Origin of the sequence: Enterobacter asburiae (genome assembly GCF_024599655.1) — a bacterium.
GTDB lineage: Bacteria > Pseudomonadota > Gammaproteobacteria > Enterobacterales > Enterobacteriaceae > Enterobacter > Enterobacter asburiae_D.
The window spans coordinates 2120756-2177805 of sequence record NZ_CP102247.1; the positions used below are offsets into that span (position 1 = coordinate 2120756).

53 protein-coding genes, 2 tRNA genes, 1 other RNA gene and 1 other annotated feature (2 of these 57 running past the window's edge) are annotated in these 57050 nt (G+C 54.7%); of the genes, 27 read left to right on the top strand and 29 right to left on the bottom strand.

The annotated features are described in order from the left end of the window. The 3 genes in view from nirB to NQ230_RS09990 are tightly spaced (at most 47 nt apart) and all read left to right on the top strand, a layout consistent with a single transcriptional unit that may run on beyond the window. On the top strand, positions 1-504 hold the end of the coding sequence (gene nirB, locus NQ230_RS09980) for a nitrite reductase large subunit NirB (protein ID WP_257260990.1). The gene continues 3483 nt to the left of window position 1, outside the view; only the last 504 of its 3987 coding nucleotides appear in the window; its start codon lies off the left edge, out of view; the stop codon is at positions 502-504. Then, positions 501-3026, top strand: a complete 2526-nt coding sequence (locus NQ230_RS09985) for a nitrate reductase (protein ID WP_257260991.1) — start codon at positions 501-503, stop codon at positions 3024-3026. The genes nirB and NQ230_RS09985 overlap by 4 nt, the downstream gene beginning before the upstream one ends. 47 nt (positions 3027-3073) lie before the next feature. Beyond that, the gene (locus tag NQ230_RS09990; protein ID WP_257260992.1) at positions 3074-4480 is read left to right on the top strand and encodes a YchO/YchP family invasin; all 1407 of its coding nucleotides are present in this window, start codon (positions 3074-3076) and stop codon (positions 4478-4480) included. Positions 4481-4483: 3 nt separating this feature from the next. On the opposite strand, the gene narL is transcribed toward NQ230_RS09990, so the two are convergent. Then, positions 4484-5134: a two-component system response regulator NarL gene (gene narL, locus NQ230_RS09995; protein ID WP_008499531.1), complete on the bottom strand. Its 651-nt coding sequence runs from the start codon at positions 5132-5134 to the stop codon at positions 4484-4486. Continuing rightward, a complete protein-coding gene (narX, locus tag NQ230_RS10000) occupies positions 5127-6923 on the bottom strand; it encodes a nitrate/nitrite two-component system sensor histidine kinase NarX (RefSeq protein ID WP_121424042.1) in 1797 nt (598 codons plus the stop codon). Before narX ends, narL begins: the two co-directional genes overlap by 8 nt. A 309-nt stretch (positions 6924-7232) precedes the next feature. On the opposite strand from narX, the gene NQ230_RS10005 reads away from it, so the two are divergent. From NQ230_RS10005 to narI, 5 genes are all read left to right on the top strand, one after another. Further along, complete coding sequence (locus NQ230_RS10005) at positions 7233-8630, top strand: NarK family nitrate/nitrite MFS transporter (protein ID WP_257260995.1); 1398 nt, start codon at positions 7233-7235, stop codon at positions 8628-8630. A gap of 381 nt (positions 8631-9011) precedes the next feature. Further along, entirely contained in the window at positions 9012-12755 is a 3744-nt protein-coding gene (locus NQ230_RS10010; RefSeq protein ID WP_257260996.1) for a nitrate reductase subunit alpha, read from the top strand. Next, a complete protein-coding gene (gene narH / locus NQ230_RS10015) occupies positions 12752-14287 on the top strand; it encodes a nitrate reductase subunit beta (protein ID WP_219322969.1) in 1536 nt (511 codons plus the stop codon). Before NQ230_RS10010 ends, narH begins: the two co-directional genes overlap by 4 nt. Continuing rightward, on the top strand, positions 14284-14994 hold the full coding sequence (gene narJ / locus NQ230_RS10020; protein WP_257260998.1) for a nitrate reductase molybdenum cofactor assembly chaperone: 711 nt from the start codon (positions 14284-14286) through the stop codon (positions 14992-14994). Before narH ends, narJ begins: the two co-directional genes overlap by 4 nt. After that, the gene (gene narI, locus NQ230_RS10025; RefSeq protein ID WP_023312107.1) at positions 14994-15671 is read left to right on the top strand and encodes a respiratory nitrate reductase subunit gamma; all 678 of its coding nucleotides are present in this window, start codon (positions 14994-14996) and stop codon (positions 15669-15671) included. Before narJ ends, narI begins: the two co-directional genes overlap by 1 nt. On the opposite strand, the gene NQ230_RS10030 is transcribed toward narI, so the two are convergent. Further along, positions 15668-16564, bottom strand: coding sequence for a DMT family transporter (locus tag NQ230_RS10030; RefSeq protein ID WP_257261333.1), 897 nt, complete (start codon positions 16562-16564; stop codon positions 15668-15670). The two genes, narI and NQ230_RS10030, sit on opposite strands and share 4 nt — an antisense overlap. A 107-nt stretch (positions 16565-16671) precedes the next feature. Between NQ230_RS10030 and NQ230_RS10035 the strand changes: the two genes are divergently transcribed. Beyond that, positions 16672-17115, top strand: coding sequence for an Lrp/AsnC family transcriptional regulator (locus NQ230_RS10035; protein WP_063439151.1), 444 nt, complete (start codon positions 16672-16674; stop codon positions 17113-17115). Positions 17116-17172: 57 nt separating this feature from the next. Here the strand turns inward: NQ230_RS10035 and NQ230_RS10040 are convergent. The 5 genes from NQ230_RS10040 to NQ230_RS10060 all read right to left on the bottom strand — a co-directional run bounded on the left by NQ230_RS10040 (position 17173) and on the right by NQ230_RS10060 (position 19058). Continuing rightward, positions 17173-17303: non-coding RNA, RtT sRNA (locus NQ230_RS10040), on the bottom strand. Between the two features lie 45 nt (positions 17304-17348). Next, a tRNA-Tyr gene (locus NQ230_RS10045) sits at positions 17349-17433 on the bottom strand. A gap of 35 nt (positions 17434-17468) precedes the next feature. Further along, positions 17469-17553: transfer RNA gene (locus NQ230_RS10050), tRNA-Tyr, on the bottom strand. Positions 17554-17710: 157 nt separating this feature from the next. After that, positions 17711-18553, bottom strand: coding sequence for a formyltetrahydrofolate deformylase (gene purU, locus NQ230_RS10055; RefSeq protein WP_010432980.1), 843 nt, complete (start codon positions 18551-18553; stop codon positions 17711-17713). 46 nt (positions 18554-18599) lie between these two features. Further along, on the bottom strand, positions 18600-19058 hold the full coding sequence (locus NQ230_RS10060; RefSeq protein ID WP_121424031.1) for a YchJ family protein: 459 nt from the start codon (positions 19056-19058) through the stop codon (positions 18600-18602). Positions 19059-19172: 114 nt separating this feature from the next. Here NQ230_RS10060 and rssA point away from each other — a divergent pair, with 114 nt between their 5' ends. From rssA to galU, 3 genes are all read left to right on the top strand, one after another. Beyond that, positions 19173-20075 carry a patatin-like phospholipase RssA gene (gene rssA, locus NQ230_RS10065; RefSeq protein WP_121424029.1) on the top strand — a complete coding sequence of 301 codons (903 nt, stop codon included), beginning with the start codon at positions 19173-19175 and terminating at the stop codon, positions 20073-20075. 91 nt (positions 20076-20166) lie between these two features. Further along, positions 20167-21180, top strand: coding sequence for a two-component system response regulator RssB (gene rssB / locus NQ230_RS10070; RefSeq protein ID WP_121424027.1), 1014 nt, complete (start codon positions 20167-20169; stop codon positions 21178-21180). A 200-nt stretch (positions 21181-21380) separates the two neighbouring features. Further along, the gene (gene galU, locus NQ230_RS10075) at positions 21381-22289 is read left to right on the top strand and encodes a UTP--glucose-1-phosphate uridylyltransferase GalU (protein WP_121424025.1); all 909 of its coding nucleotides are present in this window, start codon (positions 21381-21383) and stop codon (positions 22287-22289) included. A 200-nt stretch (positions 22290-22489) separates the two neighbouring features. Here the strand turns inward: galU and hns are convergent, their stop codons facing one another. Continuing rightward, the gene (gene hns / locus NQ230_RS10080) at positions 22490-22903 is read right to left on the bottom strand and encodes a histone-like nucleoid-structuring protein H-NS (RefSeq protein WP_008502781.1); all 414 of its coding nucleotides are present in this window, start codon (positions 22901-22903) and stop codon (positions 22490-22492) included. A 550-nt stretch (positions 22904-23453) separates the two neighbouring features. On the opposite strand from hns, the gene tdk reads away from it, so the two are divergent. Continuing rightward, positions 23454-24068 (top strand): thymidine kinase, encoded by a 615-nt coding sequence (gene tdk, locus NQ230_RS10085; RefSeq protein ID WP_121424023.1) that lies wholly within the window; start codon positions 23454-23456, stop codon positions 24066-24068. 65 nt (positions 24069-24133) lie between these two features. Here the strand turns inward: tdk and adhE are convergent, their stop codons facing one another. Next, positions 24134-26812, bottom strand: a complete 2679-nt coding sequence (gene adhE / locus NQ230_RS10090; protein ID WP_121424021.1) for a bifunctional acetaldehyde-CoA/alcohol dehydrogenase — start codon at positions 26810-26812, stop codon at positions 24134-24136. Between the two features lie 478 nt (positions 26813-27290). Between adhE and NQ230_RS10095 the strand changes: the two genes are divergently transcribed. The 7 genes from NQ230_RS10095 (at position 27291) to NQ230_RS10125 (ending at position 35178) form a co-directional block, all read left to right on the top strand. After that, complete coding sequence (locus NQ230_RS10095; RefSeq protein ID WP_023312098.1) at positions 27291-27938, top strand: YchE family NAAT transporter; 648 nt, start codon at positions 27291-27293, stop codon at positions 27936-27938. A gap of 770 nt (positions 27939-28708) precedes the next feature. Further along, the gene (gene oppA, locus NQ230_RS10100; RefSeq protein WP_121424019.1) at positions 28709-30340 is read left to right on the top strand and encodes an oligopeptide ABC transporter substrate-binding protein OppA; all 1632 of its coding nucleotides are present in this window, start codon (positions 28709-28711) and stop codon (positions 30338-30340) included. 84 nt (positions 30341-30424) lie between these two features. Then, positions 30425-31345 (top strand): oligopeptide ABC transporter permease OppB, encoded by a 921-nt coding sequence (gene oppB / locus NQ230_RS10105; RefSeq protein WP_008502786.1) that lies wholly within the window; start codon positions 30425-30427, stop codon positions 31343-31345. A gap of 14 nt (positions 31346-31359) precedes the next feature. Next, positions 31360-32268, top strand: coding sequence for an oligopeptide ABC transporter permease OppC (gene oppC / locus NQ230_RS10110; RefSeq protein ID WP_023312096.1), 909 nt, complete (start codon positions 31360-31362; stop codon positions 32266-32268). Positions 32269-32279: 11 nt separating this feature from the next. Further along, on the top strand, positions 32280-33293 hold the full coding sequence (locus tag NQ230_RS10115; protein WP_029741727.1) for an ABC transporter ATP-binding protein: 1014 nt from the start codon (positions 32280-32282) through the stop codon (positions 33291-33293). Then, positions 33290-34294, top strand: coding sequence for a murein tripeptide/oligopeptide ABC transporter ATP-binding protein OppF (gene oppF, locus NQ230_RS10120; protein WP_023312094.1), 1005 nt, complete (start codon positions 33290-33292; stop codon positions 34292-34294). The genes NQ230_RS10115 and oppF overlap by 4 nt, the downstream gene beginning before the upstream one ends. A gap of 14 nt (positions 34295-34308) precedes the next feature. Then, the gene (locus NQ230_RS10125) at positions 34309-35178 is read left to right on the top strand and encodes an ion transporter (RefSeq protein WP_257261007.1); all 870 of its coding nucleotides are present in this window, start codon (positions 34309-34311) and stop codon (positions 35176-35178) included. A 31-nt stretch (positions 35179-35209) separates the two neighbouring features. Here NQ230_RS10125 and NQ230_RS10130 read toward each other — a convergent pair whose 3' ends face one another. After that, positions 35210-35539: an HI1450 family dsDNA-mimic protein gene (locus NQ230_RS10130; protein ID WP_006810881.1), complete on the bottom strand. Its 330-nt coding sequence runs from the start codon at positions 35537-35539 to the stop codon at positions 35210-35212. Positions 35540-35572: 33 nt separating this feature from the next. After that, positions 35573-37033, bottom strand: a complete 1461-nt coding sequence (cls, locus tag NQ230_RS10135) for a cardiolipin synthase (protein WP_046889821.1) — start codon at positions 37031-37033, stop codon at positions 35573-35575. Positions 37034-37190: 157 nt separating this feature from the next. Here cls and NQ230_RS10140 point away from each other — a divergent pair, with 157 nt between their 5' ends. The 3 genes from NQ230_RS10140 to NQ230_RS10150 all read left to right on the top strand — a co-directional run bounded on the left by NQ230_RS10140 (position 37191) and on the right by NQ230_RS10150 (position 39156). Continuing rightward, on the top strand, positions 37191-37364 hold the full coding sequence (locus NQ230_RS10140) for a YciY family protein (protein ID WP_021240326.1): 174 nt from the start codon (positions 37191-37193) through the stop codon (positions 37362-37364). A 109-nt stretch (positions 37365-37473) separates the two neighbouring features. Further along, entirely contained in the window at positions 37474-38109 is a 636-nt protein-coding gene (leuE, locus tag NQ230_RS10145; protein WP_257261008.1) for a leucine efflux protein LeuE, read from the top strand. Between the two features lie 93 nt (positions 38110-38202). Next, positions 38203-39156, top strand: coding sequence for a helix-turn-helix domain-containing GNAT family N-acetyltransferase (locus NQ230_RS10150; protein ID WP_257261010.1), 954 nt, complete (start codon positions 38203-38205; stop codon positions 39154-39156). A 41-nt stretch (positions 39157-39197) separates the two neighbouring features. Here NQ230_RS10150 and NQ230_RS10155 read toward each other — a convergent pair whose 3' ends face one another. Then, positions 39198-39494 carry a YciI family protein gene (locus tag NQ230_RS10155; protein WP_032656697.1) on the bottom strand — a complete coding sequence of 99 codons (297 nt, stop codon included), beginning with the start codon at positions 39492-39494 and terminating at the stop codon, positions 39198-39200. A 220-nt stretch (positions 39495-39714) separates the two neighbouring features. Here NQ230_RS10155 and tonB point away from each other — a divergent pair, with 220 nt between their 5' ends. Beyond that, positions 39715-40437 carry a TonB system transport protein TonB gene (gene tonB / locus NQ230_RS10160; RefSeq protein WP_257261334.1) on the top strand — a complete coding sequence of 241 codons (723 nt, stop codon included), beginning with the start codon at positions 39715-39717 and terminating at the stop codon, positions 40435-40437. Positions 40438-40475: 38 nt separating this feature from the next. Here tonB and yciA read toward each other — a convergent pair whose 3' ends face one another. The 4 genes from yciA to NQ230_RS10180 form a co-directional block, all read right to left on the bottom strand. After that, a complete protein-coding gene (gene yciA, locus NQ230_RS10165; RefSeq protein WP_023335966.1) occupies positions 40476-40871 on the bottom strand; it encodes an acyl-CoA thioester hydrolase YciA in 396 nt (131 codons plus the stop codon). A gap of 104 nt (positions 40872-40975) precedes the next feature. Further along, the gene (locus tag NQ230_RS10170) at positions 40976-41515 is read right to left on the bottom strand and encodes a septation protein A (RefSeq protein ID WP_023312088.1); all 540 of its coding nucleotides are present in this window, start codon (positions 41513-41515) and stop codon (positions 40976-40978) included. 56 nt (positions 41516-41571) lie between these two features. Then, positions 41572-42315, bottom strand: coding sequence for a YciC family protein (locus tag NQ230_RS10175; protein WP_047647551.1), 744 nt, complete (start codon positions 42313-42315; stop codon positions 41572-41574). Positions 42316-42340: 25 nt separating this feature from the next. Next, positions 42341-42745: a YkgJ family cysteine cluster protein gene (locus tag NQ230_RS10180; RefSeq protein ID WP_121424010.1), complete on the bottom strand. Its 405-nt coding sequence runs from the start codon at positions 42743-42745 to the stop codon at positions 42341-42343. A 282-nt stretch (positions 42746-43027) separates the two neighbouring features. Here NQ230_RS10180 and ompW point away from each other — a divergent pair, with 282 nt between their 5' ends. Continuing rightward, a complete protein-coding gene (gene ompW, locus NQ230_RS10185) occupies positions 43028-43660 on the top strand; it encodes an outer membrane protein OmpW (protein ID WP_023312086.1) in 633 nt (210 codons plus the stop codon). Positions 43661-43706: 46 nt separating this feature from the next. Here the strand turns inward: ompW and NQ230_RS10190 are convergent, their stop codons facing one another. The 8 genes from NQ230_RS10190 to NQ230_RS10225 form a co-directional block, all read right to left on the bottom strand. Next, positions 43707-44045, bottom strand: a complete 339-nt coding sequence (locus NQ230_RS10190) for a hypothetical protein (protein ID WP_257261015.1) — start codon at positions 44043-44045, stop codon at positions 43707-43709. A 126-nt stretch (positions 44046-44171) separates the two neighbouring features. Further along, on the bottom strand, positions 44172-44405 hold the full coding sequence (yedF, locus tag NQ230_RS10195) for a sulfurtransferase-like selenium metabolism protein YedF (protein ID WP_257261017.1): 234 nt from the start codon (positions 44403-44405) through the stop codon (positions 44172-44174). Beyond that, positions 44402-45613 carry a selenium metabolism membrane protein YedE/FdhT gene (yedE, locus tag NQ230_RS10200; RefSeq protein WP_213820826.1) on the bottom strand — a complete coding sequence of 404 codons (1212 nt, stop codon included), beginning with the start codon at positions 45611-45613 and terminating at the stop codon, positions 44402-44404. Before yedE ends, yedF begins: the two co-directional genes overlap by 4 nt. A gap of 181 nt (positions 45614-45794) precedes the next feature. Further along, complete coding sequence (gene trpA / locus NQ230_RS10205) at positions 45795-46604, bottom strand: tryptophan synthase subunit alpha (protein WP_023312082.1); 810 nt, start codon at positions 46602-46604, stop codon at positions 45795-45797. Beyond that, positions 46604-47797, bottom strand: a complete 1194-nt coding sequence (gene trpB / locus NQ230_RS10210) for a tryptophan synthase subunit beta (RefSeq protein ID WP_257261023.1) — start codon at positions 47795-47797, stop codon at positions 46604-46606. Before trpB ends, trpA begins: the two co-directional genes overlap by 1 nt. Positions 47798-47807: 10 nt before the next feature. Beyond that, positions 47808-49166 (bottom strand): bifunctional indole-3-glycerol-phosphate synthase TrpC/phosphoribosylanthranilate isomerase TrpF, encoded by a 1359-nt coding sequence (trpCF, locus tag NQ230_RS10215; RefSeq protein ID WP_257261024.1) that lies wholly within the window; start codon positions 49164-49166, stop codon positions 47808-47810. A 3-nt stretch (positions 49167-49169) separates the two neighbouring features. Next, a complete protein-coding gene (trpD, locus tag NQ230_RS10220) occupies positions 49170-50765 on the bottom strand; it encodes a bifunctional anthranilate synthase glutamate amidotransferase component TrpG/anthranilate phosphoribosyltransferase TrpD (protein ID WP_159514355.1) in 1596 nt (531 codons plus the stop codon). Continuing rightward, on the bottom strand, positions 50765-52327 hold the full coding sequence (locus NQ230_RS10225; RefSeq protein WP_121423999.1) for an anthranilate synthase component 1: 1563 nt from the start codon (positions 52325-52327) through the stop codon (positions 50765-50767). The genes trpD and NQ230_RS10225 overlap by 1 nt, the downstream gene beginning before the upstream one ends. 23 nt (positions 52328-52350) lie before the next feature. Further along, positions 52351-52445: a sequence feature (Trp leader region), on the bottom strand. Between the two features lie 160 nt (positions 52446-52605). Here NQ230_RS10225 and rnm point away from each other — a divergent pair. Next, entirely contained in the window at positions 52606-53487 is an 882-nt protein-coding gene (rnm, locus tag NQ230_RS10230; protein WP_032640987.1) for an RNase RNM, read from the top strand. Continuing rightward, positions 53484-54104, top strand: coding sequence for an L-threonylcarbamoyladenylate synthase (locus tag NQ230_RS10235; protein WP_003856793.1), 621 nt, complete (start codon positions 53484-53486; stop codon positions 54102-54104). Before rnm ends, NQ230_RS10235 begins: the two co-directional genes overlap by 4 nt. Positions 54105-54739: 635 nt before the next feature. On the opposite strand, the gene NQ230_RS10240 is transcribed toward NQ230_RS10235, so the two are convergent. The 4 genes from NQ230_RS10240 to NQ230_RS10255 form a co-directional block, all read right to left on the bottom strand. Beyond that, positions 54740-55138 (bottom strand): hypothetical protein, encoded by a 399-nt coding sequence (locus tag NQ230_RS10240; protein WP_257261025.1) that lies wholly within the window; start codon positions 55136-55138, stop codon positions 54740-54742. Next, positions 55135-56526, bottom strand: coding sequence for a PAAR domain-containing protein (locus tag NQ230_RS10245; RefSeq protein WP_257261026.1), 1392 nt, complete (start codon positions 56524-56526; stop codon positions 55135-55137). The genes NQ230_RS10240 and NQ230_RS10245 overlap by 4 nt, the downstream gene beginning before the upstream one ends. Before the next feature lie 36 nt (positions 56527-56562). Beyond that, the gene (locus NQ230_RS10250; protein ID WP_257261028.1) at positions 56563-56826 is read right to left on the bottom strand and encodes a hypothetical protein; all 264 of its coding nucleotides are present in this window, start codon (positions 56824-56826) and stop codon (positions 56563-56565) included. Positions 56827-56937: 111 nt separating this feature from the next. After that, positions 56938-57050, bottom strand: partial view of a hypothetical protein gene (locus tag NQ230_RS10255; RefSeq protein WP_257261030.1) — the 3' portion only. It continues 10 nt past the right edge of the window; the window shows 113 of its 123 coding nt (coding positions 11-123); its start codon lies beyond the right edge, outside the window; the stop codon is at positions 56938-56940.

A 57050-nucleotide genomic window follows, 5' to 3' on the forward strand; every position in this document is an offset into this window, starting at 1 on the left:
ATCCTCAACGACAGCCTGGGCATCGCCCACGAGCTGGAGCAGGAGATGATCCGTGTGGTAGAGACGTATCAGTGCGAATGGCAAACCACGCTTAACGATCCCAACCGTCTGGCGCTGTTCCGCACCGCGGTGAACGTCGCGCCGTCGGATGAAAGCAATCGCTGGCAGGAAATCTGCGGCATCGACGATATCCCGGAGCAGGCGGGAATCGCCGCGCGGCTTGGGCGTAAGCCGATCGCGCTGTTCCGCTTTGGCAAAACCGTCTATGCACTTGACGATCGGGAGCCGGGCAGCAGCGCGAACGTGCTTTCACGCGGCATTCTTGGCGATGCGGCGGGGGAGCCGATGGTGATCTCTCCGCTCTACAAGCAGCGTATTCGCCTGCGCGACGGCTGTCAGGTGGAAAACGGCGAACCCGCGGTACACGCCTGGCCAGTCAAAATTGAGAACGGCAAAGTGTGGGTTGGAAATGATGCCCTGGTGATACGTGCGGAGGCCTCATGACGGAAACCCGGACAACGTGCCCCTATTGCGGGGTCGGTTGCGGCGTGGTCGCCCGCGTGGAAGATGAAGCGGTCAGCGTTCGGGGAGATGAAACCCATCCTGCGAACCTGGGTCGCCTGTGCGTGAAAGGATCGGCCCTGGGGGAGACGACGGGATTACAGGGGCGGCTTTTGCGCCCGGTCGTTGACGGCCTTGAAGTGGACTGGGCGCAGGCGCTGAACGCGGCAGGCGAGCGCCTCAAGGATATTATCGACAAATGGGGGCCGCAGGCGGTAGCGTTTTACGCGTCCGGGCAATTGCTTACCGAGGACTATTACGTCGCCAATAAGCTGATGAAAGGGTTTATCGGCGCGGCGAACATTGATACCAACTCCCGGCTCTGCATGTCATCGGCGGTCGTTGGCTATAAACGCGCCTTCGGTGAAGACGTCGTGCCTTGCAGCTACGAGGATGTGGAAAACAGCGATCTGGTGGTGCTGGTGGGATCAAACGCGGCCTGGACGCATCCGGTGCTGTATCAGCGGCTGGTGCAGGCAAAGCACAACAATCCGCAGATGAAAGTAGTAGTAATCGATCCGCGCAGAACCGCCACCTGTGATATTGCTGACCTGCATCTGGCGCTTGCGCCGGGGAGCGATGCCGGATTATTTGTCGGCCTGCTGAACCTGATTCAGGGAACGGATGAGTGGCCCGTTGAGCGCGTGGCGGCGTTTTGCGGCCTCTCGCCTCAGGATGTTGGCACGTTTTACGACTGGTTTATGACGGCACCCCGGGCCATCACGCTCTACACCATGGGAATCAACCAGTCCTCCAGCGGCAGCGACAAGTGCAGCGCCATCATTAACGTTCACCTTGCTAGCGGGAAATTTAACCGTTCGGGCTGCGGCCCGTTTTCGCTGACCGGACAGCCTAACGCGATGGGCGGAAGGGAAGTGGGCGGGCTGGCAAATCAGCTGGCGGCGCACATGAACTTTGAGCCGGACGATCTTTCGCGGGTGGCGCGTTTCTGGGGAACGGAACGGCTGGCGCAAACCCCGGGACTGATGGCGGTGGAGCTGTTTGACGCCATTGCTCGCGGCGAGGTGAAGGTGGTGTGGATCATGGGCACCAATCCTGCCGTCTCGCTGCCGGACAGCCACGCGGTGTGTCAGGCGCTGGCGAGCTGCCCGCTGGTCATTGTCTCTGAGGTGATGAACGATACCGACACCAGCCGGTTCGCCCATATCCGTTTTCCGGCACTGGGCTGGGGAGAAAAAGACGGCACGGTGACCAATTCTGAGCGGCGCATTTCGCGCCAGCGCGCGTTTCTGCCCGCGCCGGGTGAGGCAAAGCCAGACTGGTGGATCGTCGCGCAGGTTGCAAAACGGCTGGGCTACGACGAGGCCTTTGCCTGGCAACATCCGCACGAGATTTTTTGCGAGCATGCGGCGCTGACGGCCTTCGAAAATGACGGCGCGCGGGCGTTAAACCTTCATGACCTGGCTGCGCTAACCCGTGAGGAGTGGGAGCGGCTTGAGCCCTGGCAGTGGCCGACGGGGGATTTTCCGCGCCGAAACATTGTTCCCGTTAACCCTCTACCGCACGGTGCGACGGTCAGCGCGTTATACCCGCTGATTCTCAACTCGGGGCGCATCCGCGATCAGTGGCATACCATGACGCGAACAGGGTATGTGGCCAGGCTGATGCAGCATATCGCCGAACCGTTTGTTGAGGTTTGCCCCGCGGACGCCGTTCGGTTTTCCCTGTGCGACGGCCAGCTGGCGCGCATCAGCTCGCCGCGAGGCGTCATGGTGGCAAGAGTGCGCATCAGCGACGGCCAGCGTGAAGGGAACGCTTTTGTCCCGATGCACTGGAACACTGAGTTTGCCCGCCAGGGAAAGGTGAATGCGCTGGTGGAAGGGCGCTGCGATCCGGTTTCGGGCCAGCCGGAGAGTAAACAAACCGCCGTCAGAATCATGCCCTGGCAGCCCGCCTGGCAGGGGGAACTCTATGCTCGTGAATGGCCAGAAATGCCCTCTTCGGTTAACTGGTGGCGTAAAGCTTCACGCCTGACGGTGGCGTGCGATAAACCGCTGCTGCCGTGGCTAATGGATTACGCCAGCGGCCGGGGCTGGCAGCTGCAGGTTGCTCAAGCCGGTGAACGCAGCAGCGTGCTGGCCTGGCATGAAGGCCAGTTGATGCTGGGTTTCTGGGAAGGTACCGCGTTACCGGCGCTGGCGCATGCGGTGATTGAAGCCGCTTTTCATTCACCACCCGTGCTGCCCACAGAACGCCACGCCTTGTTGAACGGGCAGAGCGTCGGGAAGGTGGCGGATCCGGGACGCATTATCTGCAGCTGTTTCAGCGTCGGGGAAAAGGCGATACGGGAGGCTATTGCCGGAGGGTGTGACTCCGTCAGCGCGCTGGGGGTGAAGCTGCGCTGTGGTACGAACTGCGGCTCCTGCGTGCCGGAGCTGAAAGGGCTGTTTCAGGATAATCCTGAAATGTCCGCCAGGACTGTATTTCAAGGCTTATCGCGTTAACATAATAAGAGTTTATTCATAAACACAGGTTCTTATTTACGACGTTGATGGCTGTATCGTCCCGCATTCGTTTGCTGTTATTACTCCCCCTTCTTACGGCAGGAGCCGTTCACGGTGCGCCGAATTCCTTTATCCAGCAGGCACAACATCCCTTCGATAACAATGGGGATAGTTTGCCTGACCTCGGCATGGCGGTACCAACGGGCGAGGGGGAGAAGCATCTGGCCGAAATGGCGAAAGCCTTCGGTGAAGCCAGCATGACCGATAACGGCCTTACAACGGGCGAGCAGGCGCGTCAGTTTGCGTTTGGTCAGGTGCGCGACGCGGTGAGCGGCGAAGTGAACCAGCAGATTGAATCCTGGCTTTCGCCCTGGGGGAACGCCAGCGTGAACTTGCTGGTAGATAACGATGGCAAATTTAACGGCAGCAGCGGGAGCTGGTTTATTCCCTGGAACGATAACAACCGTTATCTGAGCTGGAGCCAGCTTGGCCTGACCCAGCAGACGGATGGGCTGGTGAGTAACGCTGGAATCGGTCAGCGCTGGGTCGCCGGAAAATGGCTGCTGGGTTACAACACCTTTTACGATAACCTCCTGGATGAAAACCTGCAGCGTGCCGGACTGGGTGCGGAAGCGTGGGGGGAAAATCTGCGCCTGTCAGCTAACTATTATCAGCCCTTTGCCGGCTGGCGCGATCGCTCCGACGTCCAGGAGCAGCGCATGGCGCGCGGATATGACGTCACCGCTAAAGCCTGGCTGCCGTGGTTCCATCATCTCAATACCAGCGTCAGCTTCGAGCAATACTTTGGCGATAACGTCGACCTCTTCAAGAGCGGAACCGGCTATCACAACCCGGTAGCGGTGAATCTGGGGCTTAACTATACCCCCGTTCCGCTGGTCACCTTGACCGCCGCGCATAAGCAGGGCGAAAGTGGCGCGAGCCAGAATAACCTCGGACTGAAGCTCAACTATCGCTTTGGCGTGCCGCTGGTTAAGCAGCTTTCCGCCAGTGAAGTCGCCGCCACGCGCTCCCTGCGCGGAAGCCGCTATGACTCGCCGGAGCGCAATAGCCTGCCGGTGATGGAGTTCCGCCAGCGTAAAACGCTGTCCGTGTGGCTGGCAACGCCGCCGTGGGATTTGAAAGGGGGCGAGACCGTTATGCTGAAGCTGCAGGTTCGCAGCACGAACGGTATTCGTCAGATCCACTGGCAGGGGGATACGCAGGCGCTGAGCCTGACGTCGCCGACTAAAAGCAACAGCAGCGACGGCTGGAGCGTGATTATGCCTGCCTGGGATGACCGCGAAGGGGCGACAAACCGCTGGCACCTGTCGGCGGTGGTGGAAGATGAGAAAGGCCAGCGCGTCTCGTCCAATGAGATCGCGCTGACCGTCGTGCAGCCGCTGGTCGCATTGCCGGATAACGATCCGCGCTGGAAGCTTCTGCCGGAGGAGTAATCCTTAAAAAATGCGTTCCTGGTGCACCCACACCGCGGCTTCAACGCGGGATTTGAGCTTCATTTTCTTCAGCATATGCTTCACGTGCACTTTGACCGTGCTTTCGGTGATGTCCAGGCGGCGGGCAATCATTTTGTTCGGCAGCCCCTGAGCAATGAGTTTGAGAATATCGCGCTCGCGCGGGGTTAACTGACTCACGTCACGGTCAGAGGTGGCGCGATTGGCGCGCAGGCTGGCGGCCAGCACCGGCGTTAAGGCTTCGCTGAGCACCATCTCGCCCGCCGCTGCCTGCTGCAGCGCCTTAAGCAAGTCTTCCGGCTCCATATCTTTTAGCAGATAACCATCCGCCCCGCGCTTCAGCGCCGTGACCACATCCTCTTCATGGTTTGATACGCTAAAGACGACGATGCGCCCGGAAAGCGATTTTTCCCGCAGCTTGTCGAGGGTTTCCAGCCCGTTCATGCCGGGCATATTCAGATCGAGCAGGATCAGATCGGGATCGAGAGATTCGGCAAGCTCAATGCCCTGTTCACCGTTGCTGGCTTCGCCAACCACGGTGATATCGGGTGCCATGCTGACCAGCTGTTTTACGCCAGTACGCAGCATCGGATGGTCGTCGATCAACAGGATGGATGCCGGTTCCTGATTAGTCATGGGTTTCTCCTTGAGCAGTTGTAAGCGGTTTCTCGGGAATAAAGGTGACGACAACTTCCGTGCCGCCCGTCTCTCTCCGGCGAACCTGGCAATCACCGCGCAGGCTTTGGGCGCGGTCTCGCATAATAATTAAACCATAGTGGTTAGTGCGTTCGGCATTTTCCGGCACGCCGCGGCCGTTGTCGTGAACCGTGAGCTTCACCTGATTGCCGTGCTGGCTAACGGTGACCGTTACCGCCGTCGCGCCGGAATGCTTGAGCACGTTGCTCAGCGCTTCACGGGCAATCTGCAGTAAATGTATGGCCTGGTGGGAGGGGACAAACCGCGGCGGCAGCTGGTAGTCCAGCTTCACCGGGAACCCCAGCCGGGCGCTAAATTCGTGACAGCTGGCCTCCAGCGCCGGGCGCAGGCCCGGCTCGGTCAGCTGCAGGCGGAAGGTGGTCAGCAGCTCGCGAAGCTGTATCCAGGAGGTGTTCAGCTCGTTGCGGATCTGGCTGAGCAGCTGCTTATTGCTTTCCGGCATCTCCGCATCCTGCATCTGCAGGCAGCTCACCTGCATTTTCATACAGGAGAGCGACTGGGCGATAGAGTCGTGAAGCTCGCGGGCAATAGTCGCGCGCTCTTCCATGACGATCAGCTGCTGCTGCTTTTCCTGATGCCTGTCGAGCGCCAGCGTGGCCGTTAGCTGTTCGACCAGCGTATCAACCAGCTGCTGCTGGTCGTGGCTCAGGTGACGCCCGGCTGGCAGCGTTGCCAGCAGAATACCGTACTGGGTGTGGCTGTCGGTCAGGCGCCACTTCAGGGTGGTGCCGCCGGACGTCAGAGGCGGCAGGCCGCGAGGGCAAAGATGGCAGCCTTTGTCATCGCAGGACATATCTGACTGACAGGTAAATTCCTGATGGTTATCTTCGTCTTCCACATCGTAGACCCGCAGCTCAAGGTCGTGCAGCAGGGTCAGATTTTGCAGGCCGTTCAGCACCGGCGAGAGGCGTTCGCATAGCGGCACCTGCATGTGCAGACGACGGTTAGCCTGCCACAGGAAGGAGAGGATCTCGTTTTTCTGCTCCAGTCCGGCCGTTTTTTCCTGAACGCGCTGCTCCAGCACCGCGTAGCTCTCGGAGAGCTCTGCCGACATGGTGTTGAGCGCCTGGCCGAGCATGGCCATCTCGTTGCGCCCGCTGATGTGCGTGCGCTGGGTAAAATCGCGTGCGGTGACCGCGCGGGCCATTGCCAGCAGCTGTTTCCACGGGTTCAGCAGCCGCGCGCGGAGCCAGACGATGGTGAAAATCAGCAGCAGACCCATAAACAGCGCCATCGCGCGGTGCACCATCACCACTCGGTCAATGCGGAGTTCGGTGGTTTGGTCAAAAGAGGAGACCAGCGCATCAATACGTGAGACGAACCCCGCCACGTCCTGCGCAACGGTTTCTGTGCTGCGCGCCTGTTTCAGCCCGGGCTCAAGCTGGCTGTGCCAGTAGCCCTGAAGGGCGTTAAGCTGGGACTGCTGACCGGCGCGGATGGCCGCGTTTTCCAGTTCGGGGCTGAAGACCGTGCGCTCCATTTCATCAATCAGGGGCCGATCGTCCTGCGTCAGGGGAACCGATGCCAGCAGGCGATAACTCTGCATGCGTAGCGAGCCTGCCTCGTTGATGGCATGCGCATTACCCTGTACGCCCTGTACCAGCCAGCCGGAGATCGCCATGCCGGTCACGCCGATAGCGGTGGACAGCAAAACGATAAGGGCTAGCTGATTCACGAGCGTCAGCGGAGATAAACATCTTTTTAACATAGAGGTGGCGTGCTCCTGACGTGGCCTGCTTGCAGGAATGGCGCTATTCTGGTGCATACCCTGGAGTATACCCATACCAATAAAGGATTACCCCTAAATTGCCAACGGAGTAGAGGGAAGGAGGTGGGGGTAGCCAGGAACCGTCAGTGCCGTGAAAAACCACGTCTTTTTTACCGAATTAGCCTACTCACTAAGGGTGAGGCCTTATTTTGCGCCGCAAATCCTCCCACTTTTCCTTTGATTTATATCAACTTACCGCCGCCCTAAAACCCTAATGTTTGCAGCATCATTCGAGAATCAGAGGTGTCTATGAGTCACTCATCCGCTCCCGAAAGGGAAAATGGTGCCGTTATTACAGACTGGCGTCCAGAGGATCCGGCGTTCTGGCAACAGCGCGGCCATCGTGTAGCAAGCCGGAATCTATGGATTTCCGTGCCGTGTTTGTTATTAGCATTTTGCGTATGGATGTTGTTTAGCGCGGTGGCGGTCAATCTGCCAAAAGTTGGGTTTACGTTTACGACCGATCAGCTGTTCATGCTGACCGCGCTGCCGTCGCTGTCAGGCGCGCTACTGCGTGTGCCTTACGCGTTTATGGTGCCGGTGTTTGGCGGTCGTCGCTGGACGGCGTTCAGCACGGGCATCATGATCGTCCCTTGCGTGTGGCTCGGCTTCGCGGTGCAGGATACCTCTACGCCGTTCAGCGTGTTCGTGATTATCTCCCTGCTGTGCGGTTTTGCGGGCGCGAACTTCGCCTCCAGCATGGCGAACATCAGCTTCTTCTTCCCGAAAGCGAAGCAGGGCGGCGCGCTGGGCATTAACGGCGGTCTGGGTAACATGGGCGTGAGCGTGATGCAGCTGATTGCCCCGCTGGCGATCTCGGTCTCCATTTTTGCAGCCTTTGGCGGCGGTGGCGTTGAGCAGGCGGATGGTTCTTCCCTCTATCTGCAAAACGCAGCCTGGATCTGGGTACCTTTCCTGGTGGTCTTCACCCTCGCAGCCTGGTTCTTTATGAATGACCTGTCCGCGTCGAAGGCGTCGCTGAGCGAACAGCTGCCGGTGCTGAAGCGTGGACACCTCTGGGTGATGGCGCTGCTGTATCTGGCCACTTTCGGCTCGTTTATCGGCTTCTCTGCGGGCTTCGCAATGCTGTCGAAAACGCAGTTCCCGGAGATTCAGATCCTGCATTTTGCCTTCTTCGGGCCGTTTATTGGCGCCCTGGCGCGTTCGCTGGGCGGCATGGTGTCTGACCGTCTCGGCGGCACCCGCGTGACGCTGGTTAACTTCGTCGTGATGGCAATCTTCTGCGCGCTGCTGTTCCTCACGCTGCCCGTCGACGGACAGGGCGGTAACTTCATCGCCTTCTTCGGCGTGTTTATGGTGCTGTTCCTGACGGCCGGGCTGGGGAGTGCGTCTACCTTCCAGATGATCTCCGTGATCTTCCGTAAGCTGACCATGGATCGCGTGAAGGCGCAGGGCGGGAGCGAAGAGCAGGCGATGCGCGAAGCGGCGACGGATACGGCCGCTGCGCTGGGCTTTATCTCTGCCATCGGGGCGATTGGCGGCTTCTTTATCCCGAAAGCGTTCGGTATCTCTCTGGACCTGACCGGCTCACCGGCCGGTGCCATGAAAGTCTTCCTCGTCTTCTATATCGCCTGCGTAGTGATTACGTGGCTGGTATATGGCCGAAATACTATGAAAAATAAGTAAGTGTGATTATCCGTTTACGCGGCCTTCGGGCCGCGTTTTTTTTAGCCTGAATAATAGTTACAACATACTTACGGCTTTTACGGCAGACGCCTGCGGTGACACTGTGAATGCCATCGCTTTGCAGGTGGGTCTACCCCTTAATACCTGAGATGTTAAATTTTGACCTGCTTTTTGTACGATAAAATAAAAATACCCATATATTTCATATACATATGGATTTTTATAAGATACCGCTTTGGTGGTATTCGGTATAACCCCTCGCCTGAAAGTCCCTCCTCGTCTTGATCGTTATCAATTCTCCCCCTCTTTCAGGGCGTTACCTTCGCTGCAAATCAGCAATGTCGATTTAGAGAGCCACAGGCTCCACACAGGAGATACCCGATGAGCAAATTTTTGGACCGGTTTCGCTACTTCAAACAGAAGGGTGAAACTTTTGCCGATGGGCACGGCCAGGTTCTGGATACCAACCGGGACTGGGAAGACGGTTACCGTCAGCGCTGGCAACATGACAAAGTCGTCCGTTCGACCCACGGCGTGAACTGTACTGGCTCATGCAGCTGGAAGATATTCGTAAAAAACGGTCTGGTGACCTGGGAAATGCAGCAGACCGACTATCCGCGCACCCGCCCGGATATGCCAAACCACGAACCGCGCGGCTGCCCGCGTGGCGCCAGCTACTCCTGGTATCTCTACAGCGCTAACCGTCTGAAATACCCGCTGATGCGCAAGCGCCTGATGAAGATGTGGCGTGAAGCGAAAGTGCAGCACAGCGATCCGGTGGATGCCTGGGCATCCATCATCGAAGACGCGGACAAAGCAAAAAGCTTCAAGCAGGCTCGCGGTCGCGGTGGTTTCGTTCGCTCTTCATGGAAAGAAGTGAACGAGCTGATTGCCGCCTCCAACGTCTACACCGTCAAAACCTACGGTCCTGACCGCGTGGCGGGCTTCTCGCCAATCCCGGCGATGTCGATGGTCTCTTACGCCTCCGGGGCACGCTATCTGTCGCTGATCGGCGGTACCTGCCTGAGCTTCTACGACTGGTACTGCGACCTGCCGCCTGCATCTCCGCAGACCTGGGGCGAGCAGACCGACGTGCCGGAATCCGCGGACTGGTATAACTCCAGCTACATCATCGCCTGGGGCTCTAACGTTCCTCAGACGCGTACGCCGGACGCGCACTTCTTTACCGAAGTCCGTTACAAAGGCACCAAAACCGTGGCGGTGACCCCCGACTACGCGGAAATCGCCAAGCTTTGCGATCTGTGGCTGGCACCGAAACAGGGTACCGATGCCGCGATGGCGATGGCGATGGGCCACGTCATGCTGCGTGAATTCCATCTTGATAAGCCAAGCCAGTACTTCACCGACTACGTTCGTCGCTACACCGACATGCCGATGCTGGTCATGCTGGAAGAGCGTGAGGGCTACTATGCCGCTGGCCGCACGCTGCGCGCCGCCGATCTGGTGGATTCACTGGGTCAGGAAAACAACCCTGAGTGGAAAACCGTTGCGTATAACAGCAACGGCGAGCTGGTGGCGCCAAACGGCTCTATCGGCTTCCGCTGGGGCGAGAAGGGCAAGTGGAACCTTGAGCAACGCAACGGCACCACCGGCGAAGAGACGGAGCTGCGCCTGAGCATGCTGGGCAGCCAGGACGAGATCGCTGAAGTCGGGTTCCCGTACTTCGGCGGCGAAGGTTCAGAGCATTTCAACAAGGTTGAACTGAAAAACGTTCTGATGCACAAACTGCCGGTTAAACGCCTGCAGCTGGCCGACGGCTCTACCGCACTGGTCACCACCGTTTATGACCTGACCATGGCGAACTATGGTCTGGAGCGCGGTCTGGGCGATGAAAACTGCGCAACCGGCTATGACGACGTGAAAGCCTACACCCCGGCCTGGGCGGAGCAGATCACCGGCGTTCCTCGCGCGCACATTACCCGTATCGCACGTGAGTTCGCAGAAAACGCGGACAAAACGCACGGCCGTTCGATGATCATCGTCGGTGCGGGTCTGAACCACTGGTATCACCTCGATATGAACTATCGCGGACTGATCAACATGCTGATCTTCTGCGGCTGTGTCGGTCAGAGCGGCGGCGGCTGGGCGCACTACGTGGGCCAGGAAAAACTGCGTCCGCAGACCGGCTGGCAGCCGCTGGCGTTTGCCCTCGACTGGCAGCGTCCGGCACGCCACATGAACAGCACCTCCTACTTCTATAACCACTCCAGCCAGTGGCGCTACGAAACGGTCACCGCGCAGGAGCTGCTGTCGCCGATGGCGGATAAATCCCGCTACAGCGGCCACCTGATTGACTTCAACGTGCGTGCTGAACGCATGGGCTGGCTACCGTCTGCGCCTCAGCTGGGTACTAACCCGCTGCGCATCGCGGAAGAGGCGAAGAAGGCTGGGATGTCCCCTGTGGATTACACCGTGAAATCCCTCAAGGACGGCTCAATCCGTTTCGCGGCAGAACAGCCGGAAAACGGTAAAAACCACCCGCGTAACCTGTTCATCTGGCGCTCCAACCTGCTGGGCTCGTCCGGTAAAGGCCACGAGTACATGCTGAAATACCTGCTCGGTACCGAAAACGGTATCCAGGGGAAAGATCTCGGCAAGCAGGGCGGCGTTAAGCCAGAAGAGGTGGAGTGGAAAGACAACGGTCTCGACGGCAAGCTGGATCTGGTGGTGACGCTCGACTTCCGTCTGTCCAGCACCTGCCTGTATTCCGACATCGTGCTGCCAACCGCGACCTGGTACGAAAAAGACGACATGAATACCTCGGATATGCATCCGTTTATTCATCCGCTGTCAGCGGCCGTTGACCCGGCGTGGGAATCGAAAAGCGACTGGGATATCTACAAAGACATCGCGAAGAAATTCTCCGAAGTCTGCGTAGGTCACCTGGGTAAAGAGACCGACGTGGTGACGCTGCCAATCCAGCACGACTCTGCCGCCGAACTGGCGCAGCCGCTGGACGTGAAGGACTGGAAAAAAGGCGAATGCGACCTGATCCCGGGCGTGACCGCACCGCACATTATTCCGGTTGAACGCGACTACCCGGCAACCTACGAGCGCTTTACCTCTATCGGCCCGCTGATGGAGAAAATCGGTAACGGCGGGAAGGGGATCGCCTGGAATACCCAGAGCGAAATGGATCTGCTGCGCAAGCTCAACTACACCAAAGCGGACGGTCCGGCGAAAGGACAGCCAATGCTGAACACGGCGATTGATGCGGCAGAGATGATCCTGACCCTGGCCCCGGAAACCAACGGCCACGTTGCCGTGAAAGCCTGGGCGGCACTGAGCGAGTTTACCGGCCGTGACCACACGCACCTGGCGACGAATAAAGAGGAAGAGAAAATCCGCTTCCGCGATATTCAGGCGCAGCCGCGCAAGATTATCTCCAGCCCGACCTGGTCAGGCCTGGAAGATGAGCACGTGTCTTATAACGCGGGCTACACCAACGTTCACGAGCTGATCCCATGGCGTACCCTGTCCGGTCGTCAGTCGCTGTATCAGGATCACCAGTGGATGCGCGACTTCGGTGAAAGCCTGCTGGTCTACCGTCCGCCAATCGACACCCGCTCCGTGAAGTCCGTGATGGGGGCGAAATCGAACGGTAACCCTGAGAAGGCGCTGAACTTCCTGACGCCGCACCAGAAGTGGGGTATTCACTCCACCTACAGCGACAACCTGCTGATGCTGACCCTGTCGCGCGGCGGTCCGATTGTCTGGATGAGCGAAGCGGACGCCAAAGATCTGGGTATTGAAGATAACGACTGGATCGAAGTGTTCAACAGCAACGGTGCCCTGACGGCGCGTGCGGTGGTGAGCCAGCGCGTACCGGCCGGGATGACCATGATGTATCACGCGCAGGAACGTATCGTTAACCTGCCGGGGTCAGAAATTACCGAACAGCGCGGCGGGATCCATAACTCCGTGACCCGCATTACGCCGAAGCCGACCCACATGATCGGTGGCTATGCGCAGCTGGCCTACGGCTTTAACTACTACGGCACCGTAGGATCGAACCGCGATGAGTTCGTGGTGGTACGTAAGATGAAGAACATTAACTGGTTAGACGGCGAAGGTAATGACCAGGTACAGGAGAGCGTAAAATGAAAATTCGTTCACAAGTCGGCATGGTGCTGAATCTGGATAAATGCATCGGCTGTCATACCTGCTCGGTCACCTGTAAAAACGTCTGGACCAGCCGCGAAGGTATGGAGTACGCCTGGTTCAACAACGTGGAAAGCAAGCCGGGCACCGGCTTCCCGACCGACTGGGAAAACCAGGAGAAGTGGAAGGGCGGCTGGATCCGTAAAATCAACGGCAAGCTGCAGCCGCGCATGGGTAACCGCGCGATGCTGCTGGGTAAAATCTTCGCTAACCCGCACCTGCCGGGCATCGACGATTACTACGAGCCGTTTGACTACGACTACCAGAACCTGCACAACGCGCCGGAAAGCAAGCACCAGCCAATCGCCCGTCCGCGCTCGCTGATCACCGGGAAGCGGTTGGACAAGATTACCAGCGGTCCAAACTGGGAAGAGATTCTGGGCGGCGAGTTTGAGAAACGCGCCAAAGACCAGAACTTCGAGAACATGCAGAAGGCGATGTATGGCCAGTTCGAAAATACCTTCATGATGTACCTGCCGCGGCTGTGCGAGCACTGCCTCAACCCGGCGTGCGTGGCGACCTGCCCAAGCGGCGCCATCTACAAGCGTGAAGAAGACGGTATCGTGCTGATCGACCAGGACAAGTGCCGCGGCTGGCGTATGTGTATCACCGGCTGCCCGTACAAAAAAATCTACTTCAACTGGAAGAGCGGCAAGTCTGAGAAGTGCATCTTCTGCTACCCGCGTATCGAAGCCGGGATGCCAACCGTCTGCTCCGAAAGCTGCGTAGGCCGTATTCGCTACCTCGGCGTGCTGCTGTACGACGCGGACGCGATTGAAAATGCCGCGAGCACCGAGCACGAGAAAGATCTGTATCAGCGTCAGTTGGACGTCTTCCTCGATCCGAACGATCCGAAGGTGATTGAGCAGGCGCTGAAAGACGGCGTGCCGCAGAGCGTCATCGACGCGGCGCAGCAGTCTCCGGTGTACAAAATGGCGATGGACTGGAAGCTGGCTCTGCCGCTGCATCCGGAATACCGCACCCTGCCGATGGTCTGGTACGTGCCGCCGCTGTCGCCGATTCAGTCTGCCGCTGACGCGGGCGAACTGGGCAGCAATGGCATCCTGCCGGACGTGGAAAGCCTGCGTATCCCGGTTCAGTATCTGGCTAACCTGCTGACCGCAGGGGACACCCAGCCGGTCCTGCTCGCGCTGAAACGTATGCTGGCGATGCGTCACTTCAAACGTGCGGAAACCGTAGACGGTGTTACCGATACCCGCGCGCTGGAAGAGGTCGGCCTGACCGAAGCGCAGGCGCAGGAAATGTACCGCTATCTGGCGATTGCCAACTACGAGGACCGTTTCGTAGTGCCGAGCAGCCATCGTGAGCTGGCCCGCGAAGCCTTCCCGGAAAAAAACGGCTGTGGCTTTACCTTTGGCGACGGTTGCCACGGGTCAGACAGCAAATTCAATCTGTTCAACAGCCGCCGCATCGATGCCATGGATGTGACCAGCAAAACGGAGCCGCACCAATGATTGAACTCGTCATTGTTTCGCGTCTGCTCGAGTACCCGGATGCTGCGCTTGCGCAGCATCAGCAGGAACTCTTTGATGCACTCGCGTCATCTGAAAACCTGGATAAAGACGATGCCCAGAAGCTGGGCGTCTTCCTCCGCGATCTGCTGGCGCGCGATCTGCTCGATGTCCAGGCGGACTACAGCCAGCTGTTTGACCGCGGGCGCGCTACGTCGCTGCTGCTGTTTGAACACGTGCACGGAGAGTCCCGCGATCGAGGTCAGGCGATGGTCGACCTGATGGACCAGTACGAACAGCACGGCCTGCGGCTCGACAGCCGCGAGCTGCCGGATCATCTGCCGCTGTATCTGGAGTACCTGGCGCAGCTGCCGAAAGAAGAGGCGCTGGGCGGTCTGCAGGACATCGCGCCGATCCTGGCGCTGCTCGGCGCGCGTCTTCAGCAGCGTGAGAGCCGCTATGCGGTGCTGTTCGATCTGCTGGTGAAGCTGGCCAACGCCGCGGTCGACAGTGAAAAAGTGGCGGAGAAAATTGCGGATGAAGCCCGCGATGATACGCCACAAGCGCTGGATGCGGTGTGGGAAGAAGAGCAGGTGAAATTCTTTGCTGACCAGAACTGCGGCGAGTCTGAAATCTCCGCTCACCAGCGTCGTTTTGCCGGCGCGGTTGCCCCGCAATATTTGAATATCTCTAACGGAGGACGGCACTAATGCACTTCCTGAATATGTTCTTCTTTGACATTTACCCGTATATCGCGGGCACCGTGTTCCTGGTGGGAAGCTGGCTGCGTTACGACTACGGCCAGTACACCTGGCGTGCCGCCTCCAGCCAGATGCTGGATCGTAAAGGGATGCATGTGGGCTCTAACCTGTTCCACATCGGTATTCTGGGGATTTTTGCCGGTCACTTCCTCGGGATGCTGACGCCGCACTGGATGTATGAAGCGTGGCTACCGATTGAGGTGAAGCAGAAGATGGCGATGATCGCCGGCGGTGCCTGCGGCGTGATGACCCTGGTCGGTGGCCTGCTGCTGCTGAAACGCCGTCTTTTCAGCCCGCGCGTGCGTGCGACCACTACCGCAGCGGACATTCTGATCCTCTCCCTGCTGATGGTGCAGTGCGCGCTGGGCCTGCTGACCATTCCTTTCTCGGCGCAGCATATGGACGGCAGCGAAATGATGAAGCTGGTCGGCTGGGCGCAGTCCGTGGTGACCTTCCACGGCGGAGCCTCCGCGCACCTGGACGGCGTGGCGTTTATCTTCCGCGTTCATCTGGTGCTGGGGATGACGCTGTTTGTGCTGTTCCCGTTCTCTCGTCTGGTGCATATCTGGAGCGCGCCGGTAGAGTACCTGACGCGCAAATACCAGATTGTGCGCGCCCGCCGCTAATTCACCGTTTTGACACTCACCCCGCACTCGCGGGGTTTTTTTTCGCCCCAGCCCAGATTGTTGCCCGCAGCAGCAAACAGGATCAGCGCGCCGCCCGCGAGCTGCGTCAGGTTCAGGGAGTGTCCGAACACCAGATTATCGACAACGATCGCCACCACCGGATAGATAAACGACAGGGAGCCGGTTATAGGCGTAGGCAGCTTCTGAATTGCGCTGTAGAGCAGCTGGTACATAATGCCGGTATGGACGATGCCCAGCGTCAGCAGGATCGGCCAGGGAAAATCACTGGAAAATGACGGCATGCTGGCAAACGGTAAAAGCATCACGACGCCCGTCAGCACCTGGATAAAGGCAATATGCTGCGGTGCGATTGTTTTCAGTTTACGCGCAATAATTGCCGTCAGCGCGTAGAAGAAGGCCGCGGCCATGGCCAGACCGATTCCTGCCTGCCATTCAGTGCCGTGGGCGCCTGTCAGCTCGCTGGAGAGCAGTATTACAACACCGCCAAAGGCAAGGAACAGCCAGCCCCATTTCACAAGGCTGACGCGCTCGCCTAAAAACATCCCCATTAAGACCAGCATAAACGGCTGGGTGTTATAGACCACGGTCGAAAGCCCAATAGAGATCCGCTCATAGGCTGCGAAGAGCAGCAGCCAGTTCACCACTAATGCCACGCCGCCGAGAATGGCCAGCAGCAGCGTGGTGCGGGTGAGGGGACTAAAGGGCTTCTGACTTATCCGGATAAAAATTAAAAGCGCCATTGCCCCGATAAGACAGCGCCAGAACACCACTTCCGTCACCGGCAGACCGCTGAGCAAAACAAACGCGCCAATAGAGCCGGAAATTAACATCGCCAGGCTCATTTGCCAGACGCCTTTATGTAAATCACGCATCATCCACCTCCTGATTAGTAACGTTATTGTCGAAAATAGCTGTCAGGTTTTACAGGGGTGAGATAAGGTGAAATACAGTAATGGGTTTTTAAAATTAGGTGAAAGCGATGGAATACCTTCTCGATGATATCGACCGACAAATTCTGGCCTGTCTGGTCGAGGATGCGCGCATGTCTTTGAAGGTGCTCAGCGGACGCATCGGTCTGACTTCCCCCAGCACGGCAGAACGCCTGAAAAGGCTGGAAGAGCGCGGTGTGATTCAGGGGTATGGCGCACGGGTGAACCTGGCGGCGCTGGGGTATACGCTGCAGGCGCTGGTGCGCGTGCGGCCTTTGCCGGGGCTGTTGCATAAGGTGGATAAGTACATTCAGGCGATGCCGGAGTGTATTGAGAGCGACAAAGTCACCGGGGAAGATTGCTTTGTGATTAGGCTGGTGGTGCGATCGATAGAGCAACTGGATACGTTGCTGGACGGTCTGGCAGAGCATGCCCAGTGTAATACGTCGATTGTGAAAAGTTCGCCGGTGAAGCGTCGTTTGCCTCCGATGTAGGTTTCTGTCGCCGGGTGGCGGCTACGCCTTACCCGGCCTACAACGACGGATTCGGTTTTTATGTTGGGGAAGGATTATTCGGCGCGTTGCGCCTCGCCCTTCGGGTCGTTGCCTGCGGCAACGCTTTCTCGCTACGCTCGAATCGAACCTTAATCGAAGCTTCTCATCCTTCCCCGTTAAGGAAATGCATGACGCCTGGTGCGAACAGAAGGTTTGGAGTTATTTGGAAGTGATGGTGGTGGGGGAAGGATTCGAACCTTCGAAGTCGATGACGGCAGATTTACAGTCTGCTCCCTTTGGCCGCTCGGGAACCCCACCAGGGGTAATTCAAATTTTGATGTCGTGCTGAGAGATGGTGGTGGGGGAAGGATTCGAACCTTCGAAGTCGATGACGGCAGATTTACAGTCTGCTCCCTTTGGCCGCTCGGGAACCCCACCACGGGGTAATGCTTTTAACTGGCCTGCTTCCTGCTGGAAGCGGGGCGCATCATATCAAATGAGACGCCCCTGTAAAGCATTCCTTTAGGGAAATGAAGCTGTTTGCCTGCTTTTTATCCGTAAAGGCGCAAAGCTAATCAATTCATTTTCCGAAAGATTAAAGAATGATGGTTCTGTTGCCGTAGACAAAGACACGCTGCGCCAGCACCTGATACAGCGCACGACTCAGCACGTTCTTCTCAACGTCACGCCCGGCGCGCATCATGTCCTCGGCCGTGTAGGTGTGATCCACGTGAATCACGTCCTGCATGATGATTGGACCTTCGTCCAGATTGTCATTCACGTAGTGCGCGGTCGCACCGATGATCTTCACGCCACGTTCGTACGCCTGGTGGTAGGGACGCGCACCAATAAAGGCCGGCAGGAACGAGTGGTGAATGTTGATGATCTTGTTCGGGAAACGCGACACGAAGGATGGCGTTAACACGCGCATGTATTTCGCCAGCACCACGTAGTCCGGGTTATGCGCTTCAATGGCCTGTGCCATCAGATCGTCGTGTTCTTCACGGGTATGGCCTTCGTGGCTCACCAACTCGAACGGAATATCAAAACGCTCGACCAGCGTGCGCAGCGTCTCATGGTTGCCAATAACGGCTGCAATTTCAACGTCCAGACCGCCGTAGTTTGCTTTCATCAGCAGGTCGCCAAGACAGTGTGCTTCTTTGGTCACCAGGATCACGATGCGGCGTCGACCTGCTGGAGTCAGTTCGCGCACGGAACCTTCCGGCAGCGCGCTGTCCAGATCGGCAAGCAGGGTGGTGTCGTTGAAAATACCTTCCAGCTCGGTACGCATAAAGAAGCGGCCGGTACGGTGGTCAACGAACTCGTTGTTCTGCACGATATTCAGTTCATGTTTGTAGCAAATGTTGGTAATTCGTGCGATCAGTCCTTTTTGATCGGGACAGATGGTGCGCAGAACTTTACGTTGTAATGATTGCATCGCCGGGAAATCCTGTTTGTATTTGCGAAGTCTGGGCTGTCAGGCATTACTGCCCGCAACACTTTTTAAATTTTTTACCTGAACCACATGGGCAGGGATCGTTACGACCAAACTGTGGGCGCGTTCCGTCAATATAATACCACTGCCCGCTTTCCTTTAAGAACCGGGAACGCTCGATAATGGCACCAGGTTTATTATTCTCGGTAAAACGGGCAATAAAGCTGACGTAACCTTCATCAGCATGACTGCCTGTTGCGGATTCATAGACGGTAAGGCCGAGCCACTGCGTGTTCGCGAACCCGGCTTCGATGTCCTGTCTGAATTCGTCAGCGTGGCAGGAGGGATGCCAGGTTTTGAGCAGGTAGTCTGCGTCTTTGATCACAAAAGCAGTGTAACGTGAACGCATGAGGTGTGACGGGTCTGGTGCAACCTGATCGCCAGACAGATATCGCTGGCAACATAGGCTATACTCCAGAGCGCTACCACAGGGGCAGAGTTGAGACACGATTCTCTTCCTGGAACAAAAAATAAAGGCGTTAAACGCTTCGGGTAGCACTATGTTAACTGAGCTATTGCGTTGACGCTATGTCAGGAATCCAGGGGAAGTAAAACAGGACTAATGAGAAAGGTTAAAATTGGACTGGCGCTGGGCTCAGGTGCAGCCCGGGGATGGTCACACATCGGCGTTATTAATGCCTTAAACAAGATGGGCATTGACGTTGATATTGTCGCAGGGTGTTCAATCGGATCGCTTGTCGGCTCCGCCTACGCGTGCGGGAAGCTTCCGGAACTCGAGACGTGGGTGCGCTCCTTCAGTTACTGGGACGTGCTGCGACTGATGGACCTCTCGTGGCAGCGCGGTGGGCTGTTGCGCGGCGAACGCGTATTTAACCAGTTCCGCCAGGTTATGCCTCTCGAAGACTTCACTGATTGTCAGATGCCCTTTGGCGCCGTCGCGACGAACCTTAGCACGGGACGCGAACTCTGGCTGACCGAAGGGGATATTCACCTTGCCGTGCGTGCCTCCTGCAGTATGCCGGGGCTCATGGCGCCTGTCCCACACAACGGCTACTGGCTTGTCGACGGTGGCGTCGTGAACCCGGTCCCCATCTCTTTGACCCGAGCAATGGGGGCAGACATCGTGATTGCCGTCGACCTGCAGCACGACGCTCACCTGATGCAGCAGGACCTCATGCCGGTCAATCTCCAGAGCGAAGATGCCGAGGGCGAGAAACTGGCCTGGCATGAACGCCTGCGCGGAAGAATTGGGCGTATGGCCGCACGCCGCTCGGTTGCCGCGCCGACGGCGATAGAAATCATGACCACGTCAATCCAGGTACTGGAGAATCGCCTTAAGCGCAATCGTATGGCCGGCGACCCGCCAGATATTCTTATTCAACCCTACTGTCCGCAAATATCTACCCTTGATTTCCATCGGGCTGAGGCCGCCATCGCAGCGGGCTCGTTAGCCGTCGAAAAGAAAATGGACGAGTTGTTGCCTTTTGTGCAAGCAGCACGTTAAGCACCTTTTTTTGATTACTTCAGCAAAATCTGACAGGCGATAGTGCCGATAGCATGCCACTATTTAGTTACTGTCAGCCAGGGGAGGAACCATGACGCAGCCATTGGCCGGAAAACACATTTTGATTGTTGAAGACGAGCCCGTTTTCCGATCTCTACTGGAATCGTGGTTATCCTCGCTGGGAGCAATCACTTCTCTGGCTGAAGATGGCATCGACGCCCTGGAAAAAATGATCAGCATTACGCCCGATTTGATGATTTGCGACATTGCGATGCCGCGCATGAACGGGCTGAAGCTGGTTGAACATCTGCGCAACGAAGGCAACCAGACGCCGATTCTGGTGATCTCTGCCACAGAGAATATGGCGGACATCGCCAAAGCATTACGTCTCGGCGTACAGGATATTCTGCTTAAACCGGTCAAGGATCTTAACCGGCTTCGTGAAACGGTCTTAGCGTGCCTTTATCCCAATATGTTTAATTCCCGGGTAGAGGAAGAGGAGCGTCTTTTCCAAGACTGGGATGCCCTGGTGAGTAATCCACCTGCCGCAGCGAAACTGTTGCAAGAACTCCAGCCTCCCGTACAGCAAACTATTTCACACTGTCGCGTAAATTATCGCCAGCTGGTGGCGGCTGACCAGCCAGGATTGGTGCTGGATATCGCGCCTCTGTCTGATTCCGACCTTGCGTTTTATTCTCTGGATGTCACCCGGGCGGGGGATAATGGTGTATTAGCCGCGTTACTTCTTCGCGCGCTATTTAATGGTTTGCTGCAGGAACAGTTATCGCATCAAGGACAACGACTCCCGGAGTTAGGCAGTTTACTCAAACAGGTTAACCAGCTTTTTCGCCAGGCCAATTTACCCGGACAGTTCCCGCTGCTGGTCGGCTATTACCACAGCGGTTTAAAGAATCTGATCCTCGTTTCAGCAGGTCTCAATGCTTCACTGAATACCGGTGAACATCATATTCAGGTAAGTAACGGTGTGCCGCTTGGGACATTGGGAACGGCGTATCTTAATCAAATTAGCCACCGCTGTTCCTCCTGGCAGTGCCAAATTTGGGGCGCCGGGGGACGGCTACGCTTAATGTTGTCCACGGAATAAGCAATTGGATCTTAATTTTAAGATTGCTTTACCTGTGTTTTGTGGGGAGTGCTACTATCGCTGCCCAGTTTCATGCGTATTTATCCTAATTGATCGGCAACGCGTTCTTTTCAGACCCGGACTGCGGGGCGAGGCTGATATACTCAACGCGTTATTTATTGCATAAAAGTTCAAAACTTGAACAGCTCAGGAGAATTTGAATGGCTGCCCTAAATTCGAAAGTCAGAAAGGCCGTCATCCCGGTAGCGGGATTGGGGACCAGGATGTTACCAGCAACTAAGGCGATTCCTAAAGAGATGCTGCCTCTGGTTGATAAGCCATTAATCCAGTATGTCGTTAATGAATGTATCGCAGCTGGCATCACTGAAATTGTGCTGGTTACGCATTCATCAAAAAACTCTATCGAAAACCATTTCGATACAAGCTTTGAACTCGAAGCCATGCTGGAAAAGCGTGTTAAGCGTCAACTGTTAGAAGAAGTTCAGTCTATTTGCCCGCCACACGTTACTATTATGCAGGTTCGTCAGGGCCTGGCGAAAGGTCTGGGCCACGCTGTTATGTGTGCGCATCCTGTTGTGGGTGATGAGCCTGTCGCGGTAATTCTGCCAGACGTTATTCTGGACGAATACGAATCCGATCTTTCTCAGGATAACCTGGCTGAGATGATCAAACGTTTCGACGAAACCGGCAGCAGCCAGATCATGGTTGAGCCTGTTGAAGACGTGACGGCATACGGTGTGGTTGACTGCAAAGGCGTTAACCTTGAGCCGGGCGAAAGTGTGCCAATGGTTGGCGTGGTAGAGAAGCCTAAAGCCGACGTAGCGCCTTCAAACCTGGCCGTCGTAGGCCGCTACGTTCTGAGCGCGGAAATCTGGCCTCTGCTGGCGAAAACGCCTCCAGGAGCGGGTGATGAGATCCAACTGACGGATGCCATCGATATGCTGATCGAGAAAGAGACCGTTGAGGCTTACCATATGAAAGGTAAGAGCCACGACTGCGGTAATAAGCTCGGTTATATGCAGGCGTTTGTTGAATATGGTATTCGCCACAATACCCTTGGCGAAGAATTTAAAACCTGGCTCAAAGAGAGCGCTGGTTTTAAGAAATAAGCCAGGGCTGCAAATGTTCGAAACCGGTGAGGCGCTGCCCACCGGTTTTTTTATGTCCAAAACACCCCGGAATCAGCGTGGTTGTAAGCGTTGTGAAATAGCCGAATAACACGTTATGACAGAGTGTAAGGGGATGTTTGCGACAAATTTTGGTTAAAAAAAATCCCGCATTACGCGGGATTTTTCTGAATGTGGCGTGATTAATCCTTGATCAGGAAATCATCCAGCTGTTTACCTTGCTCATCCATGGCTTTCTTGATAACAGCAGGAGTACGACCCTGGCCAGTCCAGGTTTTAGTTTCGCCGTTCTCGTCAACGTAGCTATATTTAGCAGGACGAGCAGCACGCTTGGCTTTGGTACCGGTTTTAGCGGCAGCCATGCTGTTCAGCAATTCATTTGGATCGATACCATCAGCAATCAGCATTTCACGATATTGCTGCAGTTTACGAGTACGCTCTTCGATTTCAGCAGCAGCAGCGCTTTCTTCTTCGCGACGTTCATTAACTACAACTTCTAATTTTTCCAGCATTTCTTCAAGCGTTTCGAGGGTGCATTCTCTTGCCTGCGCACGAAGAGTACGGATGTTGTTCAGAATTTTAAGTGCTTCGCTCATTGTAGTAATCTCAAACTTATAATGGGGGGTGGTTTGTTGACCTAATAATAGAGCCATAAATTCAGATGTGCAATAGCCAGGAATGTAAGGAATTCAAAAAATACTAAATAATGTCACTATTATTAATTACGCTAACTTAAATTTCATCACCCGACAGTCTCGCCTGTTATCACGTAAACCTGCTTAACCCGGCCGATTGCATCTTTTTTTTGTGACATTTACCGCAGGAATTATAGTTGCGGCGGATAAATATCAGCCTTTTGTATTAGTTCCTACCCGTGATGTTAAGACTGAAATAGTTAATAAATGGTGAATTTTAATGAACGGTGATTCCACTATAAAAAGAAGTGTTATGTTTGGCTGAACATATAACATATTGACCTGGCTGAATGCGTTTACTTCATGTTTTAACGGATTATTTTCGCAAACAGTAGGCGCTGAACTCCGCGCTGAACCGCTTCCTCTGTGCGCTGTATCGCTGATGACCTGACAAAATATGGTACAATGACTCATCGGGAATATTACACATTGATTGGGGTTTTTACGGCCAATGGCACAACTTTATTTCTACTATTCGGCGATGAATGCCGGTAAATCCACCGCGTTGCTGCAATCCTCGTACAATTACCAGGAGCGCGGGATGCGTAGCCTTGTTTATACGGCTGAAATTGACGATCGCTTTGGCGCAGGAAAGGTGAGCTCCAGAATAGGGCTCTCGTCGCCTGCCAGGCTGTTTAACCCGAAAACCGATCTGTTTGAAGACATTCGCACAGAACATGCTGCTCAGCCCATTCACTGCGTCCTGGTCGATGAGAGCCAGTTTCTGACGCGTGAACAGGTTCACGCCCTTTCTGAAGTGGTTGATGAGCTCGATATCCCGGTGCTTTGTTATGGACTGCGCACGGATTTCCGCGGTGAGCTCTTTGCCGGGAGTCAGTATTTGCTTGCCTGGTCGGATAAACTCGTCGAACTGAAAACGATCTGCTTCTGCGGTCGCAAAGCCAGTATGGTGCTTCGTCTCGACCAGGCCGGAAAACCTTATGCAGATGGTGAGCAGGTGGTGATAGGCGGTAATGAACGCTATGTATCGGTATGTCGTAAGCATTATAAAGAAGCGCTGTCTGTAGGCTCGCTGACGGCGATTCAGCACGACAACAGGAAATAAGGTTAGCCTTATTATTAAGACATAAAAAAACCCGCCATAAAGGCGGGTTTTTCATTTGCTGTCAGTTAAGCGCTTTTCTTTGCTTTCTTGTCAGCTTTGATGACAGGAACTTCTGTTTTCACAGCGGCAACGTCATTTTCTTTGAACTCACGACCGTAGAAGGTATCCAGCAGAATCTGTTTCAGCTCGGAGATCAGTGGGTAGCGCGGGTTAGCACCAGTACACTGGTCATCGAATGCATCTTCAGACAGCTTGTCTACGTGAGCGAGGAAGTCAGCTTCCTGAACGCCTGCTTCACGGATAGATTTAGGAATACCCAGTTCAGCTTTCAGGCTTTCCAGCCATGCCAGCAGTTTCTCAATCTTCGCAGCAGTACGGTCGCCCGGTGCGCTCAGACCAAGGTGGTCTGCGATTTCAGCATAACGACGACGCGCTTGCGGACGGTCGTACTGGCTGAAAGCAGTCTGCTTGGTTGGGTTGTCGTTAGCGTTATAACGGATAACGTTGCTGATCAACAGGGCGTTCGCCAGACCGTGAGGAATGTGGAACTGAGAACCCAGCTTGTGCGCCATAGAGTGGCAAACACCCAGGAAGGCGTTCGCAAACGCGATACCAGCGATGGTTGCTGCACTATGAACGCGTTCACGCGCTACAGGGTTTTTAGACCCTTCGTTATAGGACGCTGGCAGGTTTTCTTTCAGCAGTTTCAGCGCCTGCAGGGCCTGACCGTCAGAGAACTCAGACGCCAGAACAGAAACGTAAGCTTCCAGGGCGTGAGTTACCGCATCCAGACCACCGAACGCACACAGTGACTTCGGCATTTCCATGACCAGGTTCGCATCAACGATGGCCATGTCTGGGGTCAGTGCATAGTCAGCCAGTGGGTATTTCTGACCTGTTGCATCGTCTGTTACAACCGCGAATGGGGTCACTTCTGAACCGGTACCGGAAGTGGTGGTTACCGCGATCATTTTCGCTTTTACGCCCATTTTCGGGAACTTGTAGATACGTTTACGGATGTCCATAAAGCGCAGCGCCAGTTCTTCGAAGTGGGTTTCAGGATGCTCGTACATGACCCACATGATTTTCGCGGCGTCCATTGGGGAACCACCACCCAGTGCGATAATCACATCTGGTTTGAAGGAGTTAGCCAGCTCAGCACCTTTACGCACAACGCTCAGGGTAGGGTCAGCTTCAACTTCAAAGAACACTTCAGTCTCAACGCCAGCCGCTTTCAGCACAGAGGTGATCTGGTCAGCGTAGCCGTTGTTGAACAGGAAACGGTCAGTCACGATGAGCGCACGTTTGTGGCCATCAGTAATCACTTCATCCAGCGCGATTGGCAGTGAGCCACGGCGGAAGTAGATAGATTTCGGAAGTTTGTGCCACAACATGTTTTCAGCTCGCTTAGCAACGGTTTTCTTGTTGATCAGGTGTTTTGGACCAACGTTTTCAGAGATGGAGTTACCACCCCAGGAACCACAACCCAGAGTCAGGGAAGGTGCGAGTTTAAAGTTGTACAGGTCACCGATACCACCCTGAGAAGCAGGGGTGTTAATCAGGATACGTGCAGTTTTCATCATCTGACCGAAGTGAGCAACACGTTCTGGCTGGTTATCCTGGTCGGTGTACAGACAAGACGTGTGACCGATACCGCCCATGGCAACCAGCTTCTCGGCTTTCTCTACCGCGTCTTCGAAATCTTTCGCACGGTACATTGCAAGCGTTGGAGACAGTTTTTCGTGTGCAAACGGCTCGCTTTCGTCGACAACTTTCACTTCACCGATCAGGATTTTGGTTGTTGCCGGAACGGTAAAGCCTGCGAGTTCAGCAATTTTGTACGCTGGCTGACCCACGATAGCGGCGTTCAGCGCGCCATTTTTCAGGATGATGTCCTGAACGGCTTTCAGCTCTTTGCCCTGCAGCAGGTAGCCGCCGTGGCTGGCGAAACGTTCGCGAACGGCGTCGTACACGGAATCGACAACAACAACAGACTGTTCAGATGCACAGATCACGCCGTTATCGAAGGTTTTAGACATCAGTACAGACGCAACGGCACGTTTGATGTCAGCGGTTTCGTCGATAACAACTGGGGTGTTACCGGCGCCAACACCGATGGCAGGTTTACCGGAGCTGTATGCGGCTTTAACCATGCCAGGACCACCGGTCGCCAGGATCAGGTTAATGTCCGGGTGATGCATCAGGGCATTGGAGAGCTCAACGGAAGGTTGGTCGATCCAGCCAATCAGATCTTTTGGTGCGCCAGCAGCGATCGCCGCCTGCAGGACGATATCCGCAGCTTTGTTAGTCGCGTCTTTCGCACGTGGGTGTGGAGAGAAGATGATTGCGTTACGGGTCTTCAGGCTAATCAGTGATTTGAAGATAGCAGTAGACGTTGGGTTAGTTGTCGGAACAATACCGCAGATGATGCCGATAGGTTCAGCGATGGTGATGGTACCGAAGGTGTCGTCTTCGGACAGCACGCCACAGGTTTTCTCATCTTTATAGGCGTTGTAGATATACTCGGAAGCAAAGTGGTTTTTGATCACTTTATCTTCCACGATACCCATGCCGGATTCGGCAACGGCCATTTTAGCGAGAGGGATTCGAGCATCTGCAGCAGCCAGTGCGGCCGCGCGGAAGATTTTATCAACCTGTTCTTGGGTGAAATTGGCATATTCACGCTGGGCTTTTTTAACGCGCTCGACGAGTGCGTTCAGTTCAGCGATATTAGTAACAGCCATAATGCTCTCCTGATAATGTTTAAACTCTTTTAGTAAACCAGCGCTCGATACGTCACACAGTATAGACAGAGCCGATACGACTTGCGTAACACAAAGTAAAACAAAGAGTTACTTTCTGCGTCAGCACACTAATTTACTAAAAGAGCCTTACCTTAGCATCATCCCTTTTTGTCAGGCGATCTCCCTGGGGGCGTAACCAAGATTACTCACTTCTGAGTACGGAAATCATGATCTGCGTCAATTTTCCCCCAAGCTGATACCTTTCAGCAGGGTTATTTCGTTGAGATTTTTCCAGTGTTAAATAATTACGTAAGTATTGGAAGTGGCGCTATCATTGATTATACATATGTTTAACATCCTGAAATGATAACGTTTTGCCACAGATTTCGAGTGAAGTGTGCTAATAAAAAGGGTATCTTCAGCGCGATTTCTCACGACAAATTGTCAGTCCCGGGCATGTGTATAAGCGGAGCAAAACGTGATCCAAACGCTCTTTGATTTTCCAACGTATTTTAAATTTTTTATTGGTTTGTTTGCCCTGGTCAACCCGGTGGGGATCATTCCTGTCTTCATTAGTATGACGAGTTACCAGACGGCGGCGGCCAGGAATAAGACCAACCTCACCGCTAACCTGTCAGTGGCTATCATATTGCTCACCTCCCTTTTTCTGGGTGACGCCATTCTCCAGCTCTTCGGGATTTCGATCGACTCTTTCCGCATTGCGGGTGGGATCCTGGTCGTGACCATCGCCATGTCCATGATCAGCGGTAAGCTGGGCGAGGATAAACAGAACAAGCAGGAGAAGTCAGAAACCGCCATCCGCGAAAGTATTGGCGTGGTGCCGCTGGCCTTGCCGCTCATGGCCGGCCCCGGTGCCATCAGTTCAACTATTGTCTGGGGCACGCGTTACCATAGCCTGATGCACCTGATTGGTTTTTCCGTCGCCATTGCGCTTTTCGCGCTCTGCTGTTGGGGCGTATTCCGCATGGCACCTTGGCTGGTGCGCCTGCTGGGGCAGACGGGCATTAACGTCATAACGCGTATCATGGGCCTGCTGTTGATGGCGTTAGGGATTGAATTCATCGTGACGGGTATTAAAAGCATTTTCCCCGGTTTGCTACACTGATATTTCGTATGAAAGAACGGAGCGACGGCTCCGTTTTTTTACGTCATTATCAGTAAATCCTATAACTAAAGTTGAAATGCTCACATATCATAATAAATTCTACTAATAATGTTCATTGCTTGTATTTCAACAAGTTATTAATTCCCCTAAAACCCGCCTGCGCAGAAAATCTGCGATCGCTCTGTTATTTTACTCACATGATACTCTTGGGCTTGCTGAGCGATAACCGAAATGATATTAGTAATTTCAACATTCCCCTAGATGAATGTGCTAAATAATAACCAGTTGTTAAATTTTTGTACAAAATCATTCGAAGATAGCGCAGCGACGCGCTTATAGAGAAAAATTTCTCTATCTCGTTGAATATCATGTTTTTTATGTGGTGTTCGATGTCCGGCAGGGCTGCCCTCAACGATGCGGTACTCACCGTAAAAGAGAATTGCTTAACAAATTTGCAAAATGTATTGGCGCGCGTTTACGCCATTTGATACTTTCCGGCCTAATATTTTGCAGCATAAAACAAGCAGATGAGAATTATTTTCATATAGTTCTCTTCTCAGATATCCAGCGCAGGTCTCAAACAGGGGAGGCCTGTAAAGAATCGACGCAAGACGGCCATACGAGCGGTCAGTAATAAAAAAGTCGGTGATAGCAAGCAGTAAAAGAAGAACCTGACAGCAGCAAAAAAAACTCCTGCGCTGTACAGGCCCCAACAGGGGATTACACAGCTGGCGAAGGCCAGTCATTATAATGAGTGGAGTACCAACACAATGTCCATCATCACAAAAAAAAATCTGGTAGCGGCGGGGATTTTAACTGCGCTAATCGCGGGCAACGCTGCAATGGCTGCGGACGTTCCTGCAGGTGTTCAACTGGCTGAGAAACAGACGCTGGTGCGTAACAACGGTGCGGAAGTTCAGTCTCTTGACCCGCACAAAATTGAAGGTGTTCCTGAGTCTAACGTTAACCGCGACCTGTTCGAAGGCCTGCTGGTGACAGACGTAGACGGCCACCCGGCGCCGGGTGTTGCAGAAAAATGGGAAAACAAAGATTTCAAAGTCTGGACCTTCCATCTGCGTAAAGATGCGAAATGGTCCGACGGTACACCGGTCACAGCCGAAGATTTCGTATATAGCTGGCAGCGTCTGGCAAACCCAAACACCGCCTCTCCGTATGCGAGCTACCTGCAATATGGCCACATCGCCAATATTGATGACATCATCGCGGGCAAAAAGCCGATTACCGACCTGGGCGTAAAAGCGATCGATGCTAATACCTTTGAAGTGACGTTGAGCGAACCTGTTCCGTACTTCTATAAGCTCCTGGTTCACCCGTCCGTCTCCCCGGTACCAAAATCCGCCGTGGAAAAATTTGGTGAGAAATGGACGCAGCCTGCCAACATCGTAACCAACGGTGCCTATAAGCTGAAAGACTGGGTGGTCAACGAACGTATGGTGCTTGACCGTAACCCGCAGTATTGGGATAACGCGAAAACCGTTATTGACCAGGTGACCTACCTGCCAATCTCTTCTGAAGTGACTGACGTTAACCGCTACCGCAGCGGTGAAATCGACATGACTTATAACAACATGCCGATTGAACTGTTCCAGAAACTGAAAAAAGAGATCCCTAAAGAAGTTCACGTCGATCCGTACCTGTGCACCTACTACTACGAAATCAACAACCAGAAAGCACCGTTCACCGACGTACGTGTCCGTACCGCGCTGAAGCTGGCACTGGATCGCGATATCATCGTGAACAAAGTGAAAAACCAGGGCGACCTGCCTGCGTACAGCTATACCCCTCCATACACCGATGGCGCAAAACTGACCGAGCCAGACTGGTTCAAACAGACTCAGGAACAGCGTAACGCCGAAGCGAAGAAACTGCTGGCCGAAGCGGGCTACACCGCAGATAAGCCGCTGACCTTCAGCCTGCTGTACAACACCTCCGATCTGCACAAAAAACTGGCTATCGCCGTCGCCTCGATCTGGAAAAAGAACCTGGGCGCGAACGTGAAGCTGGAGAACCAGGAGTGGAAAACCTTCCTCGACAGCCGTCATCAGGGCACCTTTGATGTGGCACGTGCTGGCTGGTGTGCGGACTATAACGAACCGACCTCCTTCCTGAACACCATGCTGAGCGACAGCTCGAACAACACCGCTCACTATAAGAGCCCGGCGTTCGACAAGCTGATTGGCGACACCCTGAAAACCACTGACGAAGCACAGCGTACAGAACTGTACTCTAAGGCCGAGCAGCAGCTGGATAAAGATTCCGCGATCGTTCCGGTTTACTACTACGTTAACGCCCGTCTGGTGAAACCGTGGGTAGGTGGGTATACCGGTAAAGACCCGATGGATAATATCTACGTTAAAAACTTGTATATTATCAAGCATTAATGGCAATGAGTGGGGCGGGCGTGCTCGCCCCACGGTGTCTAACCAACGTCACATAATATAGGCACACGCCAGAAGGTACGGGCAATGTTGAAATTTATCCTACGTCGCTGTCTTGAAGCGATTCCAACGCTATTTATTCTCATCACGATTTCCTTCTTCATGATGCGCCTTGCGCCGGGAAGTCCATTTACCGGTGAGCGTACGCTGCCGCCTGAAGTCATGGCGAATATCGAAGCGAAATACCACTTGAACGATCCTATCTCCACCCAGTACTTCAATTACCTGAAGCAACTGGCCCACGGCGATTTTGGACCGTCATTTAAATATAAAGACTATTCCGTTAACGACCTGGTTGCGTCCAGCTTCCCGGTTTCGGCTAAGTTGGGTGCTGCGGCATTCATTCTGGCCATCGTTTTCGGCGTCACTGCAGGCGTTATCGCCGCGCTCAGACAAAATACCAAATGGGATTATGCCGTAATGGGGGTGGCAATGACCGGGGTAGTGATACCCAGCTTCGTTGTCGCGCCATTACTGGTGATGATATTTGCCATCACGCTGAAGTGGCTGCCTGGCGGCGGCTGGAACGGCGGGGCATTGAAGTTCATGATTTTGCCGATGGTGGCATTATCTCTGGCGTACATCGCCAGTATCGCGCGTATCACCCGTGGTTCAATGATCGAAGTGCTGCACTCGAACTTCATTCGTACCGCGCGCGCTAAAGGGCTGCCGATGCGTCGGATTATCTTCCGCCACGCGCTCAAACCGGCGCTGTTGCCCGTGCTCTCCTACATGGGACCGGCATTCGTCGGGATCATCACCGGCTCTATGGTTATCGAAACAATCTACGGTCTGCCTGGCATTGGTCAGCTGTTCGTTAACGGCGCGCTCAACCGCGACTATTCGCTGGTTCTGAGCCTGACGATTCTCGTCGGTGCGCTGACCATTCTCTTTAACGCTATCGTCGATGTGCTGTATGCCGTCATCGACCCGAAAATTCGTTACTAACGCTGGAGCACGCCATGATGTTGAGTAAGAAAAACAGCGAGGCGCTGGAAAACTTCAGTGAAAAACTGGAAGTAGAAGGTCGTAGCCTCTGGCAGGACGCGCGCCGTCGCTTTATGCACAACCGTGCAGCGGTTGCCAGTCTGGTTGTTCTGGTGATCATCGCGCTGTTTGTGACCCTGGCGCCGATGCTGTCGCAATTTACCTATTTCGACACCGACTGGGGCATGATGTCCAGCGCGCCGGATATGGAATCAGGGCACTATTTCGGCACGGACTCCTCGGGACGCGACCTGCTGGTGCGTGTCGCTATCGGTGGCCGTATCTCGCTGATGGTCGGTATTGCTGCCGCGCTGGTGGCGGTGATCGTGGGTACGCTCTACGGCTCACTTTCCGGCTATCTCGGCGGCAAAATAGACTCGGTAATGATGCGTCTGCTGGAAATCCTGAACTCCTTCCCGTTCATGTTCTTCGTCATCCTGCTGGTGACCTTCTTCGGTCAGAACATCCTGCTGATCTTCGTGGCCATCGGGATGGTGTCCTGGCTGGATATGGCGCGTATCGTTCGCGGCCAGACGCTGAGCCTCAAACGCAAAGAGTTTATCGAAGCCGCGCAGGTAGGCGGTGTATCTACCGGGAATATCGTGGTTCGCCATATCGTTCCTAACGTGCTGGGCGTGGTGGTGGTCTATGCCTCACTGCTGGTGCCAAGCATGATCCTGTTTGAATCTTTCCTGAGCTTCCTGGGTCTGGGTACACAAGAGCCACTGAGCAGCTGGGGCGCGCTGCTGAGCGATGGCGCAAACTCGATGGAAGTTTCACCGTGGCTGCTGCTTTATCCGGCGGGTTTCCTGGTCGTCACCCTGTTTTGTTTTAACTTTATCGGCGATGGCCTGCGTGATGCCCTCGACCCGAAAGACCGTTAAGGAGCGCCGTCATGACAATTATTGAAACGGCCACTGCGCCACAGGTGCAACAGCAGAACAATCTCCTGCTGGATGTGAAAGACCTCCGCGTGACCTTTAAAACGCCGGACGGGGATGTTACCGCCGTCAACGATCTCAACTTTAACCTGCGCGCGGGTGAAACGCTGGGGATCGTGGGTGAGTCCGGTTCCGGAAAATCCCAGACTGCCTTTGCGCTGATGGGCCTGCTGGCCTCTAACGGCGTGATTGGGGGTTCCGCTAAATTCAACGGTCGTGAAATCCTCAACCTGCCGGAACACGAGCTGAACAAGCTGCGTGCCGAACAGATCTCGATGATTTTCCAGGATCCCATGACCTCGCTGAACCCGTACATGCGCGTTGGCGAGCAGCTGATGGAAGTCCTGATGCTGCACAAAGGCCTGGGCAAAGCGGAAGCCTTTGAAGAGTCGGTCAAAATGCTGGATGCGGTGAAAATGCCGGAAGCACGCAAGCGTATGCGCATGTTCCCGCACGAGTTTTCTGGCGGTATGCGTCAGCGCGTGATGATTGCGATGGCGCTGCTGTGCCGTCCAAAGCTGCTGATCGCCGATGAACCTACCACCGCGCTGGACGTTACCGTTCAGGCGCAAATCATGACCCTGTTGAACGAGCTGAAGCGTGAGTTCAACACGGCGATTATCATGATCACCCACGATCTGGGCGTGGTGGCGGGCATCTGTGACAAAGTGCTGGTGATGTACGCCGGTCGTACCATGGAATACGGCAAAGCGCGCGATGTCTTCTATCAGCCTGCGCACCCGTACTCGATTGGTCTGCTGAATGCGGTGCCGCGTCTTGATGCGGAAGGGGAATCCCTGCTCACCATTCCGGGCAACCCGCCAAACCTGCTGCGTCTGCCGAAAGGCTGTCCGTTCCAGCCGCGCTGCCCGCACGCGATGGAAATCTGCAACAGCGCTCCGCCGCTGGAAGAGTTTGCACCAGGCCGTCTGCGCGCCTGCTTTAAGCCGCAGGAGGAGCTGGTATGAACGCATTAGATGAAAAACGCAACGTGCTGCTCGAAATCGCCGACCTTAAAGTGCATTTCGACATCAAAGACGGCAAACAGTGGTTCTGGCAGCCGCCTAAGACCCTGAAAGCGGTGGATGGCGTCACGCTGCGCCTGTACGAAGGGGAAACCCTGGGCGTGGTGGGAGAGTCCGGCTGCGGTAAATCGACCTTTGCGCGAGCCATTATCGGCCTGGTAAAGGCTACCGACGGAAAAGTGGCCTGGCTGGGTAAAGATCTGCTGGGCATGAAACCCGACGAGTGGCGCGAGGTGCGCAGCGATATCCAGATGATTTTCCAGGATCCGCTGGCGTCGCTTAACCCGCGTATGACCATCGGCGAGATTATTGCCGAGCCGCTGCGAACCTATCATCCGAAGATGTCTCGTCAGGAAGTGCGCGATCGCGTTAAGGCAATGATGATGAAAGTCGGCCTGTTGCCTAACCTCATCAACCGCTATCCGCATGAATTCTCCGGCGGTCAGTGCCAGCGTATTGGTATTGCCCGTGCGCTGATCCTCGAACCGAAGCTGATTATCTGCGATGAGCCGGTTTCCGCGCTGGACGTCTCCATTCAGGCCCAGGTGGTTAACCTGTTGCAGAAGCTGCAGCGCGAAATGGGGCTGTCGCTGATCTTCATCGCGCATGACCTGGCCGTGGTGAAACACATCTCTGACCGCGTGCTGGTGATGTACCTGGGTCATGCCGTGGAGCTGGGCACCTATGACGAGGTGTATCACAATCCACTGCACCCTTACACCAGAGCGCTGATGTCCGCGGTGCCGATCCCCGATCCCGATTTGGAGAAAAATAAAACCATCCAGCTTCTGGAAGGGGAATTACCCTCACCGATTAACCCGCCGTCGGGCTGCGTCTTCCGCACGCGCTGCCCAATGGCCGGGCCGGAATGTGCGAAAACGCGACCGGTTCTGGAAGGCAGTTTCCGACATGCGGTTTCCTGCCTGAAAGTAGACCCGTTATAATCGCAAGGGCTGACATGATGTCAGCCCTTATTTTTTGCGAGGTCACTGTGTCGCGTTTATTCACGTCAGCCCGTCGGCGGCTATATCATTTTTTATTCGATCCTGAAACGGTATCCGGACGACGCTTCGAAGGTCTTTGCGGTTTATTTGCGCTCCTCAGCGTGATTGTCATCTTTATAGAATCAGGGGCCGGGACGCAATACCACCTGACGTTTGACGAATGGCATATCTTCGTCTGGCTTGAGCTGGCGATTACCCTGGTCTTCACCGCTGAATATCTCCTCCGAGTGATAGCCTGGCCCAACCCGGCCAGATATGTTTTCAGCTTCTGGGGATTTATCGATTTAGCCACCATCCTGCCGCTTTACGTGATGTGGCTGTGGCCGGAGATCAGCCTGAGCTATGTCTTTGCCTGGCGAGCGATGCGCGTGATTCGGGTATTACGTATTCTGAAATTACTGCGTTTTATGCCGTCATTACGCGTGTTCTGGAGTGCCATCGTCAGCGCACGGCATCAGCTTATTCTGTTCTACTCGTTTATTGCCATCGTCATGATTGTTTTTGGCGCGCTGATGTATTTAATAGAAGGGCCGAAGTATGGCTTTACGACGCTCAATGCGTCCGTCTACTGGGCCATCGTGACCGTCACTACCGTGGGTTACGGTGATATCACGCCCCATACGCCACTGGGTCGCATTGTGGCGTCAGTGCTGATTTTGATTGGCTATTCGGTGATTGCGATCCCGACGGGACTGATTACCACGCACATGAGCAGTGCCTTTCAGAGCCGCAAGCAGCAGCGCAAATGTCCTCATTGCCAGCAGGGTGAACATGAACACAGCGCGCGATTTTGTTACCGCTGCGGCAGTGAATTACCGGAGTAAATAAAAAAGGCTGCAATCGCAGCCTTTTTTATTATTCGCGCCAGAGTATATGACACAGCTTGTGGTCTTTCTCACGACACAGCAGGACGCGAGCGAAAATATCGTTAATTTCGCCGCCATCCTCATCGGCCAGCCCAATCACCACTTCGGCAAAGAAGTCCGGATTCAGGTCGAAATCCACATGCTCAGCCCAGTCTTCTGAAGGGTCGAACAATTCAGCGCCGCCGCGCTCTTCGAACTGCAGATTAAAGAGGATCACGTCTGCGGGATCGAGGTTATCAACCGCCAGTTCGAGAAAAATGTCATAGGCCTGCTCGAGCGTTTCGTCTTCGGTCAGGCGATTGTTCAGATCCATTTCCATGATGACTACCTGTTTAACATCGTTGGGCACGTTTTACAGCAACGGACTAAAGAAGTAAAACAGTCGTTCGGCAATTCTCTGCCACAGCGGACGTTTTACCCACAGTCTGGCATCCAGCAGCCGCGAGCGGGAGATATAATCATCCTGCACCGCGGCGAGATCGCCGCCAAAGCCGGCATCATCAATGACCAGCGTAATTTCAAAGTTTAGCCACAGGCTGCGCATATCCAGGTTGACCGTCCCCACCAGGCTCAGTTCACCGTCGACGAGAACGCTCTTGGTGTGGAGTAATCCGCCTTCAAACTGGTAAATTTTTACCCCGGCGGCCAGCAGTTCACTAAAGAATGCCCGGCTGGCCCAGCCTACCAGTAGGGAGTCATTTTTGCGCGGCAAAATGATGCTCACATCGACACCGCGCTGCGCTGCGGTACAGATCGCGTGCAGAAGGTCGTCGCTGGGGACAAAGTAGGGCGTCGTCATGATCAGATATTCACGCGCTGCGTAGGTTGCCGTCAGCAGCGCCTGATGGATTAAGTCCTCCGGGAAGCCCGGCCCGGAAGCAATGGTATGAATGGTGTGACCGCTGGCCTCTTCAAACGGCATAATGTTGCCGTCCGGCGGTGGTGGCAGGATACGCTTGCCGGTTTCAATCTCCCAGTCGCAGGAATACACGATGCCCATCGAGGTGGCAATCGGCCCCTCCATTCGCGCCATCAAATCAACCCATTGACCCACGCCCGAGTCCTGCTTAAAGAAGCGCGGGTCAACCATGTTCATACTGCCGGTGTAGGCAATATAGTTATCGATCATGATCATTTTGCGATGCTGGCGGAGATCCATCCGGCGCAGAAACACGCGCAGGAGATTGACCTTAAGCGCTTCAACCACTTCAATTCCGGCATTACGCATCATGCCCGCCCAGGGGCTACGGAAAAAGGCCACGCTACCCGCGGAGTCAAGCATCAGGCGGCAATGAATGCCGCGACGCGCGGCAGCCATCAGCGACTCAGCGACCTGGTCAGCCATCCCGCCGGGCTGCCAGATATAAAAAACCATCTCGATATTATGACGCGCCAGTTGGATATCGCGGATTAACGCCTGCATGACGTCGTCGGATGAGGTCAGCAGCTGCAGCTGGTTGCCCTTAACACCGCCAATCCCCTGGCGGCGCTCGCACAGCTTAAACAGTGAGGAGGCGACGCTGCTGTTCTCCTCGGCAAAGATATGTTTGCAGGCTTTTAGGTCGTTCAGCCACTTTGCGGTTGAGGGCCACATTGCGCGGGCCCGCTCGGCGCGGCGTTTACCCAGATGAAGCTCGCCGAAAGAGAGATAGGCAATAATTCCCACCAGCGGGAGGATGTAGATTATCAGAAGCCAGGCCATGGCAGAGGGTACGGCTCTGCGCTTCATCAGGATGCGTAATGTCACACCCGCGATTAACAGCCAGTATCCCAAAATGACCAGCCAACTCACCACGGTGTAGAAGGTTGTCATAGGTAAAAAAATCCTTTTGAAAGCGTATTGTTATGAGTGTACGCATCAGGATTCATCTGGCAAATAAAAACGCCAGGTAAAAGCGCTGGTTTGCTGCCGGGTTGGGTTTATAATGGCCTTTCTTTTAGAGAAAAAGTGTTAGTGAAAGAGTTTAGACATGAAGCGCAGTAGAACTGAAGTAGGGCGCTGGCGCATGTTGCGACAGGTGAGTCGTCGCAAGGCTCGTTGGCTGGAAGCACAATCCCGCCGCAATATGCGTATTCACGCCATCAGAAAATGTGGAATGACCCGGCACCGTAATGCGTTGCTGTTCGCAGTCCAGGATATCTGAGTACCATGAGGGCACCGTAATGGTGCCCGCTGATTTTATAGCGTCTGATTTTTTGGGAATAGCGTATTTGCAGCGTTGTTCCTGCTGTGTTTAGCAAAAGGAGGGAGAAGTGTTTGCGGAGTTTGGCGTGCTGAATTTCTGGACGTATGTTGTTGGTGCGTTTTTTATTGTGCTGGTGCCAGGGCCGAATACCCTGTTTGTGCTCAAAACCGGGATTGGTCACGGCGTTAAAAAAGGGTATCTCGCCGCGACAGGCGTATTTATCGGTGATGCGGTACTGATGTTTCTGGCCTGGGCGGGCGTCGCGGCATTAATCCAGACCACGCCGGTACTGTTTAATATCGTGCGCTATCTCGGGGCCTTCTATCTACTCTGGCTTGGGGGCAAAATGCTCTGGTCGGTGGTGAATCGTCCAAAAAGCGCGCATGAGAGCGGTCCCGAACCGGCCAGTATGATCATGAAACGTTCGCTGGTATTAAGCCTGACCAACCCCAAAGCGATTTTGTTCTACGTATCGTTCTTCGTTCAGTTCATTGACGTGAATGCACAGAGTACCGGCACTTCTTTCCTGATCCTCGCCACGACGCTGGAGTTAATAAGCTTCATGTACATGAGCTTCCTGATCTTCTCCGGCGCGTTTGTCACACGTTACCTGAAAACCAAAAAGAAACTGGCAAAGCTGGGGAACGGTTTGATAGGGCTGCTGTTTGTTGGATTTGCGGCGAGGTTGGCGTCGCTGCATTGATGAATCAAAGGCTCCTTCGGGAGCCTTTTTAATTCTGTTTGACAATCCCTCACCATTTAGTTGTATAGTACAACTAAATGGTGAGGACATAACATGCACAGCGAAACCCCGGTAGTCAGTGTTATTCGACGTTCATCGCGCCTCATGGTGCGAGAGTTAGGTTTTATGGCCTCGACCCTGGCTTCAACAAATTACTCCCCTTCGGCCGTCCATACCCTGGTCGAAATCGCCTTACGCAAAGAGATGACGGCGAGTCAGCTGGTACAGCTGCTGGGCCTGGAAAAGTCCAGCGTCAGCCGGATGCTGGCTCGCCTGATTGCCGCGGGCGAACTCGAGGAGGTGACATCACCTGAAGATGCGAGAGCGAAGAGCCTCAGGCTGACCGCGAAAGGTCATGAGACGGTCAGTAAAATTAATACCTTTAGCAATGAGCGCGTGGTCTCAGCAATAAAGCGTCTTGCTCCTGCCCAGCAGCAGACCATTTCTGAGGGACTCTCCCTTTATGCCAACGCGCTGCTGGCGTGCCGTGAAAAGGGCAATGACACGCGCCCCGACGAGCTTACGATAGTTAAGGGGTATATTCCCGGCATGATTGGCCGTATCGCGGAGATGCACGGGGTTTATTACGCGCGCGAGCACCATTTTGGCCGCTTTTTTGAGGCCAAAGTGGCTACAGGTGTTGCAGAGTTTAGTGACCGCCTGGATAAGTCATGCAACCAGATCTGGCTGGCGGTGATGAACGGCAGGATAGTGGGGTCGGTGGCGATAGACGGCGAGGATTTAGCGCCGGGTGAAGCCCATCTTCGCTGGTTTATTCTTGACGATGGCTGCCGGGGACACGGGGTGGGGAAAAAACTGCTGACCGATGCGATGCGCTTTTGCGACAGCGTTGGTTTCTCTGCCGTGCATCTGTGGACATTCAATAAGCTGACCGCCGCACGACGTTTATACGAATCGTTTGGATTTACGCTCGCCAAAGAGTGGGAAGGCGACCAGTGGGGAAGCCTGATTACAGAGCAGCAGTTTACCCGGCATAAAGACGCCTAACCGCCGCGATAAAAAAGGCTCCTTTCGGAGCCGCTTTGGTATCAGAACACTTTCTTATACGGTCGAACCGTCACTTTCGCATACACACCTGCTGCAACATACGGATCTGCGTCAGCCCATGCCTGAGCGGTTTCCTGAGATTCAAACTCAGCAATCACGGTGGAACCGGCAAAACCGGCGGCGCCCGGATCGTTGCTGTCTACTGCAGGCATTGGGCCGGCGGTCAGTAAACGGCCTTCATCCTGGAGCAGCTGCAAGCGTGCCAGATGCGCAGGGCGCACGGCCTGGCGTTTTTCGAGCGAATCAGCAACATCTTCAGAGTAAATCACGTAAAACACGGCGAAGCTCCTTAACCGGTAAAAGTGTCAGTTACGTTATGTGAAAGGGCAAACGACTGCAATGTAAAATAAAAACAATGTTAATACCCTGATCTGAATGCGCCTTTTTTGGCCTCTCATGCGCTAAAGTTGCGTCAGAACAAAGTGTCTTATTGAATATGATTGCTATTTGCATTTAAAATCAGTGTTCGGTTTTTTAACGTTGATGATTATGACTTCGATGACCCTTGATTTACCTCGCCGCTTTCCCTGGCCGACGCTGCTTTCTGTCGTGATTCACGGTGCTGTTGTGGCGGGTTTGCTGTATACCTCGGTTCATCAGGTTATTGAAATGCCCGCGCCCGCGCAGCCGATGTCGGTGACAATGGTCTCGCCAGCGGATCTCGAACCGCCGCAGGTTGCCCCTCCGCCGCCACAGCCGGTGGCTGAACCTGAGCCAGAGCCCGAGCCTGTTCCGGCGCCACCGAAGGAAGCGCCGGTGGTGATCCACAAGCCTGAACCGAAGCCAAAACCTAAGCCGAAGCCAAAGCCGGTGAAGAAGGTCGAGGAGCGTCCAAAACGCGAAGAACGTCCGGTTGAACCGCGCGCAACCCCGCCGGTGGAAAATTCAGCGCCTTCCCGTCCGGTGATGAATAATACGGCAACGATGTCAAAGCCAACGGTTACCGCGCCAGCGGGCCCGCGAGCCGTAAGCCGCAATCAGCCTCAGTATCCGGCGCGAGCTCAGGCCTTGCGTATTGAAGGCCGCGTACGGGTGAAGTTTGATGTCACTGCGGATGGCCGCGTGGATAACGTGGAAATCTTATCTGCGCAACCTTCTAATATGTTTGAGCGCGAAGTGAAATCTGCCATGCGCAGATGGCGCTATGAGCCAGGCAAGCCGGGTAGCGGATTGATCGTGAATATTGTTTTCCGCCTGAACGGCGGGGCGCAGATGGAATAAAAAAAGCCTCCGAAAGGAGGCTTTTTTTTGCCTGTCGATCAGGCCTGTGGAAGTTGACGAGGTTTACCCTCGCTGTCCACGGCGACATAAATAAACAGCGCTTCAGTGGCCTTATAACGTTGCCCAATCGGCTCAGAAGAGACTTTCTTCACCCAGACTTCGATGTTGATGGAAATGGAGGTATTACCGCGTTTCACGCAGCGCGCGTAGCAGCAAACCACATCACCCACCGCAACCGGGCGCAGGAAGGTCATGCCGTCCACTCTCACGGTGACCACGCGCCCGTGGGCAATCTCTTTTGCCAGAATTGCGCCGCCCATATCCATCTGCGACATCAGCCAGCCGCCAAAAATATCGCCATTGGCATTGGTGTCAGCGGGCATTGCCAGTGTGCGTAAAACCAGTTCGCCCTGCGGGGCGTTATTTGTTGTCATTGTTTAAACTCGTAACGGAAGACTTCAGGCGGGATGCTACTATGATTTCACAGCGGAGAGAATAGACCAGAACGCTAGTCGTTGACGTTCTGGTCAGTCATTACTCAGTGCTTGTCGTCCTGCGGCATGTGGCGATAGATGTATACACCGCTTAACAGCGTGAAGATAAGCGTCAGCGCGGTCAGGCCGAAGACCTTGAAGTTGACCCAGATATTTTGCGGCAGCCAGAAGGCGATATAGATATTGGCAAGACCACAGAGAATAAAGAAGACCGCCCAGGCGATATTCAGACGGGACCAGACTTCCTGAGGCAGCGTCAGCTCTTTGCCCAGCATGCGCTGGATCAGCGGCTTTTTCATGACCCACTGGCTAATTAACAATGCGCCCGCAAACAACGCGTAAATAACGGTCACTTTCCACTTAATAAATTCATCGTTGTGGAAGAACAGCGTAAGCCCGCCGAACACGGCGACCAGGACGAACGTTATCAGCGCCATCTTTTCGACTTTACGATAGCGAACCCAGCTGTAGATCAGTACAACAGCGGTCGCAACGATCAGCGCAGTGGTCGCGGCATAAATGTCATACAGCTTATAAAAAGCAAAAAAGACCACGAGCGGTAAAAAATCAAGAAACTGCTTCATTCTGTGATTCCATCTTCTGAGCGGGGCGGGAGGCAGCGATGCCGCCCGCCTCAGGATTACTGACGAATTAACATATACAGGCGGAACAGATAGACCAGCAGTACCGCTGAAATCAGATTGCTCAGCGTATTCGCCACTACCGCGCCAACATTGGGCGTTAATACCGCAAAATTCGGTGCAAACAACAGCAGGAGCGTTTTGGCGAGCAGCCAGCCGATCACGGCGGGAGCCACCAGACGCATATTAGCCCACGCCAGTCTGATGCTGCTGCGCATCGCGGTAAAAATCCCCATCTTATCCTGCACGACCATCACAGGCGCAAATGAGAGCACGATAGCCAGTAATACGCCCGGCACCACGACCAGCATAATCCCCATTTGCACCAGCAGGGTGGTTAAAAAGATCAGGATAAACAGCTTAGGTAAGACTGGCGCACTGGCACCAATCGCCCGTAAAGCGCTGACCCGGTGACCCGCCGATACCAGCTGAATCATCAGCAAAACGCCGCCCGCCAGAATTGCATTACCAATCAGGCCTGAGAACGTGGATGCGGCAGACGCCCGCAGCAGAATTTGCTGCTGTTCCGGCGTCATGTTTTGCACCAGTTCAAATAGCCCCACGCTTCCGGCAAGGTGGTCGCCCTGACTCAGGCTGGCAATCTGTTCATCACTCGGTGAGAAGGCATGGCCCAGCACCACCGTGATAAAGGCACATAGCAACGCGATCAGTAAAAAGGTTATGAACTGATTGCGGAAAAAGTTTCCCGTGTCACGGTAGACAGACTTCGCCGTGATAGACATGCACTCTCCTTGAGTATTGCAGGTGTTAATTAGCCGGCAATTGTACACCGGATGCGCCTGCTGTGGCAGCATCAAGGCTTGTATGGAAAAGCATATCTTTGTAAAGCGGCGGTAATCCAACGCGTGCCCGGGCGCGATTGCAGGCTACGTTGACCTGCCCATCTTCCCCCGACATGGCAAATTCCCGACACGGGCTGGGCCGATCCTCATAGATAGAACATCGGGTAGAGACCCCTGGCTCACCCTGTAGCGCGACGCAGCGGACCTGCTTTTGGTTGGTGCCGCTCATGCAGCGCAGAAAAGGCGTTAGCGGCTCTGTGAGATGAACCGGAACGGTACCGCCGCCATCGCTGGCTTCGGCCCAGTAGAAAGAGACTCGAAAATACGCACAACAGGCTCCGCACGTCATGCACGGGTTGATATCACTCATGGCACACCTGCTAAAGAAGAACGCATCAAATCAATTTGTGAGAGCGATAAATTATCCAGCCGCCTGAGGAAGAGCAAGAGGGGGAAAAGGGAAAATTTTGTAACTGTGAAATGCCAAAAATTGACATGGAAACAACTTATCGCTTTTGGATGCGTAACAAAAAATTAATCCAGATCAATGAATGTTAAGTTACTGGTTTTAATGTGATCTGTAGCAGATCACTTATTACTCATTTGTGAGTATATTCTCACCCGCGATTAAAACCACAACGATGGAGCGGATATGAAAAAATTAGCGGTGGCAGCCCTTGTATTAAGCAGTCTCTCTGGCGGCGCGTATGCGCATGAAGCAGGCGAATTCTTTATTCGTGCCGGTTCGGCTACGGTTCGCCCAACTGAAGGATCGGATAACGTGCTGGGTATGGGCGGTTTTAACGTCAGTAATAACACCCAGTTAGGGTTAACGTTCACCTATATGGCGACGGAAAACGTTGGTGTTGAGCTTCTGGCTGCAACGCCGTTCCGTCATCGCGTGGGTCTGGGCGCAACCGGTGATATTGCTACGGTTCACCATTTACCGCCAACGCTGATGGCGCAATGGTATTTTGGTGATGCCAGCAGCAAGGTGCGCCCTTATATTGGCGCCGGTGTGAACTACACCACCTTCTTTGACGAGAAGTTTAACGATACCGGTAAAGAGGCCGGTCTGACGGACCTCAGCCTGAAAGATTCATGGGGTATGGCGGGGCAGGTCGGTCTGGATTATCTGATTAACCGCGACTGGCTGATCAACGCCTCGGTCTGGTACATGGATATTGATACGGACGTACGCTTCAAGGCGGGCGGTCAGCAGCAGAGTATCAATACTCGCCTGGATCCGTGGGTGTTTATGTTCTCTGCGGGTTATCGTTTCTGATCCGCCGTCAAACTGGCCACAGGGTGGCCAGTTTGCTTTGCTCACTTCAAAACGACGGATAAACCGGCCGCTCATCAAGCTTTACGCAGTGCCTCAGGATCTTTTCCCCATCATATAAATAGCTGAAAGCGTCGCTGGACAGGGAATGAAAAAGAATATCGCCGTTGACAAACGGGATAATTTCGGTATCACCCGCACGTTTATGTCCCGCACCGGTTTCAAAATGACCTTGCCATCGTTCCTGGGTATGGTCATAAACGTGCAGAATGACCTCGACAAGTCCTCTTTGCGGACAATTAAGGCGCAGGAAGGTAGAAGAGAAATTCAGGGACAGCGCATGGAAGGGAATCAATAAGGCGAAAACCAGTAAAGCTCGTAAATACATCAAACCGCGAAAACCTCCTTCAAAAGGGAAATGAGATTTTACTTAAGTCAAAAATTGCGTTTTTGCCGTGGATCAAGATGTCCTATAATTCAATAGGATAAAGGCCCCTTACGAGGCCCTTAGCGATCACTTCTTAATCAAATAGCGAATGGTCGGGCCATCCTGCTGGATATCCAGCACCGTGTAGCCGTGGTTTTTTGCATCCAGCGGAATGTTGTTAATGGACTGCGGGCAGTCGCTGACCACTTCCAGAATTTCCCCTTTCTTGAGCTGCGGTAGCGCTTCAAGCGTGGCAACAGCCGGATAAGGGCAGGGTTCACCGACCATATCCAGACGGTAATCGGGCACGATCTCTTTCATGCAGCATTCTCCTGGGTTTCTGTTTTAACACTCGCACGACGAAAGAAGCGTTTCTCCTGCGCGATAACCAGTAAAAAAGCGACCAGCAGCAGGGCGTAGGTGACGAGCAGGCCGCCGAGGGGGCCGAAGGTGCTCAGCAGGTTGACCTTGTCCCAACTCGTGGCAAGCGCCGGAGACAGATCGTCCCAGAAGTACGCCAGGATCGTCGAGCCGATAACATTCCCCAGTCCTACCCACCAGTAATGCACCTGACCTTCAACGGCGCGGTACATCCAGCCGGTTTCGCATCCGCCAGCCAGTACGATCCCGAAGCCGAACAGCAGGCCGCCAATGACCGCGTTAGGACCGGCCCACATGATTTTCGGTTCGACGCCGAGCTGAACATAGCTGAAGATACCGATGGCGCTGACCGCCATTCCGGCGATAATCGCCTTCGCCATCATCGTCCGACCGGTGATCCACATATCGCGAAACGCGGAAGTAAAGCAGATCTGCGCGCGTTCAATGAGCAGACCAAAACCCACGCCGAACAGCATCGCCAGGCCAAGTTTGGGCTGGTTCATCGCAGTGCACATTGCCCAGGCGACCATAGCAAAAAAGACCAGCATACCGAGGCGGAAACGGCGACGCGCCTGAGAGGGCTTTTGGGTTAACGGAGACGCTGCGCTGACTTTTGTCATTTTCACCGGAATGCGGAACAGCGGCAGCAGGGTGAATTTTGCGCCAAAGTAAGAGCCGATGGCCGTGGCGACAGCAAAAAACCAGGCGTGAAGCGAAAACTGAGGAATCCCCGTAAAGAAAGCGGCCAGGTTACAGCCCATCGCCAGACGGGCCCCAAACCCGGCAATGATACCGCCGACCACCGCCTGCATTATGCGAATCCGGCTTTTGGGCATACGCAACTTAACGTTGTTTGCCCACAGCGCCGCCGCGAAACAGCCGCCGAACATGCCAATGATCATCATCCCGTCGATGCGGGTAAGCGGGGTGCCGTCCAGATGAATGAGTTTAAAGTACCCCCACTCTTCGGTATGCACGCCAGCGAGCTGCAGCAATTGACCACCCCAGCGGGTGAACTCGCCGGTCACGGCCCAGAAGGTGCCGGTAATGCCGAAATAGTAGGTAGAGAGAATGCCCGCCGCGATAACGGCCGGAACAGGTGACCAGAACTTAACCAGGTAAGTCTGTTTGAAGTATTGCCATGACATGAATGAGCCTCTGAACTCAGAAGGATTAAAGATAAAAAAGAGTCCAGATCATACGCTTACATGACAGTTTGAAAAGCCATTCATACCGAAAATATCGAAAGGATCAATTTTGACGTAATCCTTTTTAGATGGTGGGGAAGAAAGGGTAACCGTCTGGCTGAGATGCCAGACGGCAGAAGGATTATGCTTTACGCGTCGCCGCTTTCATTGCGGTCACAAATGCTTTCAGCTCGGCCAGCATCTGCTCTGGCTTGTCCACGTTCTTTTCAATGATCTTCACAATCGCGGAGCCGGAGATGGCACCTGCCGCCTTAGCGTCAATCGCTGCGGTGACCTGATCCGGGGATGAAATCCCGAACCCCTGCAGCGGAGGTGCGGCATGGTACTCGGCCAGCTTCTCCACCAGATGATGCAGCGGCAGTGCGGCTTTATTTTCGGCACCGGTCACGCCTGCGCGGGAGAGCAGGTAGGTATACCCGCGTCCGTAAGAGGCAATCTGGCGCAGCAGTTCGTCATCAGCGTTCGGTGGGCAGATGAAAATCGGGGCGACGTTATGGCGCATTGCCGCCTGACGGAATGGCGCAGACTCCTCAACCGGCACGTCTGCCACCAGAACGGAGTCGACGCCCACGCGAGCGCACTCGGCGTAAAACTCATCAATACCGCGGTTGAACACCAGGTTGGCGTACATCAGCAGGCCAATCGGAATGGTCGGGTGCTTCTGGCGAATCGCCGCCAGCATCTCGAAGCACTGGGTTGGTGTTACGCCCGAAGCAAATGCGCGCAGCGTTGCGTTCTGGATGGTCGGGCCATCCGCCAGCGGGTCAGAGAACGGAATACCCAGCTCCAGCGCGTCGGCGCCGGCTTCAATCAGGGTGTCGATAATCTTCAGCGACTGTTCCGGGCCCGGATCGCCCAGGGTGACGAAGGGAACGAACGCGCCTTCCTGGCGGGATTTCAGCTCTGCAAATACATTATCGTAGCGTTCCATCAGATTTCCCCTCGTGCTTTCAGAATATCGTGAACGGTGAAGATATCTTTGTCACCGCGGCCGGAAAGGTTCACCACCAGCAACTGTTCTTTTTCCGGGTTTTCTTTAATCATTTTCAGCGCATGCGCCAGTGCGTGCGAAGACTCCAGCGCCGGGATGATCCCTTCGCTGCGGCACAGCGTTTTAAAGGCTTCCAGCGCTTCGTCATCGGTAATGGAGACATAGTCCGCGCGGCCGGTACTGTTCAGGAACGCATGCTGTGGCCCGACGGACGGGAAGTCGAGGCCGGCAGAAATAGAGTAAGACTCTTCAATCTGTCCCTCATCGGTTTGCATCATCGGGGATTTCATACCGAAGTAGATCCCTACGCGGCCATGCTTCAGCGGCGCGCCGTGTTCACCCGATTCAATGCCGTGACCGGCAGGCTCGACGCCAATCAGACCCACGCTGGTGTCGTCGATAAAGTCTGCGAACATGCCGATGGCGTTAGACCCGCCGCCAACGCAGGCGATCACCGCATCCGGAAGGCGACCCTCTTTTTCAAGGATCTGCGCTTTGGTCTCTTCACCGATCATGCGCTGGAATTCGCGCACGATAGTCGGGAACGGGTGCGGGCCTGCGGCTGTGCCGAGCATGTAGTGCGCGGTGTCGTAGCTGCCAGACCAGTCGCGCAGCGCTTCGTTACAGGCGTCTTTCAGCGTCGCGGAGCCGCTGTGCACAGGGATCACTTCCGCCCCCATCAGACGCATGCGGAAGACGTTCGGAGACTGACGCTCAACGTCTTTCGCCCCCATATAAATGCGGCATTTCAGGCCGAGCAGGGCGCTGGCAAGCGCAGAGGCCACGCCGTGCTGACCTGCGCCGGTTTCGGCGATGATTTCGGTTTTACCCATACGCTTCGCGAGCAGCGCCTGGCCCAGCACCTGGTTAGTTTTATGCGCGCCGCCGTGCAGCAGGTCTTCACGCTTCAGATAAAGCGTTGTTTTGGTGCCTTCCGTCAGGTTACGGCATTTTGTCAGCGCGGTCGGACGACCGGCGTAATTTTTCAGCAGGTCGGTAAATTCCGCCTGAAACGCCGGATCCTTCTGCGCGCAGACAAAGGCTTCTTCCAGCTGGCGCAGAGCGGGCATCAGGATTTGCGGGACGTACATCCCGCCGAACTCACCAAAATACGGGTTAAGTAATGTCGTCATCTTCTCTTCCTTAATATGCACGCAGAGTTTTAAAAACCGAGGCCAGCTTGCTGGCATCTTTAATACCCGGTTCTGACTCTACGCCTGAATTGAAATCGAGGCCTGCGCAGCCGGTTTTGGCGGCTTCTACGCAGTTATCCGGGCTTAATCCGCCCGCCAGCAGGACGTTGTCCAGTTTTTCGCCGTTCAGCAGCGACCAGTCAAAACGCTGACCGGTGCCGCCCTGGCCGTTATCAAGGACGTATCTGTCCACATGGTTGAGGTTACGCGAGGGCAACGTATCGCCAACGCTTTGCGCTTTCCAGATCTGCACCTGGGGTGCCAGCGCGGCGCGCAGGGCATCGATGTAGCTCTGGTCTTCATCGCCGTGGAGCTGCACCGCGCTCAGGGATAACGCGTCGGCTTTGGCCGCAACGTCTGCAATATCTGCGTTGCGGAAAACGCCCACGTAGCTGAGCGGAGCCGCTGCGATGACCTTACGCGCCTGCTCTTCGCTGACCGCGCGTGGGGAGGAATCCACAAAGATCAGCCCGCCGTAAATCGCCCCGGCTTCATACGCGGCCTGGGCGTCCTGTTCGCGGGTTAAGCCGCAGACTTTGTTTTCACCCAGCAGCACGCGACGCACGGCCGCGTTGAGATCGTCATGCTCCATCATGGCGGAGCCAATCAGGAAACCGTTGGCGAAGTGGCTCAGCTCGCGCACCTGGGCATAGCTGTTAATGCCGGATTCGCTGATCACCGTCACGCCAGAGCCCAGACGCGGCGCCAGCTGGCGCGTGCGGTTCAGGTCAATGGACAGGTCGCGAAGATCGCGGTTGTTGATCCCGACCACTTTGGCTTCCAGCGCAATCGCGCGTTCCAGCTCCTCTTCGTTGCTCACTTCGGTCAGCACGCCCATGTTCAGGCTGTGCGCCACGGCGGAAAGCTGGCGATACTGCTCGTCGTTGAGCACCGAGAGCATCAGCAGGCAGGCGTCAGCCTGGTAAAAACGCGCCAGCCAGATCTGATACGGGTCGATAATAAAGTCTTTGCACAGGATCGGCTGCGGCGCGATGCCGCTGACGATCGGCAGAAAATCGAAGCTGCCCTGAAAATATTTCTCATCCGTCAGTACGGAGATGGCTGACGCATGATGCTTATAAATGCCGGCAATACGCGCCGGGTCGAAATCGTCACGAATAACGCCTTTAGACGGGGAGGCTTTTTTGCACTCAAGAATAAACGCGGTGCGTGCACCCTGCAGGGCATCATAGAAACGACGTTGGCTTGGTACGACGTCATTCTGGAAACTGGCAAGCGGCTGCTGTTGCTTGCGGGCTTCCACCCAGATGGCCTTATCGGCAACGATTTTCGCTAAAACGGTCTGCATTCTTTACCCTCTTGCCGCAAGTGCGGTAACGCGATCGTAAGCTGCACCGGAGCGCAGTACATCCAGAACTTTTTGAACGTTGGCCTTCAGGTCTTCCTCACCGTGCAAGCGCATCAGCATGGCGACGTTGGCAGCAACGGCGGCCTCATGAGCGACCTCTCCCTTACCTTGTAATAAGCGCGTCAGAATGTCACGGTTTTCTTCCGGCGTACCGCCAGCCAGCGCCTCCTGGTGATACGGCGCGAGGCCGAAGTCGGCAGCGTCAAGCTGATAGCTCAGGATTTCACCGTCGCGCAGTTCGGCCACCAGCGTCGGGGCATGAAGAGAAACCTCATCCATACCGCCGCTATGCACCACGGCGGCACGTTGGTAACCCAGCACGCGCAGCGTCTCGGCAATCGGCAGAACCAGTTCCGGGCTATAGACACCAATCAGCGCCAGCGGTGGATGCGCCGGGTTGATCAGCGGGCCGAGCACGTTAAACAGCGTGCGGGTTTTAAGCTGCTGACGAACCGGCATCGCGTGGCGGAAACCGGTGTGATACTTCGGCGCAAACAGGAAGCAGACGCCCAGGTCATCCAGCGCTTCACGGGAACGCTCGGCGTTCATATCGAGATTAATACCGAATGCGGCGAGCAAATCGGAAGAACCTGACCGGCTGGAAACGCTGCGGTTACCGTGTTTTGCGACCTTCAAACCACACGCCGCCGCCACGAAGGCGCTGGCGGTGGAGATATTGATGCTGTTACTGCCGTCTCCCCCGGTGCCGACAATATCGGCAAACTGATAGTCCGGGCGCGGGAACGGGGCGGCATTTTCCAGCAGGGCCGTAGCGGCACCGGCGATCTCCTGCGGGCTTTCGCCGCGCACTTTCATGCTCACCAGCGCGGCCGCCAGCTGTTCAGGCTTCAGCTCACCGCGAACCACGGCGGAGAAGAGCTGGTGGCTCTCCTGCTGGCTCAGGGTCTGCGCCTGGTACAGTTTTTCCAGAATCGGCTGCAGGGTATTGGTCTGCTCCAGCTTCTGTAACGCCCAGTCGAGCGTCTGCTCCAGCAGGCGGGCGCCGTGGGAGGTCAGGATAGATTCCGGGTGGAACTGCAGGCCGCAGACGCGGTCCGCATCGTGGCGCACCGCCATCACCATGCCTTCAAACGAGGCGTTGATGGTCAGCCCAGCTGGAATATTGCTGCCAACCAGCGAGTGATAGCGCGCGACCGGGAGCGGGTTCGGCAGCCCGGCAAACATTGCCTGGCCGTCATGTTCAATGCTGGACGCTTTACCGTGCAGGATCTCGCCCGCCTGGCCAACGTAGCCGCCATAGGCTTCAACGATCGCCTGATGACCGAGGCAGATGCCGATAATCGGCAGCTTGCCGCGCATACGGGTCAGCAGCTCCGGCATACAGCCCGCTTCGCTCGGTGCGCCTGGCCCCGGAGAGAGCATCAGCACCGGGTTTTGCATGGTGGCCAGACGGTCAATCAGGGTCTGCGCCGGTACGTGGTTGCGATAGATAACGACGTTATGGCCATTCGCACGCAGCTGATCTGCCAGGTTATAGGTAAAGGAGTCGATATTATCGAGCAGCAGAATGTCAGCCATCAGAAAATCTCCTGTGCATGGTGTGCGGTAGCAATGGCGCGAAGGACCGCACGGGCTTTACTGCGCGTTTCGTCAGCTTCAGACTGCGGAACAGAATCAAGGACAATCCCGGCACCCGCCTGGACGGTGGCAATACCGTCTTCAACATAGGCGGAGCGGATCACGATGCAGGTATCCAGGTCACCGTGGGCCGTGAAGTAACCCACCGCGCCGCCGTAGCTGCCGCGACGGCGTCCTTCAGCGGCGGCAATCAGCTGCATAGCGCGCACTTTCGGCGCGCCGCTCAGGGTGCCCATGTTCATGCAGGCGCGGTAGGCGTGCAGCACGTCGAGGTCATGGCGCAGCTCGCCGACCACGCGGGAGACCAGGTGCATCACGAACGAATAGCGGTCGACTTTAGTCAGGTCAGCCACGTAGCGGCTGCCGGGGGTGCAAATGCGTGCCAGATCGTTACGCGCCAGGTCAACCAGCATCAGGTGCTCGGAGAGTTCTTTGTGGTCGGTACGCATTTCCAGTTCGATGCGGCTGTCCAGATCGCGATCCAGGGAGCCGTCGGCGCGACGTCCGCGCGGACGGGTTCCGGCAATCGGGTAGATCTCAATCTGACGGCTGGTGGCGTCGTACTTCAGCGAGCTTTCCGGCGAGGCGCCGAACAGCGTGAACTCGTTGTCCTGCATGAAGAACATGTACGGGCTTGGGTTGCTCTTTTTCAGCACGTCGTAGGCTGCGAGCGGCGACGGACAGGGCAGTGAGAAGCGGCGTGAAGGCACCACCTGGAAAATTTCCCCGGCGCGAATCGCCTTTTGCATCTGGCGAACCACGGCGCCGTACTGATCGTCGGTCTGGTTAACATCGCATGTCATTTTTTCCACCCGCTGCACCGGCAGCGCAGGCGGCGCTTCCGTCATCTGCTGCTGCAGTTGAGCGATGCGGTGCTCAAGACGGTTTTTCTCAGCGGAAGAGGGCGTGAACAGGCTTGCCTGGATGCGGGTGTATTGTTTCTGGTGGTCGATCACCAGCAGCGTTTCAGCCAGATAGAAACAATAGTCCGGGCAGCGATTACCCTGCTCGGTTTCCGGCAACTCTTCAAATCCGGCGACCAGGTCATAAGCAAACAGCCCACCGAAGAACATCGCCTCACGCTCGTCTTCCGGCACGGTGACCAGGTTCTGCAGCAGGCGGAAGGCATCGAAAACGGACAGGGAGCAGAGGCGCGCGTCTTCGTCCAGCAGCTGGCTCACCGGCGGGAAATGCAGAATGCGCATTTCTGGATGACGTTCGTTTTCAATGCCTGAAGGCAGGGCGGCATCCAGCAGCGGCAGCAGCGATGCGCCATTGTCTGACAGCGCCTTGATTGTGACGGTGTCACCTAAAGCGGTAATGCGCAGCGCGCTGTCGACCAGCAGCAGGCTCTTGAGATCGTCCTTGCTGTCGATATCCGCAGACTCCAGCAGCAGCGTCGCCGGACGTGCACCGCAGACCTGATGAAACAGCGCGGTGGGGTTGTGGCGATAGGCCGCCTCGCAGGTCAGCAGTTCGAGGTGTGGTTTGGCTGTTTGCATGATTTTATTCTCATTTTCTGTTCAAAAAAAAGCCCGCTTGGAAGCGGGCTGGGTATCTGTTTGCATTTCGCAGACGCGTGACACTGCCCGAGGATCAGGAACTACGCCACCAACAGTGCAGAGTGAAATGTGCTGTCATTTTCAGATACCTTTCTCGCGTGAACTTGCGTACTAGTTAACTAGTTCGATGGCGAGTTGTCAACCCTTGATTTCAGAATTTCGCGTTAAGTCGGTATCATGGTGTTTTCGGATGTCTCCAACCTGTTATGGGAAGTGCTTTGAGCGATACCACCTACGCCATTATTTATGATTTACACAGCCATACTCAGGCCTCTGATGGCCTGCTGACACCCGAAGCCCTGGTTCATCGTGCCGTTGAAATGCGCGTCGGCACGCTGGCGATAACCGATCACGATACGACAGATGCCATTCCGGCGGCGCGCGCCGAGATTGCCCGCAGCGGGCTGGCGCTGAATCTGGTGTCCGGCGTCGAGATCTCGACCGTCTGGGAAAACCATGAGATTCATATTGTTGGCCTGAATATCGATATAGACCATCCGGCACTGACGGCATTTTTGCAAGAACAAAAAACGCGCCGCAATCAGCGCGCAGAGATGATCGGCGAGCGTCTCGAAAAGGCGCATATTCCGGGCGCGCTGGAAGGCGCACAAAAGATGGCGAACGGCGGGGCGGTCACTCGCGGTCATTTCGCCCGTTTTCTGGTTGAAGCCGGCAAAGCGACGACCATGGCGGATGTCTTTAAAAAGTATCTGGCGCGCGGGAAAACCGGATACGTTCCACCACAGTGGTGTACAATAAAACAAGCTATTGATGTGATTCATCATTCTGGCGGTAAGGCCGTGCTGGCCCATCCGGGACGGTATAATCTTTCTGCTAAATGGCTGAAAAGGCTGCTGGCACACTTTGCCGAATGCGGTGGCGAGGCGATGGAAGTCGCCCAGTGTCAGCAGGCGCCCAACGAGCGCGCGCAGCTCGCGACCTATGCCCGCCAGTTCGGCCTGCTTGGGTCTCAGGGGTCTGATTTCCATCAGCCCTGCGCCTGGATCGAACTGGGGCGCAAGCTCTGGTTGCCCGCTGGCGTTGAGCCGGTCTGGCAGCTCTGGGAACAGCCGCAGCAAATTGAAGAGAGGGAAGTATGAGTCAGTTTTTCTATATCCATCCGGATAACCCGCAGCCACGTCTGATCAACCAGGCCGTGGAGATCGTCCGCAAAGGCGGCGTAATTGTCTACCCGACCGATTCAGGCTACGCGCTGGGCTGCAAAATTGAAGATAAAGGGGCGATGGAACGCATTTGCCGTATTCGCCAGCTGCCGGACGGCCATAACTTTACCCTGATGTGCCGCGATCTCTCTGAGCTGTCGACCTATGCGTATGTCGATAACGTGGCGTTCCGCCTGATTAAGAACAACACGCCGGGTAACTACACCTTCATCCTGAAGGGCACGAAGGAAGTACCGCGTCGTCTGCTCCAGGAAAAACGCAAAACCATCGGCATGCGCGTGCCGTCGAACCCGATTGCGCAGGCGCTGCTGGAAACCCTCGGCGAACCGATGCTTTCTACCTCGCTGATGCTGCCGGGAAGTGAGTTTACCGAGTCCGATCCGGAAGAGATCAAAGATCGTCTGGAGAAGGTGGTCGAGCTGATTATTCACGGCGGCTATCTCGGCCAGCAGCCGACCACCGTGGTCGACTTAACCGAAGATGCGCCGGAAGTGATTCGTGAAGGCGTGGGTGACGTAAAGCCTTTCTTGTAAAGGTATAAGCAGAAATACTACGCGGCCATCAAAGCAGGGCTCAGCCCTGCTTTGACCTGATTCGACGCCTGTGAAGACATAAGCCTGATGAAATCGTCCAACGACTTTTCGCGTTACTTTGCTCCAAATGGGCAATAGATCTTATGTTGCACAAAATCTGCGGAAGCGGACGAATGGTGGAACTGACGAGGATTTTGAGACGTTTCAAGGGGAGGCCAGCATTGCTGCTGGCTTAATTTGGGGATGCTATCGAAAGTACAACACTGCTCCGGCGATAAAGATTGATACCAATCCTAAAGCAGAGAAAGCGTACTCGACGATAAACCAATTTTTGAGATGAGGTGGCAAGCCTCTGATGAACGTAACATCATCATTGGTACTGTCTACTGAGCTTTTACAAAAGATTAACAGATTTACGATAAAATTGATCTTTGCGGCATAACCTGAGTTAAATCCTATCGAGCCCGCTTTGTCGAAAATAATAGCCCCTGCCGGGAGAGAACCAAACTTTTCTTTATACAGCGTACAGATCGCGGAGAAGCGCTTTTTGTTTAGAGATGAGAGCACCGCTACAGTTATACCGCAGATGAGGCTTAATCCTCCGAACCCGCAAATGATTAGATCTGCCGAATTGATCATTTATCGACCCAAAGGCAGATGCAACCAATAATAAGGCCAATAAAAATAACCAATGAACACAAGAATTCGGCTATAAACCAGTATTTGATGTTTGCAGGCAGTCCTCGTATAAAATCTACATCCTCATTTTTGCTCTGGATAGACTTTTTGCCAAAGATCAATGGATGGATAATGAAGTCCATTTTTGTTGAGTATCCAGCAGTGAAACCGAGTAAATCAGCATCTCTTAACACTGTGGCAGCAAGTGGCACAGAGCCAAACTCCCTTTCATACAAACGACATACTTCAAGGAAGCGTTTTTTGTTCAAAATTGACAGTACAATCATAGTGACAGCTGAGAGCAGGATCACTCCCCCAGTACCAATAACGAGGACATCGAAAACAGAAACCGTCACTTTGTGACCTCATAAATTCTTTCACCTATCATTTCGCCAAACTTACCACCTAACTCCCCTCCAGCATAGCCAACCGAACCAGTGAAGATCACGCCGCAGGCCAACATTCCAGCACCGGCAGCTTCAATCGTTAGTGCACCCAAGACAACTGAGCAAACCGTAGTAGACACCGAACCAGAAACAAGCGCACCTGCACCAATTCCGGTGCCTAACCCCACACCAAAACTTCCAACCTCGGTATACGCCGTTTTCTCGCAGTCAGACCCGACTGTGCAGGCTTCGTAAATCTTATCCAGCCTGTTCACGCCATCAAGAGCGATTCCGACATAGCCCGCTGTTTTCATCATTTTCACATACTTTGCAGCTTTCTCAATGAATGTGGCGTAGCCCTCAATATCTGCAACTCCGGTCTGATTCCAGCGATGTGTAATCGAACTGGTTGAAAGTCCCAACGCCCGTTTAATGTCTGGGTAGTCCTGCAATGCCAGTTTGTGACGCGTGAAATCCGTTAGAATGCTATCGAGTTCACCGAACAGTTGCCGTCTCTGAACATAAAATTGTTCACTGATCAGTGATCCGCTGGTGATGTACTGATTTTTGTATGCTTGCTGAATCTTGGTCAGAACACTCTCGATCTTCTCAAAGTATTTTCCCGCAGCTTCTGAGGCGATCCCTGTTGTCGTACTGGCTTGAGAGGTAAAAAGATCAATGGTGTCTTTATGTTTATGCAGGAAGTTAGCTTCCTGGATTGTCAGCGGTTCTAACGCTGCATCAACTCGCGCTTTCGCGGCTTTCATGTGGGCGATCTGTTCGTCGTCCTGCTTATCAGGATCGACCAGAAGCATAATCGAACCAGCTTTGCATCTTTGATCCGGGCCGTTGAGCGTAGCGAATAGTTCCTTTGCTTCCACTGACGGGTTTTCGGTGAATAGCAGACGTTGCCAGGCTTCTGTGGTGCCGCCGTAGGGGAGAACGGCAAAACCTGCGTCGATGCCTGTTTTCTTTTTCGCTGTCTGGGCGTGTTGTTCTGGTTCTGCTTGCGGCTGTTGAGATGCAGCAAGAGCGGCTGCTGCGGTTGCCGCTTCTGCCAGATACCTTGCTGTTGCCTGAGAGGGAGATTCACCTGGGCCGATCCATCCCAAAGGGGCTATGATACGGTTAGATCCAGAGGGGCAGCCACATAAAACGACGCCCCTGTCCACGGCTACAGGGATCTGGTGAATTGTGCGGTGTGACTCACCTTCAACAACTTTTCCTTCTTTGCCGCATTTCGGGCAAGCGGTAGTCTTGTCACCCAGAACAATAGGACGACGACCAAGAATGTTACCGCAAGAAAGTGAGGGGATGAGTTTTGCGCCAGTTGTGGTTTGATCACCAAACAACGCCATTCCCCGCCCTAAAACGTTTGGACGCATTCCCCCCATTTATGCCACCTTTGCAACAGTCAGGAAATCATCTGGAATTGATTCACCCTCGCGGAAAGAGAACACTAATCCATAATCAGGGGTGCTGATAATTACATCTCCGTTATCAAGCAAGCTACCAACCAGTGCAATTCCTTTACCTTCCCATTCGCTTAACTGCCCGGCGCTGGTGATGATGACAGCTTTCGTTCCGTCTGAATAAGTGACGGTTGCACCTTCTGTGACAATGCTGGCCCATTCACCGCTATCGAGTTGGACTTTCATACCCTGGCTCGGATCTGGATTAGGCTCATCGACAACGCCGCCCCGAAGAGTGCGGCTTCCGGCAACGGCTGTACGATAGATAGCTGTAACTGGATGGTGTTCGGCGTACTCTTACTGCCCGATAACGAGTTGGCGGGCTTCTTCATTTATTTCGGACAGTTGGTTGTCGGTATAACGAGGAGCATCTAAAGATGCAATGATGTCAGGGGTAAGATCGTTGTTGT

What these genes read in the sequence shown, in the direction of transcription:
- NQ230_RS09985 (WP_257260991.1), top strand. Translation starts at nt 501, where the DNA reads ATGACGGAAACCCGGACAACGTGCCCCTATTGCGGGGTCGGTTGCGGC.
- NQ230_RS09990 (WP_257260992.1), top strand. Translation starts at nt 3,074, where the DNA reads ATGGCTGTATCGTCCCGCATTCGTTTGCTGTTATTACTCCCCCTTCTT.
- narL (WP_008499531.1), bottom strand. Translation starts at nt 5,134, where the DNA reads ATGACTAATCAGGAACCGGCATCCATCCTGTTGATCGACGACCATCCG.
- narX (WP_121424042.1), bottom strand. Translation starts at nt 6,923, where the DNA reads ATGTTAAAAAGATGTTTATCTCCGCTGACGCTCGTGAATCAGCTAGCC.
- NQ230_RS10005 (WP_257260995.1), top strand. Translation starts at nt 7,233, where the DNA reads ATGAGTCACTCATCCGCTCCCGAAAGGGAAAATGGTGCCGTTATTACA.
- NQ230_RS10010 (WP_257260996.1), top strand. Translation starts at nt 9,012, where the DNA reads ATGAGCAAATTTTTGGACCGGTTTCGCTACTTCAAACAGAAGGGTGAA.
- narH (WP_219322969.1), top strand. Translation starts at nt 12,752, where the DNA reads ATGAAAATTCGTTCACAAGTCGGCATGGTGCTGAATCTGGATAAATGC.
- narJ (WP_257260998.1), top strand. Translation starts at nt 14,284, where the DNA reads ATGATTGAACTCGTCATTGTTTCGCGTCTGCTCGAGTACCCGGATGCT.
- narI (WP_023312107.1), top strand. Translation starts at nt 14,994, where the DNA reads ATGCACTTCCTGAATATGTTCTTCTTTGACATTTACCCGTATATCGCG.
- NQ230_RS10030 (WP_257261333.1), bottom strand. Translation starts at nt 16,564, where the DNA reads ATGCGTGATTTACATAAAGGCGTCTGGCAAATGAGCCTGGCGATGTTA.
- NQ230_RS10035 (WP_063439151.1), top strand. Translation starts at nt 16,672, where the DNA reads ATGGAATACCTTCTCGATGATATCGACCGACAAATTCTGGCCTGTCTG.
- purU (WP_010432980.1), bottom strand. Translation starts at nt 18,553, where the DNA reads ATGCAATCATTACAACGTAAAGTTCTGCGCACCATCTGTCCCGATCAA.
- rssA (WP_121424029.1), top strand. Translation starts at nt 19,173, where the DNA reads ATGAGAAAGGTTAAAATTGGACTGGCGCTGGGCTCAGGTGCAGCCCGG.
- rssB (WP_121424027.1), top strand. Translation starts at nt 20,167, where the DNA reads ATGACGCAGCCATTGGCCGGAAAACACATTTTGATTGTTGAAGACGAG.
- galU (WP_121424025.1), top strand. Translation starts at nt 21,381, where the DNA reads ATGGCTGCCCTAAATTCGAAAGTCAGAAAGGCCGTCATCCCGGTAGCG.
- hns (WP_008502781.1), bottom strand. Translation starts at nt 22,903, where the DNA reads ATGAGCGAAGCACTTAAAATTCTGAACAACATCCGTACTCTTCGTGCG.
- tdk (WP_121424023.1), top strand. Translation starts at nt 23,454, where the DNA reads ATGGCACAACTTTATTTCTACTATTCGGCGATGAATGCCGGTAAATCC.
- adhE (WP_121424021.1), bottom strand. Translation starts at nt 26,812, where the DNA reads ATGGCTGTTACTAATATCGCTGAACTGAACGCACTCGTCGAGCGCGTT.
- oppA (WP_121424019.1), top strand. Translation starts at nt 28,709, where the DNA reads ATGTCCATCATCACAAAAAAAAATCTGGTAGCGGCGGGGATTTTAACT.
- oppB (WP_008502786.1), top strand. Translation starts at nt 30,425, where the DNA reads ATGTTGAAATTTATCCTACGTCGCTGTCTTGAAGCGATTCCAACGCTA.
- oppC (WP_023312096.1), top strand. Translation starts at nt 31,360, where the DNA reads ATGATGTTGAGTAAGAAAAACAGCGAGGCGCTGGAAAACTTCAGTGAA.
- NQ230_RS10115 (WP_029741727.1), top strand. Translation starts at nt 32,280, where the DNA reads ATGACAATTATTGAAACGGCCACTGCGCCACAGGTGCAACAGCAGAAC.
- oppF (WP_023312094.1), top strand. Translation starts at nt 33,290, where the DNA reads ATGAACGCATTAGATGAAAAACGCAACGTGCTGCTCGAAATCGCCGAC.
- NQ230_RS10125 (WP_257261007.1), top strand. Translation starts at nt 34,309, where the DNA reads ATGATGTCAGCCCTTATTTTTTGCGAGGTCACTGTGTCGCGTTTATTC.
- NQ230_RS10130 (WP_006810881.1), bottom strand. Translation starts at nt 35,539, where the DNA reads ATGGAAATGGATCTGAACAATCGCCTGACCGAAGACGAAACGCTCGAG.
- cls (WP_046889821.1), bottom strand. Translation starts at nt 37,033, where the DNA reads ATGACAACCTTCTACACCGTGGTGAGTTGGCTGGTCATTTTGGGATAC.
- NQ230_RS10140 (WP_021240326.1), top strand. Translation starts at nt 37,191, where the DNA reads ATGAAGCGCAGTAGAACTGAAGTAGGGCGCTGGCGCATGTTGCGACAG.
- NQ230_RS10150 (WP_257261010.1), top strand. Translation starts at nt 38,203, where the DNA reads ATGCACAGCGAAACCCCGGTAGTCAGTGTTATTCGACGTTCATCGCGC.
- tonB (WP_257261334.1), top strand. Translation starts at nt 39,715, where the DNA reads ATGACCCTTGATTTACCTCGCCGCTTTCCCTGGCCGACGCTGCTTTCT.
- yciA (WP_023335966.1), bottom strand. Translation starts at nt 40,871, where the DNA reads ATGACAACAAATAACGCCCCGCAGGGCGAACTGGTTTTACGCACACTG.
- NQ230_RS10170 (WP_023312088.1), bottom strand. Translation starts at nt 41,515, where the DNA reads ATGAAGCAGTTTCTTGATTTTTTACCGCTCGTGGTCTTTTTTGCTTTT.
- NQ230_RS10175 (WP_047647551.1), bottom strand. Translation starts at nt 42,315, where the DNA reads ATGTCTATCACGGCGAAGTCTGTCTACCGTGACACGGGAAACTTTTTC.
- NQ230_RS10180 (WP_121424010.1), bottom strand. Translation starts at nt 42,745, where the DNA reads ATGAGTGATATCAACCCGTGCATGACGTGCGGAGCCTGTTGTGCGTAT.
- ompW (WP_023312086.1), top strand. Translation starts at nt 43,028, where the DNA reads ATGAAAAAATTAGCGGTGGCAGCCCTTGTATTAAGCAGTCTCTCTGGC.
- NQ230_RS10190 (WP_257261015.1), bottom strand. Translation starts at nt 44,045, where the DNA reads ATGTATTTACGAGCTTTACTGGTTTTCGCCTTATTGATTCCCTTCCAT.
- yedF (WP_257261017.1), bottom strand. Translation starts at nt 44,405, where the DNA reads ATGAAAGAGATCGTGCCCGATTACCGTCTGGATATGGTCGGTGAACCC.
- yedE (WP_213820826.1), bottom strand. Translation starts at nt 45,613, where the DNA reads ATGTCATGGCAATACTTCAAACAGACTTACCTGGTTAAGTTCTGGTCA.
- trpA (WP_023312082.1), bottom strand. Translation starts at nt 46,604, where the DNA reads ATGGAACGCTACGATAATGTATTTGCAGAGCTGAAATCCCGCCAGGAA.
- trpB (WP_257261023.1), bottom strand. Translation starts at nt 47,797, where the DNA reads ATGACGACATTACTTAACCCGTATTTTGGTGAGTTCGGCGGGATGTAC.
- trpCF (WP_257261024.1), bottom strand. Translation starts at nt 49,166, where the DNA reads ATGCAGACCGTTTTAGCGAAAATCGTTGCCGATAAGGCCATCTGGGTG.
- trpD (WP_159514355.1), bottom strand. Translation starts at nt 50,765, where the DNA reads ATGGCTGACATTCTGCTGCTCGATAATATCGACTCCTTTACCTATAAC.
- NQ230_RS10225 (WP_121423999.1), bottom strand. Translation starts at nt 52,327, where the DNA reads ATGCAAACAGCCAAACCACACCTCGAACTGCTGACCTGCGAGGCGGCC.
- NQ230_RS10235 (WP_003856793.1), top strand. Translation starts at nt 53,484, where the DNA reads ATGAGTCAGTTTTTCTATATCCATCCGGATAACCCGCAGCCACGTCTG.
- NQ230_RS10245 (WP_257261026.1), bottom strand. Translation starts at nt 56,526, where the DNA reads ATGGCGTTGTTTGGTGATCAAACCACAACTGGCGCAAAACTCATCCCC.
- NQ230_RS10250 (WP_257261028.1), bottom strand. Translation starts at nt 56,826, where the DNA reads ATGAAAGTCCAACTCGATAGCGGTGAATGGGCCAGCATTGTCACAGAA.